57 protein-coding genes, 1 pseudogene and 1 riboswitch (1 of these 59 running past the window's edge) are annotated in these 56177 nt (G+C 53.7%); of the genes and pseudogenes, 28 read left to right on the forward strand and 30 right to left on the reverse strand.

Going from position 1 to position 56177, the window contains the following annotated elements; all coding sequences use genetic code 11:
• The 8 genes and pseudogenes from DBR37_RS16615 to gcl all read right to left on the reverse strand — a co-directional run.
• Positions 1-149: pseudogene (locus DBR37_RS16615) on the reverse strand (thiazole synthase); the annotation flags it as partial.
• A gap of 63 nt (positions 150-212) precedes the next feature.
• Positions 213-416: a sulfur carrier protein ThiS gene (gene thiS / locus DBR37_RS16620; RefSeq protein ID WP_124575656.1), complete on the reverse strand. Its 204-nt coding sequence runs from the start codon at positions 414-416 to the stop codon at positions 213-215.
• Complete coding sequence (thiC, locus tag DBR37_RS16625) at positions 416-2329, reverse strand: phosphomethylpyrimidine synthase ThiC (RefSeq protein ID WP_124575597.1); 1914 nt, start codon at positions 2327-2329, stop codon at positions 416-418. The genes thiS and thiC overlap by 1 nt, the downstream gene beginning before the upstream one ends.
• A gap of 115 nt (positions 2330-2444) precedes the next feature.
• Positions 2445-2553: riboswitch (TPP riboswitch) on the reverse strand.
• Positions 2554-2729: 176 nt separating this feature from the next.
• Positions 2730-4148: a pyruvate kinase gene (gene pyk / locus DBR37_RS16630; protein ID WP_124575598.1), complete on the reverse strand. Its 1419-nt coding sequence runs from the start codon at positions 4146-4148 to the stop codon at positions 2730-2732.
• Positions 4149-4225: 77 nt separating this feature from the next.
• Positions 4226-5491, reverse strand: a complete 1266-nt coding sequence (locus DBR37_RS16635) for a glycerate kinase (protein WP_124575599.1) — start codon at positions 5489-5491, stop codon at positions 4226-4228.
• 86 nt (positions 5492-5577) lie between these two features.
• Positions 5578-6465, reverse strand: a complete 888-nt coding sequence (glxR, locus tag DBR37_RS16640) for a 2-hydroxy-3-oxopropionate reductase (protein WP_124575600.1) — start codon at positions 6463-6465, stop codon at positions 5578-5580.
• A 97-nt stretch (positions 6466-6562) separates the two neighbouring features.
• On the reverse strand, positions 6563-7342 hold the full coding sequence (hyi, locus tag DBR37_RS16645) for a hydroxypyruvate isomerase (RefSeq protein WP_076592433.1): 780 nt from the start codon (positions 7340-7342) through the stop codon (positions 6563-6565).
• 1 nt (position 7343) lies between these two features.
• Positions 7344-9092, reverse strand: coding sequence for a glyoxylate carboligase (gene gcl, locus DBR37_RS16650; RefSeq protein ID WP_012078244.1), 1749 nt, complete (start codon positions 9090-9092; stop codon positions 7344-7346).
• A 107-nt stretch (positions 9093-9199) separates the two neighbouring features.
• On the opposite strand from gcl, the gene DBR37_RS16655 reads away from it, so the two are divergent.
• Entirely contained in the window at positions 9200-10105 is a 906-nt protein-coding gene (locus DBR37_RS16655) for a LysR family transcriptional regulator (RefSeq protein ID WP_124575601.1), read from the forward strand.
• 97 nt (positions 10106-10202) lie between these two features.
• On the opposite strand, the gene pntB is transcribed toward DBR37_RS16655, so the two are convergent.
• The 3 genes from pntB to panD all read right to left on the reverse strand — a co-directional run bounded on the left by pntB (position 10203) and on the right by panD (position 13705).
• On the reverse strand, positions 10203-11615 hold the full coding sequence (gene pntB, locus DBR37_RS16660) for a Re/Si-specific NAD(P)(+) transhydrogenase subunit beta (protein WP_124575602.1): 1413 nt from the start codon (positions 11613-11615) through the stop codon (positions 10203-10205).
• A gap of 10 nt (positions 11616-11625) precedes the next feature.
• The gene (locus DBR37_RS16665) at positions 11626-13224 is read right to left on the reverse strand and encodes a Re/Si-specific NAD(P)(+) transhydrogenase subunit alpha (protein WP_124575603.1); all 1599 of its coding nucleotides are present in this window, start codon (positions 13222-13224) and stop codon (positions 11626-11628) included.
• A gap of 121 nt (positions 13225-13345) precedes the next feature.
• Complete coding sequence (gene panD, locus DBR37_RS16670) at positions 13346-13705, reverse strand: aspartate 1-decarboxylase (protein WP_012078240.1); 360 nt, start codon at positions 13703-13705, stop codon at positions 13346-13348.
• Positions 13706-14073: 368 nt separating this feature from the next.
• Between panD and DBR37_RS16675 the strand changes: the two genes are divergently transcribed.
• Both DBR37_RS16675 and mnmA read left to right on the forward strand, forming a co-directional pair.
• The gene (locus DBR37_RS16675; protein WP_124575604.1) at positions 14074-14562 is read left to right on the forward strand and encodes an NUDIX hydrolase; all 489 of its coding nucleotides are present in this window, start codon (positions 14074-14076) and stop codon (positions 14560-14562) included.
• Positions 14555-15673, forward strand: a complete 1119-nt coding sequence (gene mnmA / locus DBR37_RS16680; RefSeq protein WP_124575605.1) for a tRNA 2-thiouridine(34) synthase MnmA — start codon at positions 14555-14557, stop codon at positions 15671-15673. Before DBR37_RS16675 ends, mnmA begins: the two co-directional genes overlap by 8 nt.
• A gap of 50 nt (positions 15674-15723) precedes the next feature.
• Here mnmA and DBR37_RS16685 read toward each other — a convergent pair whose 3' ends face one another.
• The 4 genes from DBR37_RS16685 to DBR37_RS16700 are packed head-to-tail and all read right to left on the reverse strand — an operon-like array spanning position 15724 to position 17917.
• Positions 15724-16392 (reverse strand): GNA1162 family protein, encoded by a 669-nt coding sequence (locus DBR37_RS16685; protein WP_124575606.1) that lies wholly within the window; start codon positions 16390-16392, stop codon positions 15724-15726.
• 6 nt (positions 16393-16398) lie between these two features.
• Positions 16399-16767: a DUF4810 domain-containing protein gene (locus DBR37_RS16690; protein ID WP_124575607.1), complete on the reverse strand. Its 369-nt coding sequence runs from the start codon at positions 16765-16767 to the stop codon at positions 16399-16401.
• Positions 16767-17078 (reverse strand): hypothetical protein, encoded by a 312-nt coding sequence (locus tag DBR37_RS16695; RefSeq protein WP_124575608.1) that lies wholly within the window; start codon positions 17076-17078, stop codon positions 16767-16769. Before DBR37_RS16695 ends, DBR37_RS16690 begins: the two co-directional genes overlap by 1 nt.
• Positions 17079-17083: 5 nt before the next feature.
• Complete coding sequence (locus DBR37_RS16700; RefSeq protein WP_233588414.1) at positions 17084-17917, reverse strand: CsgG/HfaB family protein; 834 nt, start codon at positions 17915-17917, stop codon at positions 17084-17086.
• A 482-nt stretch (positions 17918-18399) separates the two neighbouring features.
• Between DBR37_RS16700 and DBR37_RS16705 the strand changes: the two genes are divergently transcribed.
• From DBR37_RS16705 to bfr (DBR37_RS16745), 9 genes are all read left to right on the forward strand, one after another.
• Positions 18400-20028, forward strand: a complete 1629-nt coding sequence (locus DBR37_RS16705; RefSeq protein WP_124575610.1) for an FMN-binding glutamate synthase family protein — start codon at positions 18400-18402, stop codon at positions 20026-20028.
• A gap of 236 nt (positions 20029-20264) precedes the next feature.
• Complete coding sequence (gene hemP, locus DBR37_RS16710; RefSeq protein WP_041296325.1) at positions 20265-20459, forward strand: hemin uptake protein HemP; 195 nt, start codon at positions 20265-20267, stop codon at positions 20457-20459.
• An 81-nt stretch (positions 20460-20540) separates the two neighbouring features.
• Positions 20541-20861, forward strand: a complete 321-nt coding sequence (locus DBR37_RS16715; protein WP_124575611.1) for a hypothetical protein — start codon at positions 20541-20543, stop codon at positions 20859-20861.
• A 90-nt stretch (positions 20862-20951) separates the two neighbouring features.
• Complete coding sequence (locus DBR37_RS16720; protein WP_124575612.1) at positions 20952-21167, forward strand: bacterioferritin-associated ferredoxin; 216 nt, start codon at positions 20952-20954, stop codon at positions 21165-21167.
• An 11-nt stretch (positions 21168-21178) separates the two neighbouring features.
• On the forward strand, positions 21179-21865 hold the full coding sequence (locus DBR37_RS16725; protein WP_124575613.1) for an energy transducer TonB: 687 nt from the start codon (positions 21179-21181) through the stop codon (positions 21863-21865).
• Between the two features lie 12 nt (positions 21866-21877).
• Entirely contained in the window at positions 21878-22606 is a 729-nt protein-coding gene (locus DBR37_RS16730) for a MotA/TolQ/ExbB proton channel family protein (protein WP_124575614.1), read from the forward strand.
• Positions 22606-23016: a biopolymer transporter ExbD gene (locus DBR37_RS16735; RefSeq protein ID WP_124575657.1), complete on the forward strand. Its 411-nt coding sequence runs from the start codon at positions 22606-22608 to the stop codon at positions 23014-23016. Before DBR37_RS16730 ends, DBR37_RS16735 begins: the two co-directional genes overlap by 1 nt.
• Before the next feature lie 311 nt (positions 23017-23327).
• A complete protein-coding gene (bfr, locus tag DBR37_RS16740; RefSeq protein WP_124575615.1) occupies positions 23328-23801 on the forward strand; it encodes a bacterioferritin in 474 nt (157 codons plus the stop codon).
• A gap of 178 nt (positions 23802-23979) precedes the next feature.
• Positions 23980-24453: a bacterioferritin gene (gene bfr / locus DBR37_RS16745; RefSeq protein WP_124575616.1), complete on the forward strand. Its 474-nt coding sequence runs from the start codon at positions 23980-23982 to the stop codon at positions 24451-24453.
• A gap of 68 nt (positions 24454-24521) precedes the next feature.
• Here bfr (DBR37_RS16745) and DBR37_RS16750 read toward each other — a convergent pair whose 3' ends face one another.
• Positions 24522-25133 carry a glutathione S-transferase N-terminal domain-containing protein gene (locus DBR37_RS16750; protein WP_124575617.1) on the reverse strand — a complete coding sequence of 204 codons (612 nt, stop codon included), beginning with the start codon at positions 25131-25133 and terminating at the stop codon, positions 24522-24524.
• Between the two features lie 200 nt (positions 25134-25333).
• Between DBR37_RS16750 and purB the strand changes: the two genes are divergently transcribed.
• From purB to DBR37_RS16775, 5 genes are all read left to right on the forward strand, one after another.
• Positions 25334-26701, forward strand: coding sequence for an adenylosuccinate lyase (gene purB / locus DBR37_RS16755; protein WP_124575618.1), 1368 nt, complete (start codon positions 25334-25336; stop codon positions 26699-26701).
• 105 nt (positions 26702-26806) lie between these two features.
• Positions 26807-27331, forward strand: coding sequence for a cytochrome b (locus DBR37_RS16760; RefSeq protein ID WP_124575619.1), 525 nt, complete (start codon positions 26807-26809; stop codon positions 27329-27331).
• A gap of 26 nt (positions 27332-27357) precedes the next feature.
• Positions 27358-27933 carry a YceI family protein gene (locus DBR37_RS16765; RefSeq protein ID WP_124575620.1) on the forward strand — a complete coding sequence of 192 codons (576 nt, stop codon included), beginning with the start codon at positions 27358-27360 and terminating at the stop codon, positions 27931-27933.
• Between the two features lie 49 nt (positions 27934-27982).
• Positions 27983-28552 (forward strand): YceI family protein, encoded by a 570-nt coding sequence (locus DBR37_RS16770; protein ID WP_124575621.1) that lies wholly within the window; start codon positions 27983-27985, stop codon positions 28550-28552.
• Positions 28553-28635: 83 nt separating this feature from the next.
• Positions 28636-29085 carry a MarR family winged helix-turn-helix transcriptional regulator gene (locus DBR37_RS16775; RefSeq protein ID WP_124575622.1) on the forward strand — a complete coding sequence of 150 codons (450 nt, stop codon included), beginning with the start codon at positions 28636-28638 and terminating at the stop codon, positions 29083-29085.
• A gap of 64 nt (positions 29086-29149) precedes the next feature.
• On the opposite strand, the gene secF is transcribed toward DBR37_RS16775, so the two are convergent.
• The 5 genes from secF to queA all read right to left on the reverse strand — a co-directional run bounded on the left by secF (position 29150) and on the right by queA (position 34726).
• A complete protein-coding gene (secF, locus tag DBR37_RS16780) occupies positions 29150-30094 on the reverse strand; it encodes a protein translocase subunit SecF (protein ID WP_124575658.1) in 945 nt (314 codons plus the stop codon).
• A 121-nt stretch (positions 30095-30215) separates the two neighbouring features.
• A complete protein-coding gene (gene secD / locus DBR37_RS16785; RefSeq protein ID WP_124575623.1) occupies positions 30216-32075 on the reverse strand; it encodes a protein translocase subunit SecD in 1860 nt (619 codons plus the stop codon).
• Between the two features lie 79 nt (positions 32076-32154).
• On the reverse strand, positions 32155-32478 hold the full coding sequence (gene yajC / locus DBR37_RS16790) for a preprotein translocase subunit YajC (RefSeq protein WP_124575624.1): 324 nt from the start codon (positions 32476-32478) through the stop codon (positions 32155-32157).
• Positions 32479-32579: 101 nt separating this feature from the next.
• Positions 32580-33707 (reverse strand): tRNA guanosine(34) transglycosylase Tgt, encoded by a 1128-nt coding sequence (gene tgt / locus DBR37_RS16795; protein WP_124575625.1) that lies wholly within the window; start codon positions 33705-33707, stop codon positions 32580-32582.
• Entirely contained in the window at positions 33701-34726 is a 1026-nt protein-coding gene (gene queA, locus DBR37_RS16800) for a tRNA preQ1(34) S-adenosylmethionine ribosyltransferase-isomerase QueA (RefSeq protein ID WP_124575626.1), read from the reverse strand. Before queA ends, tgt begins: the two co-directional genes overlap by 7 nt.
• A gap of 240 nt (positions 34727-34966) precedes the next feature.
• Between queA and recG the strand changes: the two genes are divergently transcribed.
• From recG to DBR37_RS16835, 7 genes are all read left to right on the forward strand, one after another.
• Positions 34967-37087 carry an ATP-dependent DNA helicase RecG gene (gene recG / locus DBR37_RS16805; RefSeq protein ID WP_124575627.1) on the forward strand — a complete coding sequence of 707 codons (2121 nt, stop codon included), beginning with the start codon at positions 34967-34969 and terminating at the stop codon, positions 37085-37087.
• An 82-nt stretch (positions 37088-37169) separates the two neighbouring features.
• Positions 37170-38117, forward strand: coding sequence for a LysR substrate-binding domain-containing protein (locus tag DBR37_RS16810; protein ID WP_124575628.1), 948 nt, complete (start codon positions 37170-37172; stop codon positions 38115-38117).
• Positions 38118-38166: 49 nt separating this feature from the next.
• A complete protein-coding gene (ubiA, locus tag DBR37_RS16815) occupies positions 38167-39021 on the forward strand; it encodes a 4-hydroxybenzoate octaprenyltransferase (RefSeq protein WP_124575629.1) in 855 nt (284 codons plus the stop codon).
• Positions 39022-39035: 14 nt separating this feature from the next.
• The gene (locus DBR37_RS16820) at positions 39036-40472 is read left to right on the forward strand and encodes a DHA2 family efflux MFS transporter permease subunit (RefSeq protein ID WP_124575630.1); all 1437 of its coding nucleotides are present in this window, start codon (positions 39036-39038) and stop codon (positions 40470-40472) included.
• Positions 40473-40506: 34 nt separating this feature from the next.
• Positions 40507-41148 carry a DJ-1/PfpI family protein gene (locus tag DBR37_RS16825; RefSeq protein ID WP_233588415.1) on the forward strand — a complete coding sequence of 214 codons (642 nt, stop codon included), beginning with the start codon at positions 40507-40509 and terminating at the stop codon, positions 41146-41148.
• A gap of 6 nt (positions 41149-41154) precedes the next feature.
• Positions 41155-41655, forward strand: a complete 501-nt coding sequence (locus DBR37_RS16830; RefSeq protein ID WP_124575631.1) for a GNAT family N-acetyltransferase — start codon at positions 41155-41157, stop codon at positions 41653-41655.
• A gap of 155 nt (positions 41656-41810) precedes the next feature.
• Entirely contained in the window at positions 41811-42251 is a 441-nt protein-coding gene (locus tag DBR37_RS16835; protein ID WP_124575632.1) for an RcnB family protein, read from the forward strand.
• A gap of 103 nt (positions 42252-42354) precedes the next feature.
• Here DBR37_RS16835 and proC read toward each other — a convergent pair whose 3' ends face one another.
• Both proC and DBR37_RS16845 read right to left on the reverse strand, forming a co-directional pair.
• Positions 42355-43179, reverse strand: a complete 825-nt coding sequence (gene proC / locus DBR37_RS16840) for a pyrroline-5-carboxylate reductase (protein WP_124575633.1) — start codon at positions 43177-43179, stop codon at positions 42355-42357.
• A complete protein-coding gene (locus DBR37_RS16845) occupies positions 43169-43873 on the reverse strand; it encodes a YggS family pyridoxal phosphate-dependent enzyme (RefSeq protein WP_124575634.1) in 705 nt (234 codons plus the stop codon). The genes proC and DBR37_RS16845 overlap by 11 nt, the downstream gene beginning before the upstream one ends.
• A 107-nt stretch (positions 43874-43980) precedes the next feature.
• On the opposite strand from DBR37_RS16845, the gene DBR37_RS16850 reads away from it, so the two are divergent.
• The 3 genes from DBR37_RS16850 (at position 43981) to DBR37_RS16860 (ending at position 46761) form a co-directional block, all read left to right on the forward strand.
• Positions 43981-45024: a type IV pilus twitching motility protein PilT gene (locus tag DBR37_RS16850; RefSeq protein ID WP_124575635.1), complete on the forward strand. Its 1044-nt coding sequence runs from the start codon at positions 43981-43983 to the stop codon at positions 45022-45024.
• 118 nt (positions 45025-45142) lie between these two features.
• Entirely contained in the window at positions 45143-46279 is a 1137-nt protein-coding gene (locus tag DBR37_RS16855; RefSeq protein WP_124575636.1) for a PilT/PilU family type 4a pilus ATPase, read from the forward strand.
• Complete coding sequence (locus DBR37_RS16860; protein WP_124575637.1) at positions 46276-46761, forward strand: glutathione peroxidase; 486 nt, start codon at positions 46276-46278, stop codon at positions 46759-46761. Before DBR37_RS16855 ends, DBR37_RS16860 begins: the two co-directional genes overlap by 4 nt.
• 71 nt (positions 46762-46832) lie before the next feature.
• Here DBR37_RS16860 and glcF read toward each other — a convergent pair whose 3' ends face one another.
• The 4 genes from glcF to DBR37_RS16880 all read right to left on the reverse strand — a co-directional run bounded on the left by glcF (position 46833) and on the right by DBR37_RS16880 (position 51798).
• Complete coding sequence (gene glcF, locus DBR37_RS16865; RefSeq protein ID WP_124575638.1) at positions 46833-48065, reverse strand: glycolate oxidase subunit GlcF; 1233 nt, start codon at positions 48063-48065, stop codon at positions 46833-46835.
• 44 nt (positions 48066-48109) lie between these two features.
• Positions 48110-49165, reverse strand: a complete 1056-nt coding sequence (gene glcE, locus DBR37_RS16870; RefSeq protein WP_124575639.1) for a glycolate oxidase subunit GlcE — start codon at positions 49163-49165, stop codon at positions 48110-48112.
• Between the two features lie 16 nt (positions 49166-49181).
• Complete coding sequence (locus DBR37_RS16875) at positions 49182-50669, reverse strand: FAD-linked oxidase C-terminal domain-containing protein (RefSeq protein ID WP_124575660.1); 1488 nt, start codon at positions 50667-50669, stop codon at positions 49182-49184.
• A gap of 232 nt (positions 50670-50901) precedes the next feature.
• Positions 50902-51798 (reverse strand): LysR substrate-binding domain-containing protein, encoded by an 897-nt coding sequence (locus DBR37_RS16880; protein WP_124575640.1) that lies wholly within the window; start codon positions 51796-51798, stop codon positions 50902-50904.
• Positions 51799-52023: 225 nt separating this feature from the next.
• On the opposite strand from DBR37_RS16880, the gene DBR37_RS16885 reads away from it, so the two are divergent.
• The gene (locus DBR37_RS16885; RefSeq protein WP_124575641.1) at positions 52024-52587 is read left to right on the forward strand and encodes a cob(I)yrinic acid a,c-diamide adenosyltransferase; all 564 of its coding nucleotides are present in this window, start codon (positions 52024-52026) and stop codon (positions 52585-52587) included.
• 160 nt (positions 52588-52747) lie between these two features.
• Here the strand turns inward: DBR37_RS16885 and folE2 are convergent, their stop codons facing one another.
• The 3 genes in view from folE2 to DBR37_RS16900 are tightly spaced (at most 52 nt apart) and all read right to left on the reverse strand, a layout consistent with a single transcriptional unit that may run on beyond the window.
• Positions 52748-53548, reverse strand: a complete 801-nt coding sequence (gene folE2 / locus DBR37_RS16890; protein ID WP_124575642.1) for a GTP cyclohydrolase FolE2 — start codon at positions 53546-53548, stop codon at positions 52748-52750.
• Between the two features lie 52 nt (positions 53549-53600).
• Positions 53601-55466, reverse strand: coding sequence for a 1-deoxy-D-xylulose-5-phosphate synthase (gene dxs, locus DBR37_RS16895; protein WP_124575643.1), 1866 nt, complete (start codon positions 55464-55466; stop codon positions 53601-53603).
• 1 nt (position 55467) lies between these two features.
• Positions 55468-56177, reverse strand: the 3' portion of a protein-coding gene (locus DBR37_RS16900; protein WP_124575661.1) for a polyprenyl synthetase family protein. It continues 175 nt past the right edge of the window; only the last 710 of its 885 coding nucleotides appear in the window; its start codon lies off the right edge, out of view; its stop codon occupies positions 55468-55470.

The following is a 56177-nucleotide window of genomic DNA, read 5'->3' on the forward strand; positions in this document are numbered from 1 at the left end:
GCGACGGTGACGATTTGTGCACCGCTCGCTTCACTGGCAGCACGGGTCTGTTCGAGGTCTTTGTATTTACCGCTGCCTACCAACAGGCGGGAACGGTACGTGGTGCCTGCGATCATCAATTGGTCGTCAGGGAAATGAGTACTGCTCATGGTTCACTCCAGTTTAAAAAGAATGGCAGGGCAAGCAAGCTTGCCCTGCTGCTTACAGATGATTCAACCACCGCCTATCGCACGCACGATATCGACCGCATCCTTCGGCAATAAACGCCGCTGCGGCCAATCGCTGTCAGACAGCACTTCACGGTTGATAGCGACGGCGATTGCCTTGCCGGTCAACGACAAAGAAGCAACCAGGTCAGCGACGCTGCTACCGTCTTCGACCTGATGTGCATTGCCATTTAGCTGTAGCGTGATCATCATTGTTTTTGATAAATCTCTGAACCGCTTTTCACGAACTCTATCGCCTTCACTTCCATCCCGGCTTTCAAGGCCTGGATTTCCGTAATGCCTTGCTTGGCAGCGTAATCACGCACTTCCTGCGTGATTTTCATCGAACAGAAATGCGGTCCGCACATGGAGCAGAAGTGCGCAACTTTGGCTGAATCCTTGGGCAAAGTTTCATCGTGGAATTCACGTGCCTTGTCCGGGTCCAGTCCGATGTTGAACTGATCTTCCCAACGGAATTCGAAACGCGCTTTCGACAAAGCGTTATCGCGTATCTGTGCACCGATATGTCCTTTGGCCAGATCAGCGGCATGCGCGGCGATCTTGTAAGTGATGATGCCGTCCTTGACGTCGACCTTGTTCGGCAAGCCCAGATGCTCCTTGGGCGTGACGTAGCACAGCATCGCGGTACCGTACCAGCCGATCTGCGCCGCACCTATGCCTGAGGTGATGTGGTCATAACCGGGAGCGATATCGGTAGTCAAAGGTCCCAGCGTATAGAACGGTGCTTCATGACACTGCTCCAGTTGCAGATCCATGTTTTCCTTGATCAGGTGCATAGGTACATGACCAGGGCCTTCGATCATGACTTGCACGTCGTGCTTCCATGCGATTTGCGTCAGCTCACCCAGGGTTTTCAATTCACCGAGTTGCGCTTCGTCGTTCGCATCGTAGATAGAACCAGGACGCAAACCATCACCCAGACTGAAAGACACGTCATAGGCTTTCATGATTTCGCAGATGTCTTCGAAATGCTCGTACAGGAAAGATTCCTTGTGATGCGCGAGGCACCACTTGGCCATGATGGAGCCACCACGCGACACGATGCCGGTCATGCGCTTTGCGGTCATAGGCACATAACGCAATAGCACACCAGCATGAATAGTGAAGTAATCGACGCCCTGCTCTGCCTGCTCGATCAGCGTATCGCGGAAGATTTCCCAGGTCAGATCTTCTGCCTTGCCATTTACTTTTTCCAGTGCCTGATAGATAGGCACGGTACCGATAGGTACAGGCGAGTTACGGATAATCCATTCACGTGTTTCATGTATGTGTTTGCCGGTCGACAGATCCATCACGTTATCGCCGCCCCAACGTATGGCCCAGGTCATTTTTTCAACTTCCTCGCCGATGGAAGAAGTGACCGCCGAGTTACCGATGTTCGCGTTGATTTTGACCAGGAAGTTACGGCCGATAATCATCGGTTCGATTTCCGGGTGATTGATGTTGGCTGGAATGATGGCGCGGCCACGTGCAATTTCACTGCGTACAAATTCAGCAGTGATCTCTTGCGGAATCGCCGCACCGAATGATTGCCCCGGGTGCTGACGTCCCATCAGTTCAGCCAGCTTCTCACCTTTTGGTCCGGACTTCTTCAACTCTTCCAGGTAAGCGCGGCGATTCATGTTTTCACGGATCGCAACGAATTCCATTTCCGGCGTGATGATGCCCTGACGTGCGTAGTGCATCTGTGAAACGTTTTTGCCCGCCAATGCGCGACGTGGTTTGCGATGCAGGTTGAAACGCAGCTCGGCCAGCTTGGGATCGTTCAGACGCTCTATGCCGTATTCCGAGGTCGGGCCTGGCAGTTCTTCCGTGTCATTGCGCTCAAGTATCCACGGCAGGCGTGGGGTGTTCAGGCCGGAACGTATGTCTATCTTCGCCGCAGGATCGGTGTATGGGCCCGAGGTGTCATACACATAGATGGGCGGATTCTTTTCAAAACCGAATGAAGCAGGCGTATCGGACTGCGTAATCTCACGCATAGGCACGCGGATATCAGGGCGCGAGCCTTCGATATAAATTTTGCGGGAATTCGGCAGCGGCTGAATAGCTGCTTCGTCGACTGTCGCAGTGGCGGACAGAAATTTAGGATTGGCATTCATTTTGGCTCCTTGGCTAACTACAGTGGCTTGGAGCCAGCTAAGGAGGTTTCGAGGACAGGTAGCGATTCAAAAAGGAGTTGCAACGAGAGCGATGCAATTCTTCTGATGCGATACAACAAGTCTTCGTTAGCTTCCCTTCGCTGGCATTATCCAGATCAGGTTCAAGGGTTTTTCTCACCCGGCGGGATGCGGTATGCATCTGCCTAGGACCCCTAGCTTTTACAACAGGTCAAACAAACTACAACGCGAGTCTATGCCGTAAAACGGCTGCTTCAATTGACCCGGGTCAAACTTTTACATCTGACATGAATGGCTTGCCGTCATACAAGAGCGCAAACCATTCATGTCAGTTCTGGGAAACCGCACATAGCTGCTTCCCAGAAACTGTACGGCTACTAAATTACTTCACTGTTGCGATATGCAACAGATTGGTGGTGCCGGATTCGCCGAATGGTAAGCCAGCCGAGATAGCGATGTAATCACCCTTGTTGGCAAAACCTTCATGCACAGCGGCCGCCACTGCTTCGCTGACCATGTCATCAACAGACTTAACATCCTGACCACCAACGATCGAGTGGATACCCCAGACCCATGCCAGACGACGTGCGGTCTTCAGTTCTGGAGTGATGCTCAGAATCGACGTAGTCGGACGTACACGCGCAGCGCTCATGCTGGTGCTACCGGATTTGGTGTATGTCACAGTAGCGACAGCTTTGATCGCAGCCGTGGTGTCACGCAAGGCGTTGCAGATTGCATCTTCCGCGGTTGGACGTGGTGTCACTTGCTGTGCATCCAGCAGTGTGCGGTAGACCGGATCGCTTTCCACTTCTTTGATGATGCTGTCCATCATTTGAACAGCACGAACAGGGTTCTTGCCGCTGGCCGATTCCGCGGACAACATCACCGCATCTGCGCCTTCATAAATGGCGTTGGCAACGTCCGATGCTTCTGCACGGGTTGGCATAGGCGATTCGGTCATCGATTCCAACATGTGTGTTGCAACGATAGTTGGACGGCCGTATTTACGCGATACACGGATGATTTCTTTCTGAGCGCGTGGTACTTGCGAGATCGGCAGTTCAACACCCAGATCACCACGAGCAACCATGACGGAATCAGAAGCTTTACAGATCGCATCGATGTCGAGCATTGCTGCTGGTTTTTCGATCTTCGATTGAATCAGAGCGCGGTCGCCGATGATCTTGCGTGCGTCTTCGATATCGGAAACCTGTTGTACGAACGACAGAGCTACCCAGTCCACGCCCAACGACAATGCAAATTCCAGATCAACCAGATCTTTCGGTGTCATTGCAGGGATAGGCAGAATGGCGTCTGGCACGTTGACGCCTTTGCGGTTCGAAATCTTGCCGCCGGTAGTCACACGTGTGACGATGCGGTCACCCGAGTTGCTTTCGATCGAAACACGAATTTTGCCGTCATCGAACAACAGGTTTTGACCAGCTTTGACAACTGCGAACAACTCAGGATGTGGCAGGTAAACGCGGGTTGCATCACCTGGAGTCTGATCACGGTCGAGCACGAATTGCGAACCTTCAGTCAACACAGCGGAATCGCCATTGAAGGTACCCAGACGAATCTTCGGACCTTGCAGATCGCAAAGGATGGCAACTGGACGGCCGTATTTGGTTTCCAGGCTACGTACGATTTCGTGACGTGCGCGGTGATCTTCGTGCGAACCATGGCTGAAGTTGAAGCGGAACATGTCCACGCCAGCTTCAAACAATGCGCTGATGGTTTCCAGATCACCACTTGCTGGGCCCAGGGTAGCAACGATTTTTGCTTTGCGATTACGTCTCATGACAGATCTTCTTCTTAAATGAAAAATGAAAAATGGATACCGCTATGCCTGGATCACAGACACAGCGGGGAAATAAATTACAAAATCAGGATGGCGCGGAAGTCGTTCACGTTGGTACGTGTCGGACCACTGACGATCAAGTCACCGAGTGCACTGAAGAAACCATAACCATCGTTGTTTTCCAACATGGCTTTGGCATTCAGGCCTTGTTCAGCTGCGCGTGTCCATGAATCAGGTTGGTAGATCGCACCAGCGTTGTCTTCCGAACCATCGATACCATCGGTGTCGCATGCCAGTGCATGGATACCAGCGGTACCTTGCAGGGACACTGCCAGGCTCAACAAGAACTCGGCATTGCGGCCGCCACGACCTTTGCCGCGGACGGTAACAGTCGTTTCGCCGCCGGACAGGATGACGCATGGTTTGGCAAATGGCTGGCCATACTTCGCAACTTGCTTCGCCAACGCCGCATGCACCATACCGACGTCGCGCGACTCGCCTTCGAGATCATTGGACAGGATGTAAGGCGTGATACCGGCAGCGCGTGCTTTGGCCGCAGCGGCTTCCAGCGCATGCTGTGCAGTTGCCATTACATGATGTTCATTGCGTGCGAAACGCGAATCACCTGGCTTCGGTGTTTCACCGGCGCCGGATTCGAGATGCTTCAGGATATTGTCTGGAATCTCGATGCCGTACTTTTTCAGGATCGCGAGCGATTCTGCGCAAGTAGTCGGATCTGGCAAGGTAGGACCGCTGGCGATCACGCCAGGATCATCACCCGGCACATCGGAGATCAGCAGCGTCACAACACGTGCCGGAGCACATGCCAACGCCAGGCGACCACCTTTGATAGCGGACAGGTGCTTACGCACGCAGTTCATTTCAGAAATCGTTGCGCCGCTTTTCAGCAGGGCTTTGTTCAATGCTTGTTTTTGCTCAAGCGTGATGCCTTCACCCGGCAAGCTCAGCAAGGCGGAACCACCGCCCGTGATCAGGCACAGCACCAGATCATCTTCGGTCAAACCTTTGACCAGTTCCAGCATACGGCCAGCTGCCTGACGGCCAGCTTCATCCGGGACCGGATGCGCCGCTTCTACTACTTCAATTTGTTTGCAGTCAGCGCCGTGACCATAACGCGTCACGATCAAGCCTTCTACTTTGCCTGGCCACGTATCTTCAACTACCTTGGCCATTGCTGCAGCACCTTTACCGGCACCAATCACCAGGGTACGACCCTTGGCAGATTGTTTAGGCAGATAGGCAGGCATGCACTTCTGTGCGCTCACGGCCTCAACTGCGGTGGCATACAGGTCATTCAAAAACTGACGTGGATCAATCGACATGGGGCGAGCTACTTTTAAAAATTTTGAATCAGACCGACATTGCACCTGAATGCAATGCCGGCAGCAGTACTAATCTATCGAACGAATTACGCCTTGGCGATTTCGTGGTTCGACATGATTTCGATCGCGCGGCACAGTGCCGAGTGATCCAGACCGCTCATGCCATTTGCTGCGCATGCGTTCATCAATTCCTGGGTGTTTGCAGTGTTAGGCAACGATACGCCCATTGCTTTTGCACCTTGCAATGCCAGGTTCAAATCTTTTTGATGCAGTTCGATACGGAAGCCTGGGTTGAATGTACGTTTAACCATACGTTCACCGTGTACTTCCAGAATACGCGAGTTAGCAAAGCCGCCCATCAGAGCCTGACGAACTTTTGCTGGATCTGCGCCTGCTTTCGATGCGAACAACAGGGCTTCGGAAACAGCCTGGATGTTCAATGCAACGATGATTTGGTTTGCTACTTTGGTGGTTTGACCGTCGCCGTTGCCGCCAACCAGGGTGATGTTTTTACCCATCAGTTCAAACAATGGTTTGACTGTGTTGAACGCTGCTTCCGAACCACCGACCATGATGGTCAGCGAAGCTGCTTTAGCACCGACTTCACCGCCGGATACTGGTGCATCCAGGTATTCGCAACCCAGTGCATTTACTTTTTTCGCGAATTCTTTGGTAGCGATAGGCGAGATCGAGCTCATGTCGACCACGATTTTGCCTTTAGCCAGACCGGCTGCAACACCGTTTTCAGCAAACAGAACTGCGTCCACGTGCGGGGTATCCGGCACCATGGTGATGATGATGTCTGCGCTCTGAGCAACTTCAGCGCCCGATTTGCAAACTGTTGCGCCGCCGTCGATCAATTCTTGTGCTGGTGCTTTTTGATCATGCAAAAACAGTTGGTGACCACCCTTTTGCAGGTTCAGCGCCATTGGTGCGCCCATGATACCCAAACCAATAAATCCAACTTTTGCCATGACTGACTCCTGATTATATTTAAGTGTGAACTACGTACTCAGTAAAAATACTAAGCGGCCCGATGTCGGACCGCTCAGTATGCTTCGAGACGCTACATTATAGGCCGTGCGCTGCGCGCCAGCCCAATCCTTCTACCGTACCAGCTTTAGGCTTGTACTCACAACCGATCCAGCCCTTGTAACCAATTTCGTCCAGGAACTTGAACAGGTAGGTGTAGTTGATTTCGCCTGTACCTGGTTCAAAACGACCTGGATTGTCTGCCAGTTGCAGATGAGGAATAACCGCGAGGTTGTTCTTCATCGTGTTGGCCAACTCACCTTCCATGCGTTGCATGTGATAGATGTCGTATTGGAAGAACAGGTTGTCGGAACCGACTTTGGCAATGATGTCCAGAGTCTGTTTCGTACCGGTCAGGAAGAAACCTGGGATATCGAATGTGTTGATCGCTTCGATCAACAATGGGATACCTTCAGCCTTCAATTTAGCAGCCGCATATTTCAAGTTCGCAACCAGGGTTGCTTCTGCTTGTTCATGCGTTACGCCTGCAGGCACGATACCGGACAGGATGTTGACCTGTTTGGTGCCGAGCACTTTGACGTATTCAATTGCTTTGTCCACGCCAGCTTTGAACTCTTCTACACGATCAGGATGGCAAGCGATACCGCGCTCACCACCAGCCCAGTTACCGGCTGGCAGATTGTGCAAAACCATTTCCAGGTTGTTCTCTTTCAATTTCGCTGCGACATCAGCCGCAGGGAAATCGTATGGAAACAAGAATTCAACGCCTTTGAAGCCATTCTTTGCAGCTTGTTCAAAGCGGTCCATGAATGGAACCTCGTTGAACAGCATCGTCAGATTAGCAGCAAGTTTCGTCATCTTAAGCACCCTTAACGTCGAGGATTTCTTCGAATTCGTTGATCGCGTTGATTTCGGTACCCATCGCGATGTTGGTTACGCGTTCGAGGATGATTTCAACAACGACTGGTACTTTGAATTCTTTGATCCACTCTTGCGCTTTTTTCAGTGCAGGAGCGATGTCGTCAGGGTTGTAGACGCGAATTGCTTTGCAGCCCAAACCTTCGGTAACTTTAACGTGATCAACACCGTACGAAGCGTTTTCGGTCGAGTTGATATTGTCGAAAGCCAGCGATACACAGTAGTCCATTGTGAACATACGTTGTGCTTGACGGATCAGGCCCAGGTACGAGTTGTTCACCAGAACGTGGATGTATGGCAGGTTGAATTGCGCGCCAGCAGCCAATTCTTCGATCAGGAACTGGAAGTCGTAATCGCCTGTGATAGCAACGATTTCGCTGGTTGGATCGGCAGCCCGGACACCCAGAGCAGCTGGGATAGTCCAGCCCAATGGACCTGCTTGACCGCAGTTGATCCAGTTACGTTCTTTGTACACGTGCAGGAATTGACCCGCAGCGATTTGCGACAAACCGATGTTCGAAATGTAGCGTGCGGTTTTGCCGAACACTGCGTTCATTTCTTGGTAAACACGTTGTGGTTTGATCGGGGTTACGTCGAAATCCGTTTTACGCAACATGGTGCGTTTGCGTTCTTGGCACTCAGCCAGCCATGCATCACGGTTTTTCAGTTTGCCGGCAGCTTTCAATTCTTTCGCTACTTCGATCATCAGTTTCAGTGCTGCGCCAGCGTCGGAAGTGATGCCGAGGTCTGGGCCAAACACGCGACCGATTTGTGTCGGTTCGATGTCGATGTGTACGAATTTACGGTCTTTGGTGAACACGTCGATCGAACCGGTGAAACGGTTAGCCCAACGGTTACCGATACCGAATGCGAAGTCGGAAGCCAGCATGGTCGCGTTACCGTAGCGGTGCGATGTTTGCAGACCAACCATACCAACCATCAGCGGGTGATCATCAGGTACTGTGCCCCAGCCCATCAGGGTAGGAACGACAGGAACATTGACCAGCTCAGCGAATTCGAGCATCAATGGGGTTGCGTTTGCATTGATAACGCCACCACCGGAGATCAGCAATGGACGCTCTGCAGCGTTCAGCATTGCGATTGCAGCTTCGATTTGCTTGCGAGTTGCTTGTGGTTTGTACACTGGCAATGGCTCGTACAGATCTGGATCGAATTCGATTTCAGCAACTTGTACGTCGAACGGCAAATCGATCAGCACAGGACCTGGACGGCCGGAGCGCATGATGTGGAATGCTTGTTGGAATACTTGTGGAACCAATGCTGGTTCACGAACCATAACCGACCATTTGGTTACTGGTTTCGAGATCGATTCGATATCAACAGCCTGGAAGTCTTCTTTGTGCAAACGTGCACGTGGAGCTTGACCAGTAACGCACAAGATAGGAATCGAGTCAGCGATAGCCGAGTACAGACCGGTAACCATGTCTGTGCCGCCTGGACCCGAAGTAGCCAGTGCAACACCGATGTTGCCGGATTTGGCGCGGGTGTAACCCTCAGCCATGTGTGTCGCGCCTTCTACGTGACGCGCCAGAATGTGTTTGATGGTGCCTTGCTTTTGCATGGCGGAGTAAAACGGATTGATCGCTGCGCCTGGAACGCCGAAGGCCTGATCAATACCTTCTTTCTGCATTACCCAAACCGCTGCCTGGGCTGCTGTCATCTTTGCCATTACATAATCTCCATTGAAATGAAATTTTCCTACGCTGCATAGTAATTCATATGGATTACTTTTAGAATAGGACTATTAATTAACCAATTAAATACTTCAGGTATCGAATGGACAAGCTCAAACAGATCGAAGCATTTGTGATGGCGGTCGAGCATAACAGCTTTGCCGCAGCGGCATTAGCCCTGCAAGTCACACCTGTGATGGTCGGGCGCCGCATCGATACCCTCGAGAAACGCCTGGGCGTGCGCTTACTGCATCGCTCCACCCGAAGACTCGCTCTGACGGAAGAAGGTTCCGTCTATCTGGAACATTGTCGCAAGATGCTGGGGGAGCTGGATCAAGCCGAAAGCGAACTTTCAGCGGGCAACAACAAGGTCAGCGGGCATTTGATCGTCTCCGCCCCTGCCTCGTTCGGACGCCAGCACGTCGCGCCTTATGCGCAGGAGTTTCTGGATCAGCATCCCGGCCTCAAAATGTCCTTCAATCTGACTGACCGCGTCGTTGACCTGGTGCAAGAAGGTTACGACATGGGCATCCGTATTGGCGGCAATATCGATCCCAACTTCGTGGCCATCAAGCTGGCCGCCAATAAACGGGTGGTGTGTGGCACCCGGGAATACTTCAAGAAACACGGCAAACCCAAGACGCTGGACGACCTCGCCAACCATAATTGCCTCGCCTTCAACCTGCAAGGCGGACAGCAACGCGGCTGGTACTTCAATTACCGCGGCAAAACCGTCTCAGTACGGGCCCAGGGCAGCCTGGATTGCAATGACGGTGAATTGTTGCATCGCTGGATGACCGAAGGCTTAGGCATCGCCTGGCGCTCCGTATGGGAGATCCAGAGCCAGCTGGAAAGCGGCATGCTGGAAACCGTGCTCGACGATTACGCGATCCCTGAGTACGACATCATGGCGGTCTATCCGCAGCAGCGGAATGTACCGGCCAAGGTACGCCTCTTCATTTCGCATCTGAAGGCCATGTATAGCCAGCCGGGTTACTGGAGCAGGTAAGCGCACACTGACTCAAACCCTAAGCGCCATCACGCTCTTTCCATGCCCATAAAAAAAGCCCGCATCAGCGGGCTTTTTTATCTACATCAGCTTGCTATCAGGCTGCAGCTTTCAAAGTTGTCAGGACGTCGTCCAGCATCTTCTTCGCATCACCAAACAACATGCGGTTGTTTTCTTTGTAGAACAATGGGTTATCAACACCAGCGTAACCGGAAGCCATCGAACGCTTCATGACGATAGACGTTTCTGCCTTCCAGACTTCCAGCACTGGCATACCAGCGATCGGGCTGTCCGGATCTTCCTGTGCGTCCGGATTGACGATGTCGTTCGCACCGATAACCATGACTACGTCGGTATCTGGGAAGTCTTCGTTGATTTCGTCCATTTCCAGCACGATGTCGTACGGTACTTTCGCTTCAGCCAACAGCACGTTCATATGACCAGGCATACGGCCGGCAACCGGGTGAATCGCGAAACGCACATTGGTACCCTTGGCACGCAGCAACTTGGTGATTTCGTTCACGGTGTGCTGAGCTTGCGCTACTGCCATACCGTAACCAGGCACGATAACAACGCTTTTTGCTTCGCGCAGCAATTCTGCGGTTTCTTGTGCAGTAACAGGAGTAGCTTCGCCAACCTGTTCTTTCACAGCGCCACCCGTTTTCGGAGCACCACCACCGAAACCACCGGCGATAACACTGAAGAAGTTACGGTTCATCGCCTGACACATGATGTACGACAGAATCGCACCCGAGGAGCCAACCAGCGCACCAGTCACGATCAGCAGATCGTTACCGAGCATGAAGCCGGTAGCCGAAGCCGCCCAGCCGGAGTAGCTGTTGAGCATCGAAACCACGACCGGCATATCAGCACCACCGATCGCCATCACCATGTGTACGCCGAACAGCAAAGCGATGATGGTCATGATGATCAACGGGGTCATACCGCTGGCAACGTCTGGTGCATTCACGAACTCACGACCGAACCAGATCACGAGCAGCAAGCCGATCAGGTTGATGAAGTGACGTGCTGGCAGCATCAATGGCTTACCGCCGATTTTGCCGTTCAGTTTGCCAAACGCAATCAGGGAACCCGAGAACGTTACCGCACCAATGAAGATACCGACGTAGATTTCAACCTGGTGGATCGCTTTTTCAGCGCCTTCCAGGTGGATCGACGGATCAATGTAGCTGGCGAAGCCAACCAGTGCAGCGGCCAGACCGACGAAGCTGTGCATCAATGCAACCAGCTCCGGCATTTCGGTCATTTTGACCTTCTTGGCAGCGTACAGACCAATCACACCGCCGACCAGCAGCGCCAGAATGATCCATGCGTAACCGTCAGCAGTAACACGTGGGCCAAAGATGGTAGCGAGCACCGCAATGCCCATACCGATCATGCCGTACAAGTTACCGCGACGCGAAGTTTCTGGATGCGACAAGCCGCCCAGACTGAGGATGAAGAGGATAGTTGCTCCGATGTAGGAGACAGTAGCCAGATTTGCAGACATAGTGGTCTCCTTAATTCTTACGGAACATATCAAGCATGCGACGGGTGACAGCGAAGCCACCGAACATGTTGATTGCGGTCAAAGCGATACCAGCAGCGGCGAGGCACTTAATCAGCAACTCGGGACGCGCCATACCATCAGCCAACGGAGGAGCAACCTGTACCAGCGCACCGATCACGATGATCGACGAGATGGAGTTGGTAACGCTCATCAGAGGCGTGTGCAATGCCGGGGTAACATTCCAGACCACCATGTAACCAATGAAGCAACCCAGTACAAATACGGTCAAGTGACCGAGGAAAGCAGTAGGCGCACCCATGCCTATCAACGCAAACAACAGCGTTGCGAAGACAAACATTGTGACCACACGCTTTGGTGAGGAAACGGTGGTGCTTGGGCCATGACCGTGCGCAGGTGCAGCTACCGGCGCTGGCTTGGCAGGCGGAGCGACCACTGGTTTCGGCGGTGGAGGCGGCCAGGTGATGTTGCCTTCCTTGATAACGGTCAGACCACGAATGGCTTCGTCTTCCATATTGACGTTGATGATGCCGTCAGTCGTCTTTTTACCTTCAGCGTCCTTGCACAGCTCTTCAGTCAGGCGCAGCAAGTTGGTCGAGTACAGCGTACTAGCCTGCTTAGGCAGACGGCTCGGCAGGTCGGTGTAACCAACGATAGTCACGCCATGCTTCACCACAACCTTGCCAGGTTCGGTCAGTTCGCAGTTACCACCCTGTTCAGCCGCCATATCGACGATTACGCTGCCAGGTTTCATGGACTGAACCATTTCAGCTGTAATCAGTTTAGGAGCTGGTTTGCCAGGGATCAGCGCGGTAGTGATGATGATGTCGCATTCCTTGGCTTGCTGAGCGTACATCTCACGCTGTGCAGCCTGGAAACCTTCGGACATGACCTTGGCATAGCCGCCGCCGCCCGAACCTTCCTCGTCATAATCGACCTTCACGAATTCGCCGCCCAGCGATACCACCTGATCGGCCACTTCGGCACGAGTATCGTTGGCGCGCACGATGGCGCCCAGGCTGGCAGCCGTACCGATCGCAGCCAAACCGGCCACGCCAGCACCTGCGACAAAGACTTTAGCCGGAGCAACCTTGCCTGCAGCGGTAATCTGGCCGTTGAAGAAACGACCGAAAGCATTGGCAGCCTCGATAACGGCGCGATAGCCGCTGACACCGGCGGTAGAGGTCAACGCATCCATCTTCTGCGCGCGCGAAAGCGTGCGCGGCAGCGAGTCCATCGCCAAAACGGTAACGCGTTTGGCGGCAAGCTGCTGCATCAATTCAGGATTCTGTGCTGGCCAGATGAAGCCGATCAGAGTGCTGCCTTCGCGAATCAGACCGACTTCTTCGGCGCTTGGAGCACGTACCTTAAAGACGATATCGGACGTAGACCACAAGTTGGCAGCGCCTTGCACGATCTGTGCACCAGCAGCGCGGTAGGTATCGTCGCTGAAGTTGGCTTCGTCACCTGCACCAGACTCCACATTGACGGAAAAGCCAAGTTTGATCAGCTTTTCGACGACTTCTGGCACAGTGGCCACCCGTTTTTCCCCGGGAAATGACTCCCGTGGCACCCCTATAACTAAAGACATATAACATCTCTCATAGTTTGTTTAAATTCTGTATCGCCGCGATCAACAAATGGATAAAAACCCGGTTCTAGCTGCCCTGTATGGCGCGACCGGGTTTCTAAATTGTTACGACTACTAATCGCTATTTCTTCAGACCGGCGAATTTATTCTTTTCATCAACGAAGACAATCTTCGGTACATACGTTTCGACTTCTTCGTCTGTCATGGAACCGTAAGTGCAAATAATCAGCAAATCGCCCAGTTGTGCGCAACGTGCGGCTGCACCGTTGAGCGAGATTTCGCCGCTACCCTTGGCGCCCTTGATGGCGTAGGTGGAGAAGCGCTTGCCGTTATTAATGTTGTACAGCTCAATTTTTTCGCCGACACGGATGTCAGCGGCGGTCAGCAGGTCTTCGTCAATACCGCACGAACCCTCGTAATGCAGGTCAGCCTGAGTCACCGTTACACGGTGGATTTTTGACCTGAGCATGATACGTTGCATTTTTATTCCGTTTCGTTACTTAAAACTTTGCCTCGACGCCAAAGCCCGGCGAAGGCAAATCAATTAATTGTGTAGTTCCTGGCACTGCGCTTCCACGGTATGTGAGGCAGTAAACCATATATTCCTGCAGCGAAATTTCCGCTCAGCGGCAGGGTATTTACCCGGGTCGGGCTAGCACCTGCCAACTTCCGTAGGGGTTTTACAAGGAAGCGAACTGATAAGCATAAGGCCAAATGCCCACCATAGCAAAGACAAAAGTTGAGCAATCTTGACCTGACTCATTTTATTACAATATTTTCTGCCGGGGAAACATTGCAGGCAACTTTCCGTGGTGCGCGCTAAAATAGCGGGTTATTCCGAGAGCCACTATGCCTGATATCTGGAAACCATCTGTTACTGTAGCTGCCGTCGCCGAGCGTAATGGGCACTTCCTGCTGGTAGAAGAAGAGACCAGTGAAGGCGTACGCTTTAACCAGCCTGCCGGCCACCTGGACCCGCATGAGTCGCTGGAAGAAGCCGTTGTCCGCGAAACGCTGGAGGAAACCGCACACGATTTCACGCCTACCGCCCTGGTCGGCATGTATATGTCCCGCTATATTTCAGCGCGCACCGGGCATGATGTCACTTATCTAAGCTTTACCTTTTGCGGCGAAGTCGGTGCCAAACACGACCAGGCGCTGGATGTCGGCATCCTGCGTGCGGTCTGGATGAGCTACGACGAACTGGTCGCAACCAGGGAAAAGCATCGCAGTCCTTCGGTCTTACAACGGGTTGATGATTATCTGGCAGGCAAGCGTGCGCCGCTGTCGCTGCTCATCACGCACCCATCCATCTACGAGGTAGTAAATAATGGCTAAAAAACGTGTCGTCATCGGTATGTCCGGTGGTGTCGACTCGTCCGTTTCTGCCTGGCTGTTAAAAGAACAAGGGTATGAAGTCATCGGTCTCTTCATGAAGAACTGGGAAGATGACGACGATTCCGAGTATTGCTCGACGCGCCAGGACTGGATCGATGCCGCCAGTGTGGCTGACGTCGTTGGCGTTGATATCGAGGCAGTGAATTTCGCCTCCGAATATAAAGATCGTGTCTTCGCTGAATTCCTGCGCGAATACCAGGCTGGCCGCACGCCGAATCCGGACGTGCTGTGCAACGCTGAAATCAAATTCAAGGCCTTCCTCGATCATGCAATGCTGCTAGGTGCAGACATGATCGCCACCGGTCACTATGCGCGTGTGCGCGAAGTGACCTCCGGTCCGGATGCAGGTCGCGTTGAGCTGCTGAAAGCAGTCGATGCCAGCAAGGATCAAAGCTACTTCCTGCACCGTCTGAATCAGGCGCAATTGTCGAAAACCCTGTTCCCGCTCGGCGAAATTCGTAAAACCGAAGTGCGCAAGATCGCCGAACAATTGAAATTGCCGAACGCGACTAAAAAGGATTCGACCGGCATTTGCTTCATTGGTGAACGTCCATTCCGCGAATTCCTGAATCGCTACCTGTCTTATCAACCGGGTCCGATGAAAACACCGGACGGCGTCATCGTTGGCGAACATGTGGGCCTGAGCTTCTACACCCTGGGGCAACGCAAAGGCATAGGTCTGGGCGGCATGAAATCGCACAAGAACAGCGATGGCAATAGCGAACCCTGGTATGTAGCGCGTAAAGATGTGGCAACCAACACGCTATATATAGTGCAAGGCCATGATCATCCATGGCTGCTATCGTCCGAACTGAGCGCGGGCCAGATGAGCTGGGTCGCCGGTGCACCGCCTAGCGAGATCTCAGTATCGGCCAAGACGCGCTATCGCCAGGCCGACGTCGCCTGCGAACAGCACAGTGATGCCGACGGCTTCTCCCTCGCATTTGCCACACCACAATGGGCAGTCACACCAGGTCAATCTGCTGTGCTGTATCAAGGCGATGTTTGCCTGGGTGGCGGCATCATCAATACTTCTTCCATCCCTGTCTAAACTATCGAATGATGATCAGCGAACTGATCATCATTCGATGTCCAAACAAATCAGAAATCAGCCTGATCCTTTTGATACAAATCAACATAAGGACCAGCTGGCAAACCCTGTCCTTTAGTCGTTACAGCAAGTGCATTTGCCTGCTGTGCCAAAGGCACATAGTTAGGCGCAGCTTTTGCAATTGCCGCTACGACCGCCTGCGCGATCAAGCCCGCAATCCCACCACCGGAATTATTGTTTTGCGGCTGGTAGACCAACTTCTGGGTATTGCTCCACAACGTCTGGCCGCTTGAAGCGCTCTTCAGTACGTAGTTCATTTCAACGGTTACAGTCGTCGAAAGAACCACGTACTGCGCATCCCAACGCTCAATCGTGATGTACATGACCGCGTCAGAACCAAACATCTTGCCCATTCTCTGCGGATCACCTGCATGCACCATATCCGCGTCGTTCAGGCCATCGTCCTCCATCATGCGCTTAACCAGATGCACCGGAAAAACGTAGTAGCCACGTTCAGCCAGAGGACGAGAAATCGTGGACAGGAAGTAGTCAGGAGCATTCACCTCCACACTGCGATTAATCGCAGGCACCACCAGGATCGAACGCGGCGCTTCAGTGCGCAAATCGGTGTAATCCTTTTTTTTGCTCATTTGCGTCGCACAACCGCTCAAACCTAAAACCAATACGCACAGCAACAACGCTTTAATATTACGTGACATGCCCGATTACTCCTTACGTGCAGCAGATTGAGTTGCGGAAGTTGATGCAATGCGAATCAAGTTATCCATCAGATACGTCGATTCCGGCCACTTCGCTTTTTCTTTTTCAAACTGCGAGATCGCATCCTTGGATTTGCCTTCTTGCAGCATCAGGAAGCCATATTCAGCATAGAGTCCCGGCGCAACCGGCTTCCCCGTCGCCTCGGAATCCGCAATCGTGCGCTGCAATTCGGCCGCATGCTCAGCCGATTTGGATGTGTCCTTGTAGTACGAATACAAAGACCCTTCGTAATTACCCCAGTTATATTTGGCAGGCGCAGCACAAGCCGTCAAAAGCAAGGCCGCAGATAAAGCCAGTAATGAATGAAGACGCATTATCGACCTCCCGCATTAACCGTCACCGTGCGCGATTCACCATTGCTGATGACAGCTTTCTCGGCGTGCAGCGTAACATTGCCTTGTCGGATCTCCACTTGATGCAAACCCTCTTCAACAATCAGCTCGTTCGGCGCACCATTGAATTGTTCCGCCTGGCCCATCACCAAACCATCCACCACCAGCACCGAACCAACTGGTGCGCCTTTAATAATCAGGGTAGGACGTGGCGAACCAGTTTTGACTGAGGTTTCGGGTAGCGCACATGCACCCAGTATCAAGGCGAGCGCCATTACAAAATAAGTTTTCATCTCTATTAATCCTTGTTTTCAGCAACAAATATCGTCGAACCTTTGGCGGCAACTGTGCTACCCGAAACGAGTTCAGCGATTGCGCCTTCATTGGTTTCGTTATCACCGAACAAGCCCGTGATACGCAAAGTACCGACCTTGGTCGGCGGCAATGCGATGGCAAAGCCGGTTTGTTTGCTACTGACCGTTTCGCCCTGCTGCATCACGGCCAGCGCATCACCAACTTTCAAACCCTGACGAGCACCGCCAGAAACGAATACCTGTTTGCCATTCACTTTGAGAATGTCGGTGCGCCATGGACGCTCCTCAAGCTTGGCGATCAAAGCATTCTGTACATCCGAGATTGCAGCGCCGATAGCACGATCATTCAAGGTACCGTCGTAATCCGCCTTGCTACCAAAACCGGCAATTTCACCCGATTCGCTAGTCGCCTCACCCGTTCCTGTCGCCGTAAAGAACAGGAAGCCGGTACGTGCATCAACCAGACGAATTTCAATCTTTGCGCGTGCAGTTTGTATCTTTGTCGCGCTCAGGAATCCGGATTTGCCGGTCGTGCTACGACCGAACTCGGTAACAGAACCGAGAATCAATGTATCTACGCCGATCAAATTTCCTTCTTTCAGCAGCGCTTGTTCATTTTTGATTTTTTCGAGATCTGAACGCTCGAAGGTCAGAAATTTGTTTGAGCTGATCAGGCGGCTGTTCAACATATCCGACGCTTGCTTGCCCAATGGATCCAGGTTGGCATCAACCTGGAATGTCTTGCCATAGCGGGTTTCGTTAGTAAAGCGACCAATCGCAATTTTTCGTTTCAGCGTCTTCACTTGAGGTGCGGCCACCTGTTTTTGCGCTTCGATTTGTTGTGCGCGACTTACTGGGGCCTCAACTGGCTGAGTTGGGGTAGATGTCACTGCACACGCGCCGAGCAATATCGGCGACGCTATGAAAAGCCATTTAATTGACATAAGAGATCCAGAATTGAAGGAGTAGTAACCGATACCGGTAGCCCGGCGTCAAGCGGTCGACAGCGTTTAGCTGGCGTGCATTGAATAAATTTGCAGATAGAACAAGTGCTTTTCCCTTTGATATAGCTAGCGTTTTTATAATTTGCGGCACGAAGACCGCATATTTTTACTAATGAAGACTATCCAGATGGTTTCCAAAATGCAATGCCATTTTTATGGGATAGACAAAAAGAAGCTTGAATGCCTTATGAATCCAGATAACTCTCTAGAAAACCTTGGCAAAGTCATTTGATGTGTCCTTGTGTACACTGTCTCGCAATTCATCGGCATGCGCTGCCATTTTGTTCGGAGAAAAAATGCGTTTGTTTCCCATCGGTTATCTGGCCCTCGTCGCATCCGCCTTACTCTTCATCGCCTCCCTGTTCTGTACTCCCCACTTCGACGGAGCCTGGTGGCTGGTTGCACTGTTTGGCTTCCTCACTGTCGTCGGCATCAGCGACGTATTGCAAACCAAGCGCGCTGTGTTGCGCAACTATCCCATCCTCGGACACTTCCGCTATATGTTTGAGTCAGTGCGTCCTGAGATACGTCAGTACTTCCTGGAAGACGACGCTGCACCCAATCCGTTTTCGCGCAATCAGCGCTCACTGGTGTATCAACGCGCCAAGCAAGCGATAGACAAGCGCCCGTTCGGTACGCAGATGGATGTCTATCAAAGCGATTACGAATGGATCAATCACTCAATTGCACCTGTGAAGGTTGGCGCGCACGACTTCCGCATCACGATAGGCGAAGATCGCGCACAATCCTATTCCGCCAGCATCTTCAATATCTCGGCCATGAGTTTTGGGGCACTGTCGGCGAATGCCATACGCGCCCTGAATCAAGGCGCGCAACAAGGCGGCTTCATGCATGACACCGGCGAAGGCAGCATCAGTCGCTATCACCGCCCGGAAAATCCAAACGAAGCAGGTGGCGATCTGGTGTGGGAAATAGGCTCAGGCTACTTCGGCTGTCGCAATGACGACGGCAGTTTTTCGCCGGAAAAATTTGCGCTGAACGCGCAACTACCTCAGGTCAAGATGATAGAAGTGAAGTTGTCGCAAGGTGCCAAACCAGGTCATGGCGGAGTTTTGCCTGGCGCGAAAGTGTCACCTGAAATTGCCGCGGCACGCGGCGTACCGCTGGGCGTCGATTGCGTATCACCTTCGTCGCACTCAGCTTTCGGCTCGCCGATAGGCTTGCTGCAATTCATCGAACAACTGCGCACGCTCTCCGGCGGCAAGCCAACAGGCTTCAAGCTGGCAGTCGGCCATCCGTGGGAATTCTTCGGCATCGTGAAAGCGATGCTGGCAACCGGCATCACTCCCGACTTTATCGTGATCGATGGCGGTGAAGGCGGCACGGGCGCAGCACCTGTCGAATTCACCGATCACGTCGGTGTGCCACTCCAAGAGGCGCTCTTGTTGGCGCATAACACGCTGGTGGGCGCGAAGCTGCGTGACAAGGTCAAGATAGGTGCATCCGGCAAGATCGTCACCGCGTTTGATATCGTGCGCACGCTGGCTCTTGGCGCAGACTGGTGCAACTCGGCACGCGGCTTCATGTTTGCACTCGGCTGCATACAATCACAGAGCTGCCATACGGATCGCTGCCCGACAGGCATCGCCACTCAGGACAATCTGCGTCAGCGCGCACTGGTTGTACCGGACAAGGCTGAACGAGTCGCCAACTTCCATCGCAATACATTAAAAGCACTCGCTGAACTAATCGCAGCCGCAGGCTTGCATCACCCTTCAGAACTGCGACCACATCATCTGGTGCGCCGCGTCTCGGCCAATCAGGTCAAACTCGCTTCTGCGCTACTGCCTTATTTAGAGTCAGGCCAATTACTGAGCGAGGCGAATCCGGAACGCGAATTGCCGGAGGTCTTTGGCAAATATTGGCCCATCGCGCAGGCCGAATCCTTCAGCCCTATACATTAAGAAGTATCTTGCTTCATGTACGGCAATTCAGTGAGTTGCCGTATTCCCTCCCGTTAAGAAACCGTTCAATTCCGCCACTGGAATACCCCACAGGCAACTTTCCTTGCCCGGATCACCACAATTCCGATTTATTTACCTCCCGGCGATACAAAGCTGAGCGAAAAAACTTGCAATCCGTCGCCAAATGTCGAATAATCTAAACACGAATTGTTCTCATTTACATGAAAAGGTTGATCATGGCGATCTCGGCACCACGTGAAGCACTGGAAAACAATCCTGCTCTACGTAATAACGCTGCAATGGAACAGCCAATAACACGCATTAACAGCCGTGACTTGTTCCGGCAAATGCGCGAGGTAGAAATAGCACACGAAGGGCGAATTTATCGCCTCCGTTTAACGCAGTTGAATAAATTGATTTTGACGGCATAACTAGCAGCATCGATTTGCAACTGAGCCAGCCCGTGCGCCACTTTGCACCAGCCAGCCAAACCAACCCACAAGGAGAGTTTGATGGCAATCGAAAAAGCGGAGCAGGCACTACGGGAGCCTAACGCAGCACCGGCACAACCGGAGCTATTAGTTTCAGCGGTTTTACACTTGATGTCGCATTACACCGCGAATAATCAAGAAAGCAGTTCGTGCATCAAGCTGGCCTCGGTCATAGAGCGACACTTGAAAGCACTGGCCGATCTGCCCGATCTGGCACCAGTGTTACGCGCAACCTGCCAGCAGTTATCGGAACAATGGGCAACGGTGGTTGAACGGGCTATGCCACCACCCGAGAAATTTAAGTTGTTTACGCGCCTGGTAGCCGGAGCGCGTGTGAATTGAAGAAAAAATGCCGGGAAACCGGCATTAAATATATAAAGCACTGTCGTTTTTTGTATTTTTAACCTACAAAGAAAGTCACACGAGGCATCGATGATTGTTTGTGTTTGCAGAAATATTTCCGAGCGGAACATTCGCCAGGCAGTTGATACTGGCACGACCTCGATGTCGCAATTGCGCAATGAGTTGGATCTGGGCACCTGCTGTGGCAAGTGCCACTCCTGTGCAAAACGCGTGCTGCGCGAATGCCTTGCAGAGGTTCGCCCAACTCAACCTATAATGTTTCATCCTAACGCATTGGCCGCATAAGCAATTTCTTTATGAACGTAACAACAATCCAGTCGTCAGCACCGCTATTACCGCCTCACATATCACAGCAACTCAGACGATTCGGGCCTCTGATCGCTATCATTGCGATCCACATCGCTTTGTTCTACGCACTCCGTAGCGGCCTGGTTCACCAGGTCGCTAAAGTTTTGCCGCGCGAAATCTTTGCTGACTTCATTACGGAACAACCTGCGCCTGCACCGGCACCTAAACCAGCCGAACCAAAAACAGTTCCGGTCGTAAAGAAACAAGTCACGCGCCCGACACCGCGCCCGGTTGTGACCGAAGCACCGTCACCGCAAGCCATTACCGAAAACGTCGCACCGGCGCCGCCATCGAATGAGCCGCCGTCGCCACCAGCGCCCTCCGCTCCGTCGGCTCCGTCGGTTCCTGCTACGCCTAAACTTATTTCCGGTGTTTCATACATCAACCCACCACGCCCGGTGTACCCGCCGCTCGACGCGCGCATGGGTAACGAAGGTACTGTAACCTTGCGTGTATTGATCAATGAAAAAGGCCGCGCCGAGAAAGTGGAAGTACAAAAATCTTCAGGCTCATTGCGCATGGACGATGCAGCACGGGATGCCGTGATGCGCGCATTATTCAAGCCTTATTTGGAAGACGGGAGACCAGCTCCTGCCTTTGCTATCGTACCAATTAATTTCACGCTAAATAGATAAGAAGGAATCATCATGGAAGTCAGTCCGTACGGTTTAGAAAGTTTGTGGGCGCAAGGTGACTTTGTCACCAAGGGCGTCGCGATATTGCTGGTCGCCATGTCGATCGCATCGTGGTACGTCATTGCCACCAAGGCCCTGCAATTGATGCAGTACCGCCGCGCTGCACGCGCTGCAGGTCACGAATTCTGGGATGCAACCAGCCTGCCAGAAGGCGTAGCAACCCTGGGCGAAGCCAATCCATTCGCAGCGATCGCTGATGCTGGCGTAATCGCTATGCGTCACCACGAAGCACACAAAGGCCACCTGCACGATCAATTGTCGGTCAGCGACTGGATCACCCTGTCCCTGCGCCAGGCTATCGATGAAACTTCGGCCAAGCTGCAAAGCGGCATGGCAGTACTGGCATCGGTTGGTTCTACCGCACCGTTCGTTGGTCTGTTCGGCACCGTTTGGGGCATCTATCACGCGCTGGTCGCGATCGGCACTTCCGGTCAGGCAAGTATCGATAAAGTTGCTGGTCCGGTTGGTGAAGCGCTGATCATGACGGCACTCGGTCTGGCAGTCGCGATTCCTGCAACCTTCGGCTACAACGCCCTGGTTCGCGGCAACAAGACAGTCATCGCCAAATTGAATAAATTCGGCTTCGACCTGCATGCATTGTTCGTCACCGGTGCTCGCGCCAACGATACCAATACACCAGGCGCAAGCGGCGCCAAACTGGTTGCCGTCGGAGGTGCATGATGGCAATGGGATCCTTGTCGGAAGAAGACGACTTCAATCCAGAGATCAACACCACGCCGCTGGTCGACGTGATGCTGGTATTGCTGATCATCTTCATCATGACCATCCCGGTGATGAATCATGCAGTGAAGCTCGATCTGCCGCACGCAGCGAACCAGCCTAACGAAACCAAGCCAGAAACCATCAATGTATCGATCGATGCTGCCGGTCAGGTGTACTGGAATAATGAAATACTGGATCAATCGCAAATGCTGTCACGCATTGCGGATGCAGCCAAAGTAACACCACAACCAGAATTGCATTTGCGTGCAGACCGTCTCACTCCTTACGAGAAAGTCGCGCAAGTCATGGCAGCAGCACAGTCAGGCGGACTGACCAAGATGGGCTTCGTCACCGAAGCACCGAAGTAAGCAGCAGTGGTTTGCAGGCAGTCCCAATCCTGCCTTTACAGACCTGAAAACAACGCGCTCAGCAACTTGCTGTAGCGCGTTTTTTTCTTTGCGAAACGCCAGCTCGACCAGCCCCTCTACCAGGCGCAAAGCCACGCCCAGCCTCACTTTGGCAATCGAAACACGAATGATTCCAGTTAGCAAAATGAAGCCAAAATGATCATATTTTGGGCTTCCTGCGCTATCATGTACGTTCTTTGCTGACCGAGCACTTTGACTATCGTTAGTCAGATGCGCAGCAGCCCGTCTTCCACATCACTTTCGAGGATCCCATGAAAGGTGACGCCAATATTATCAAGCTGCTCAATGCACAGCTTACCAACGAACTGACTGCAATCAACCAGTACTTCCTGCATGCACGCATGTACAAACACTGGGGTTTTGAAAAGATTGCGAAGAAAGAATACGAAGAATCCATCGGCGAAATGAAACACGCCGACAAACTGATCGATCGTATCCTGATGCTGGATGGCTTGCCTAACCTGCAAGCACTGCACAAGTTGATGATCGGTGAAAACACACCGGAAATGCTGGGCTGCGATTTGAAACTGGAAAAACTCGCGCAGAAAACCGTGAAAGAAGGCATCGCAGCATGTGAAGCCAGCGGCGATTATGTATCGCGTGAACTGTTCCAGTACATCCTGGACGATACCGAAGAACACATCGACTGGCTGGAAACACAACTCGACCTGATCGAAAAAGTCGGCATCCAGAATTATCTGCAGACACAGATGATCAACGAGTAATACTGCTGTTGGCATCAACTATAAAAAGGGCGCGTACAGCGCTCTTTTTCATTCCAGATTTATCTCTCCCGCATCCACATACCAAGCGCCTCCTTCTCAGGCTATGATCGACGCCCTACGAATCGGGGTCGACTAAACATACAGCGATGCCCTGCCCTTTAATTTTTTTGGAATCCTCATGCAAGGTGACAGCAACATCATCCGGCTGCTGAATGCGCAGCTCACCAACGAACTGACCGCGATCAATCAATACTTCCTGCATGCGCGCATGTATCAGCATTGGGGATTTGAAAAAATTGCGAAGAAGGAATACGAAGAATCCATAGGCGAAATGAAACACGCCGACAAATTGATAGACCGCATCCTGATGCTGGATGGCTTACCCAATCTGCAGGCACTCCATAAGCTGGGGATAGGCGAGAACATCGGGGAGATGCTAAACAGCGATTTGAAGTTGGAGCAGGTAGCGCAAGCGACCGTCAAGGAAGGCATTGCAGCATCGGAAGCCTGCGGTGATTATTTATCGCGCGAACTATTCCATTACATACTGGAAGATACCGAAGAGCATATCGACTGGCTGGAAACGCAACTCGGCCTGATCGAAACCATAGGCCTGCAAAATTATCTGCGCTCGCAGCTAAGCGCCGAGTAGGACGAGTAAGCAATCGCTTACTAAAGCAAAAAGGGACGCCAGGCGTCCCTTTTTAATGCGATACCGTCTTACTTGGTCGGCACCGTTTCCTTGAATGAAGGACGTTCCGACAATTTCTCCAGCAATTTTTCCAGGTTCGGATACTCAGTGCGCCAGCTGATTTCCGGGAAACGGAAAGTCAGCCATTCCAGCACACAACCTACCGCCACATCGGCCAGTGTGTATTGATTACCCGCACAGAAAGCCGTGTCTTTCAGGCCTTCCGACATCGCTTTCAAGCCGTCATGCACCTTGCGAGTCTGACGATCTATCCAGGCCTGGTTACGTTGTTCTGCCGGGCGCAAAGTATGCTCCAGGCGCAACAGCATCGCAGCGTCGGCCACACCATCGGCCAGCGCTTCCCAGCATTTCACTTCAGCGCGTTCACGGCCGTTAGGCGGTATCAGTTTACCGACCGGGGTCAGGGTATCCAGGTATTCAACGATCACGCGGGAATCAAACATCGCGCCGCCATCTTCCATTACCAGGCACGGCACTTTGCCGAGCGGATTGGATTCTTGTATCGTGGTTTCGGCACCCCACACGTTTTCAAGAACGAAATCGTAATCGATCTTTTTTTCCAACATGACAACACGTACTTTACGTACGTAAGGGCTGGCGAGAGAACCAATCAGTTTCATAGATGCTTTACTTCTAAAATCGGAAGGCGATTATAACATCGGCCTCAAGCTAAAACCCGCCATCTCCCACCCCACCCAGATGTCGCTTTCAGGCTATATGGGGCGCTGAAGTGGTAGAATGTAGGCTTCCTCAATTTATGCCGTTTTTTGTATTTCCGGCAGCTTTTTCAATCACGTCACAGCGCTAGTCGCCCATCATCATGCCTCTTTCCACGCTTTCCGCCCTGTCGCCACTCGATGGCCGTTACGCCAGCAAAACCGATAAATTGCGTCCCATCCTGTCCGAATCAGGTTTTATGCACCATCGGGTCAAAGTGGAAATTGCATGGCTGCAAGCTTTGTCAGCAGCCGGCTTTGCTGAAATCAAACCGTTTTCGGCCAGCGCCAATGCACTGCTGAACAAACTGACGACCGATTTCACCGAAGCGGATGCACAACGCATCAAGGATATCGAAGCGGTCACCAACCATGACGTCAAAGCGGTTGAGTACTGGCTCAAGGAACAAGTCAAGGACGTACCGGAACTGGTCGCTGCAACTGAATTCATTCACTTCGCCTGCACTTCCGAAGACATCAACAATACTTCGCACGGCATGATGCTCAAGGCGGCACGCGATTCCGTTCTGGTACCGGCACTGCAAGGCCTGATCAGCAAGCTGACACAACTGGCGCACGATAATGCAGCAGTGCCTATGATGTCGCGTACCCACGGCCAGCCAGCCAGCCCGACTACACTCGGCAAGGAAATGGCTAACGTGGTGGCACGCCTGAAGCGCGCGACCGACCGTATCTCTGCGGTCGAAATCCTCGGCAAAATGAATGGCGCGGTCGGTAACTTCAACGCGCACTTGTCGGCTTATCCTAACCATGACTGGCAGGCATTCTCGAAAGAAGTCATCGAGCAACGCCTGGGCCTGACCTTCAATCCGTACACCATCCAGATCGAACCGCATGACTACATGGCGGAACTGTTTGATGCGATCGCACGTACCAATACCATTCTGCTGGATCTGAACCGTGACATCTGGGGCTACATCTCGCTCGGCTACTTCAAGCAATCGACCAAGGCCGGTGAAATTGGTTCGTCGACCATGCCGCATAAAGTCAATCCGATCGACTTCGAAAATTCCGAAGGCAATCTGGGCATGGCAAACGCCGTGCTGAAACACATGGCAGAGAAATTACCAGTCTCGCGCTGGCAGCGTGACCTGACCGACTCCACCGTGCTGCGCAATATCGGCGTCGGCTTTGGCTACGCATTGCTGGCCTACGACAGCTGCCTGCGCGGCCTGAACAAGCTGGAAGTCAATCCGGTTCGCATTGCACAAGACCTGGATGAAACCTGGGAAGTATTGGCTGAGCCGGTACAAACCGTGATGCGTCGCTATGGCATCGAAAATCCTTACGAACAATTGAAGGATCTGACCCGCGGCAAAGGCATTTCCAAAGAAGCACTGCAGGAATTCATCGTCACGCTGGCGATTCCACAAGAAGCCAAAGACCACCTGCTGGCCATGACCCCTGCGAACTACATCGGCTACGCAACCAAGCTCGCCAAAGAAATCTGATAACTAGTGTCCCAGCCACTGAAGCCTATTAAAACAGGCTTCAGCACGCTGGGAATTTTTTTGCTATATTAGTTCTAATTTGAACTAATAAGCAAAACACTATCTATGCGCCGCTACACCCTGACCGCAATCGCGCTGCACTGGCTCATGGCGATCCTGATCATCGCCGCCTTTTGGCTGGGCCTGACCATGGTCGACATCCCCGGTCTCACTCCGACCAAACTCAAATATTTTTCCTGGCATAAATGGCTGGGTGTGACCGTGCTCGGCCTCGCTTGTCTGCGCTTGCTATGGGCACTCACCCACCGTGCACCGGAGCACCCACCTGGCATGGCCGACTGGCAAAAAAAGGCCGCACGTGTCTCGCACGGCCTGATGTATGTATTGATCTTCGCGGTGCCCTTGTCCGGCTACTTCTACAGCCTGGCTGCCGGCGTACCTGTCGTCTACCTCGGCATCGTGCCGCTGCCGGTCCTGATCGGACCTGATCCCGAATTGAAGGCCCTGCTCAAGCAAGTGCATTACGCCTGCAATGTCGTTTTGCTTATCGTTTTTTTCCTGCACATACTGGCAGTCATCAAACATCAACTTATAGACCGCGACCGCACGCTGCAACGCATGCTGCCGTAACTTTATTCTTATCGAAAGGATTACCCATGTTCGTTCGTTCCATCTCCGGTAAAACCACACGCTGGCTGGCTATTGCCGGTATTGCGCTGGCGCTGCCTGCACTCGCTGCCACCGCACTGAAAACTGACCCAGCCAAAAGCAAAGTCAGCATCACCTTCAAGCAATTGAATGTACCGGTCGAAGCCACCTTCAAGAAATTCAACGCACAGATCACTTATGACGCCGCCAAACCGGAAACCTCCAAAGCCAACGTCGACATCGACGTCAATGGTTTCGATCTGGGTGACCCGGAATACAACCGCGAGGTATTGAAAAAAGAGTGGTTTAACGCAGCACAATTTCCGAAAGCGACTTTCGTTTCCAGCCAGATCAAACCTGGTGCTGCAGGCAAACTTGACGTCACCGGCAAGCTCACTATCAAGGGCAAAACCACTGATGTCAGCTTTCCGCTCACTATCAAGAAAGAAGGCAGCAACCAAGTCTTTGAAGGTGTATTACCAATCAAACGCCTGACCTACAACATCGGTGAAGGCGAATGGAAAGACACCAGCATGGTAGCCGATGAAGTCACGATTAAATTCCGTGTCGTCACCGCGCAATAAGCAGTTCCGGTAACAAAATAATTAATTAACCCACACAGGAGTCACTTGAATGAAATCCAAACTTGCACTGATCTGTTTGCTGGCCGCTGGCGCGAGCTCCGCATTTGCACAAACCTATACCATCGACCCTAGCCACACCTACCCTAGCTTCGAAGCTGACCACATGGGCATTTCGTTCTGGCGCGGCAAGTTCGAAAAAACCAGCGGCACCGTGGTACTGGATCGCGCAGCAAAAACCGGTTCGATCGACATCGTCATCGATGCAAACTCGATCGACTTCGGTCATGCCAAGATGAATGAGCACGCCAAAGGCAAGGACTTGTTCAACGTAGAGAAATTCCCTACCGCGACCTACAAAAGCAAATCGATCAAGTTCGATGGCGACAAACCTGTTTCGGTTGATGGCGAGCTGACCCTGCTGGGCGTCACCAAACCAGTGACCCTGACCATCAACAAATTCAAATGTATCCAGCACCCTATGCTGAAACGTGAAGTGTGCGGCGCCGATGCATCTGCTGAATTCAAACGCAGCGATTTTGGCCTGAACTACGCGTTGAACTACGGCTTCTCGCCTGACGTCAAACTGGCGATCCAGGTTGAAGCAGTCAAAGCAGACTGAGTAAATTAAGCGATTGTGCAACCCTAAAAGCCGACGTTATACTCCGTCGGCTTTTTTTAATTTTATGGACAGTAACCGGGTTTATGGCTGAACGATATCTCCGCAGCATCCGCCTTCTGGCTGAATGCTTTCATGCATTCGAACGCCAGTCGGGCGCCAATATACGCTGTCGTACCGGCTTAACGCCTTCCCAGTTCGACATCATCGCCACGTTGGGTAATACCTGCGGTATGAGCTTCAAGGAGCTGGGTGAAAGAACCCTGATCACCAAGGGCACACTGACCGGCGTGATCGACCGCCTGGAAGAAAAAGGCCTGGTAACACGCGTTACCCAGATCGAAGACCGCCGCAGCACGCTGGTCAAACTGACCGCCGCCGGCGATGCCGAATTCAAACGGGTATTCAGCCAGCAAGTCGCGTTTGGCAAGCAATCCTTCGTCAACTATGACGCGCAGGATTTCGATGCACTGGACAGGGAATTGACCAAGCTGCACGCCAACCTGACCGGCTGCGAACCCAAGCAAAAATACTAAAACCAGCTGTCCTACAGATAATAAAAAAGCCGGCATATGCCGGCTTTTTTATTATGAACAGTACTTAAACTACCGCACCGTCATGTTCATCTTTTTCCTTGACCGGCTTCAGCAAGTCTTCACGCTTCACACCCAGCCACATCGCCAGCGCCGCCGCAACGAATACCGAAGAGTAAATACCGAAGCAGATACCGATAGTCAGTGCCAGCGCAAAGTAATGCAGTGTAGGGCCACCGAAGAACAGCATGGACAACACCATCAACTGGGTCGAACCGTGGGTAATCACGGTACGCGAAATGGTTTGGGTAATCGCATGGTTCAGAACCTCTGTCGTTGGCAGCTTACCAAAGCGACGATCACGGAAGGTTTCACGCACCCGGTCAAACACCACTACAGACTCATTGACCGAGTACCCCAGGACCGCCAGCACCGCCGCCAATACCGTCAGCGAGAACTCCCACTGAAAGAAGGCAAAGAAGCCGAGAATAATCACCACGTCATGCAAGTTAGCAAGGATGGCCGACACCGCGTACTTCCATTCAAAGCGGATAGCCAGGTAGATCACAATACCGATCACCAGCATGCCCAGCGCCATCAAACCATCATGCGTTAATTCCTCGCCTACCTGCGGACCGACGAACTCAACGCGCTTCAATTCAACCGTGCTGTCTTGCGCCTTCAGGGCGCCGATCACGCGTTCGCTGACCTGTGCGGAATCTACATTCGGTTGCGCCGGCAAGCGGATCAATACGTCTTGTGCGGTGCCGAAGCTTTGCACCTGCATATCAACATAACCGAGCTCAGTCAGTTTGCCGCGCACGCCTTCAATGTCTGCAGGCTGCGAGTAGGTAACTTCCATTACCGTACCACCGGTAAATTCAATCGACAGATGCAAACCCCGATGCAGCAGGAAAAATACGGCAGCGACAAACGTCAGCGCAGAGATGATGTTGAAAATCAACGCATGGCGCATGAACGGGATATCTTTTTTGATGCGGAAAAACTCCATCACTTCCCTCTCAGTGCGACCGCCCCTGTCTATACATCAGCAGGCGGTCTGTCTAAATACAATTCGATAGCGACAACTTAGCTACAACTGCGACGCCAGGCTGGCGCCGCACATTTCAATCTCAGTCGGCTGGCTTCCAGACCTGACCGATAGATACCGATGTCAGTTTTTTCTTGCGGCCATACCAGAGGTTGACCACGCCACGCGAAACGAACACGGCGGAGAAAATCGACGTCAGGATACCCAAGCAGTGCACCACCGCGAAGCCACGCACCGCGCCGGAACCGAAGATCAGCAGCGCCAGGCCGGCAATCATGGTGGTGACGTTGGAATCGAGAATAGTCGCCCATGCACGTTCAAAGCCCATCGAGATCGCTGTCTGCGGTGAATGCCCCGCTCGTAACTCTTCGCGTATTCGCTCATTAATCAGCACGTTGGCGTCAATCGCCATACCCAGCGTCAGCGCAATCGCGGCAATACCAGGCAAGGTCAATGTCGCCTGCAACATGGACAACAAAGCGATCAGCAGCATCAGGTTGACTGCCAGCGCAAACACGCTGAAGAAACCAAATGCGCGGTAGTAGATGATCATGAAGATGCCGATGCCAATGAAACCGTACAACGTTGCATCAAAACCTTTCTTGATGTTTTCAGCGCCGAGTTGAGGTCCGATCGTACGTTCTTCGATGATTTCCATCGGTGCTGCCAGCGAACCGGCACGCAACAGCAAAGCGAGATCGCTGGCGGCTTCCGCCGAACCCATGCCAGTGATCTGGAAGCGTGCACCCAGTTCATCTCGGATGGTCGCAACGGTCAGGACTTCACCCTTGTTCTTTTCAAACAGCACGATCGCCATTGCCTTGCCGACACGGGTACGTGTCGCTTCACGCATGCGACGGCCTCCGTCACCGTTCAGATCAATGCTGACCGATGGCTGATGGTTTTGATCGAAGCTGGCCGATGCGCTGGAGATGTATTCACCAGTGATGATCGGATCTTTGTACAGAACGACAGGTGCATTCTTGCCGACTTTAAACAGCTCGGAACCGAATGGAATCGCAGCAGTTTCTTCTGTACCGCGAGTAACCGATTCATCCACCAGGCGGACTTCCAGGGTTGCGGTTTTACCGATGATGTCTTTAGCGCGCGAAACGTCTTGCACACCAGGCATTTGCACTACGATACGATCCGCGCCCTGACGCTGGATCAGCGGCTCGGTTACACCCAGTTCATTGACACGTTTCGACAGGGTGGTGATGTTTTGCTGAACCGCATCTTCTACCGTTTGTTTCAATGCAGCAGGGTTCAGGCTGCCGACCAGTTTCAGGTCTTCGCCGCTACCTGCATCCGTCAACACCAGTTCACGCAATTCATTGCCCAATACGGTACGCGCCTTGCTGCGAGTATCGGCATCACGGAACGTGATTTCAACATTGTCGCCACTACGGGCGATACCTGCATGGCGGATGTTCTTGTCGCGCAGGATGCTGCGGGCGCTCGATTGCAAGCCAAGTACGCGCTTGTTCATCACAGCCTTGGTATCTACCTGCATCAGGAAGTGCACGCCACCGCGCAAATCGAGACCGAGGTACATAGGTGCAGCGTTCAGGCTTTGCAACCATGATGGCGTATTCGGCAACAGATTGAAGGCCACCAGATAGGTCGGATCTTCCGGATCGGTGTTCAGATTTTTTTCCAGTATGCCTTTAGCTTTGAACTGGACATCGGTATTCGGGAAACGAACGCGGACGGTACCTTGGGTACCTATCGTTTCATAGACTATCCCATCGTACTGGATACCGTCTTTTTTCAGCGCCTGCTCAACCTGACTAATCAGGGAACTATCTACCTTAACGGTAGCTTTGGCACTGCTGATTTGCACCGCTGGCGATTCGCCGAAGAAGTTCGGCGTGGTATACAACACACCCAACAGGAGTGCGACAGCGATAATTATGTACTTCCAGAGGGGATAGCGATTCATATTGATTCAGGGTTCGGGGTGGAACGTCAGACAAAAATCAACCCCACGTCCGCCAGGCGGAGGTGGGGTGTTTAACCCATTACAGCGATTTGATCGTACCCTTAGGCAACAAGGTAGTGACTGCGCTTTTTTGAATCACGATCTCGGTACCGTCTTGTACTTCCAGCGACAGGTAGACATCGGAAACCTTGGTGATCTTGCCCAGGACACCGCCTGCTGTTACGACTTCATCGCCACGTGTTACGGCTTCGATCATAGCCTTGTGTTCTTTTTGACGTTTCATCTGTGGACGTATCATCAGGAAATACAGAACAACAAACATCAGGATGATAGGCACGAATTGGGTCAGATTGCCCAGTACGCCGCCAGCGGCAGTTGCAGCGTAAGCGTTGGAAATAAACACGGGTATGCTCCAGGTTGTATTAGGGTTTATAAATAAGGGTCGGTTATTTTAGCACTGGAAAATCGCTTTTCCGGTGCGGACTGATTTTCATTAAAGAAAGATCAGCTTCCGCGCGCGCGATCCGCATGGAATTGGCTCACAAACAGCTGGAATCGCCCTTCGCTGATCGCTTCCCGCATCTCACGCATCAGGTCCAGATAGTAGTGCAAGTTATGTATCGTATTCAGTCTGGCACCCAGAATTTCGCCGGTACGATGCAAATGATGCAAGTAAGCACGTGAAAAATTGCGGCAGGCATAGCAGGAACAGCTTTCATCCAGCGGTTTCTTGTCATCCTTGTAACGCGCATTCTTGATCTTGATATCGCCAAAACGGGTGAACAACCAGCCGTTACGGGCATTGCGCGTAGGCATCACGCAATCGAACATATCAATACCGTTCGCCACGCCCGCCACCAGATCTTCCGGGGTGCCGACGCCCATCAGGTAATGCGGCTTGTTGGCAGGCAGGCGCGGACCGACGTGCTCCAGCACCCGCATCATATCTTCCTTGGGCTCACCGACCGACAGGCCGCCGATCGCCACACCGTGGAAATTCAGTTCTTCCAGTCCGGCCAGCGATTCATCCCGCAGGTTTTCAAACATGCCGCCCTGCACGATACCGAACAAGGCGTTCGGATTTTCTTCGCGATTGAACTCATCCATCGAGCGCTTCGCCCAGCGCAAGGACATACGCATCGATTTGGCCGCTTCTTCGGTGGTGGCCGGACGACCGTCGATTTCATACGGTGTGCATTCGTCGAACTGCATCACGATGTCCGAATTCAGCACACGCTGGATTTGCATCGATACTTCCGGCGACAGGAATAATTTATCACCGTTGATAGGCGACGAAAAATGTACGCCTTCTTCGGTGATCTTGCGCATCTCACCCAATGAAAACACCTGAAAACCACCGGAATCCGTCAGGATAGGCTTGTCCCAGCCCATGAATTCATGCAAACCACCGAATTTGGCGATGATGTCATTGCCCGGGCGCAGCCACAGATGGAAGGTATTGCCGAGGATGATTTGCGCATCGATCTCGTTCAACTCCAGCGGCGACATCGCTTTCACCGAGCCGTAAGTACCGACCGGCATGAAGATAGGCGTTTCGATAACGCCGTGGTTCAGTGTCAGTTGGCCGCGACGTGCTTTGCCGTCGGTTTTAAGTAATTTGAAATTTAGCATGGTGGCATTCTGGTCAAAAACATCGCATCGCCATAGCTGAAGAAACGATAACGTTGGGAAATGGCGTGTTGGTAAGCAGCACGGATAGTGTCGTACCCGGCAAAAGCCGACACCAGCATCAGCAGCGTCGACTTCGGCAAATGGAAATTGGTAATCAGGCGCGTGACCGTTTTAAAGGTGTAGCCCGGTGTGATGAATAAACGCGTATCGGCGCTGCCAGCCTGCAGCACACCGCTTTGCGACGCCGACTCCAATGCACGCATACTGGTGGTACCAACCGCGACCACATTGCCGCCAGCGGCTTGCGTGGCTTGCACCAGGTCTACCGTTTGCTGCGAGATGGTGTACCACTCGCTATGCATATTGTGTTCGGCCAGGTTTTCACTGCGCACCGGCTGGAAGGTACCGGCACCAACGTGCAGCGTGATGTAGGCCAGCTTCACGCCTTTCGCGGTCAGCGTATCCAGCAAAGCCTGATCGAAGTGCAGACCCGCAGTCGGCGCCGCTACCGCGCCTGGCGTCTTCGCATACACGGTCTGGTAACGCGTTTCGTCGTAGGCGTCGGCTGCATGTTCGATATATGGCGGCAAAGGCAGACGACCATGCGCTTCGATCAGCTCGAACACATCATCCGGGAATTGCAGTTCGTAAAACTCACCAGCGCGCTCGCCGACGATCACATCGAATGCATCAGCAAGGCGGATGCGCATGCCGGCCGCGGGCGACTTGGATGCGCGTATCTGCGCATGTACATTGCGCTGGTCTATCACACGCTCCACCAGCACCTCAACCTTGCCGCCGGTTTCCTTGACGCCAAAGAAGCGCGCCTTCAGCACACGAGTGTCATTGAATACCAGCAAATCGCCGGGTGACAGCAAGTCGACTATGTCGGCAAAATTACGGTCCGCCATTTGTCCGGGCAAAACCTGCAGCAGGCGCGAAGCACTGCGCTGCGCCAATGGTGTTTGCGCAATTAACTCTTGCGGCAAATCGAAATCGAAATCGGAAAGTGAATACATACAACTTTGATGTTTGAAAACGTCGTTAAAAATGTCATGCATATCGCATGACGGCTTCGGTTTTACTGTCCGAGGTGTGACGCAGACAAATTTGTTTGCAGCAATCGCGCGGCAGAACTGCTATGGTTGCAAAGCTTGCCGTTGGCTATACCTGCATTTTCATGTGAAGCAACACGCAAGACGCATGAAGTCATCGCAAAACCTGCTATTTTACGCCCTGCCGCCCATTTTCGGCCCGATATGCCTGTACTGAAGAAAAAGCCCGCCACTGTTGCCAAAAAGACCAGCAAAACGACCAGGTCGGCGGCACCCACACGCGCAGAGAAAATCGACGACAAGCTGATCAAGCTCGGCCTGCGCTCGGACATGGATAAAGTCTTGCATCTGCCGATGCGCTATGAAGACGAAACCGAGATCAAAAGCATCAGCGCGGCAGGATTCATCTTTGGCCGTCCGGTCCAGGTCGAAGGCGTAGTCACTTCATGTGAAGTCGCGTTCCGGCCACGCCGCCAACTGATAGTGACGATCTCTGACGACACCGGGCAACTGGTGATGCGCTTCCTGAATTTCTATGGCAGCCAGGTCAAGCAAATGGCGGAAGGCAACCGGGTACGTGCCCGCGGTGAAGTCCGACATGGCTTCTTTGGTGCGGAGATGGTGCACCCCAGCTACAAGATGGTGATCGAAGGTGCGCCGCTACCCGCCGCGCTGACACCGGTCTATCCGGCCGGTGAAGGCCTGTCGCAAACCATATTGCGTAAAACCATAGGCGACGCCATGGCGCGCATAGAGTGGCGCGATACGCTGAGTGACAAGCTGCGCGCCGAACTGGACCTGATGCCGTTCGAACCGGCTGTGCGTATGCTGCACAACCCGCCACCGGATATCGATGAAAGCGCGTTGGCAGATCGCTCGCATGCGGCCTGGGTCCGGATGAAGTTCGATGAATTGCTGGCGCAGCAGTTATCGATGAAGCGCGCGCAAATGGCACGCCGCGCCAAAGGTGCAGCGGTGCTGCCGACCATAGGCAAGCTATCCAGGGCTTTCCTCAAGCAACTGCCGTTTTCACTGACCGCCGCACAACAACGCGTGCTGGAAGAAATCCGCGCCGATATCAGGCAATCCTTCCCCATGCAGCGCTTGTTGCAAGGCGATGTCGGCAGCGGCAAGACCGTGGTCGCTGCACTGGCCGCAGCACAAGCAATCGACAGTGGTTTCCAGGCCGTGCTGATGGCACCGACCGAAATCCTGGCTGACCAGCACTTTCGCAAAATCGCCGGCTGGATGGAACCGCTGGGCGTGAATGTCGCGTGGCTGACCGGCAGTCTGAAGAAGAAAGAAAAACTGGAAGCCAAGGAGCGTATAGAGGCTGGCACCGCCCAGCTCATCATAGGCACGCATGCGCTGATCCAGGAAGACGTGCAGTTCGCCAAACTCGGCCTGGTCATCGTCGATGAACAACATCGCTTCGGCGTCAGCCAGCGCCTGGTACTGCGCAACAAAGGAGTGGACACCAATGTGCACGTTGCACAGCAAACCATCCCGCATCAACTGATGATGTCGGCCACACCCATCCCGCGCACGCTGGCGATGACTTACTACGCCGACCTTGAAGTCTCCGTAATCGATGAATTGCCACCCGGACGCACACCTATCGTGACACGCGTCATCGACCAGAATCGTCGTGAAGAAGTGATAGAACGCGTACACGCAGCAGCGCTCGAGGGACGCCAGGTCTATTGGGTCTGCCCGCTGATCGAAGAATCGGAAGCGCTGCAATTACAGACCGCGACCGACACCCATCAGACACTGGTCGAAGCGTTGCCTGATTTGCAGGTCGGCCTGGTACATGGACGCATGAAGCCGGCCGAGAAACAGGAAGTGATGGATGCTTTCACGCGCGGCGAGATCCATGTACTGGTCGCCACGACTGTCATTGAAGTCGGCGTCGACGTACCGAATGCCTCACTGATGGTGATCGAACATGCAGAGCGCTTTGGCCTGTCGCAACTGCACCAGTTACGCGGTCGGGTCGGACGGGGCTCGGCTGCCAGCGTGTGCCTGCTGCTGTACCAAGGTCCGCTCGGCATGGTGGCCAAACAACGCCTGGGCATCATGCGGGAATCGACTGACGGCTTTGAAATTGCGCGCAAGGATCTGGAAATACGCGGCCCGGGTGAATTCCTCGGGGCACGTCAATCAGGCCAGGCCATGCTGCGTTTTGCCGACCTCGAAACCGATCAATGGCTGGTAGATCGTGCGCGCGACCTGGCGCAAACCCTGCTGCGTGATGACCAGGCTACAGTCGATGCGCATCTGGCGCGCTGGCTCGGCGCACGTGAGGACTACCTGAAGGTATAGAATAGGCCATTAAATTGGCCTATACCCCGGCGTCATGCCCGGATGCAGGCTCAGTTACAGACCCGAAGGCAAAGACCCCACCATGACGCTTACCGAACTCAAATATATAGTTGCCGTCGCCCGTGAAAAGCATTTCGGCCATGCAGCAGAAGCATGCTTCGTAGCGCAACCTACCCTTTCCGTCGCCATCAAGAAACTCGAAGATGAGTTGGGCGTCACCTTGTTCGAACGTGGCGGCAGCGAAATTTCGATGACGCCGCTGGGCGCACAAATCGTCGCGCAAGCCGAACGCGTGCTGGAACAAACCGCCGCCATCAAGGAAATCGCGAAACAGAATAAAGACCCGCTGGTCGGCCCTTTCCGCCTCGGCATCATTTACACCATCGCACCGTATCTGTTACCGCCACTGGTGAAAACCATCATAGAACGCGTGCCGCAAATGCCGCTGGTGCTGCAAGAAAATTTCACCGTCAAGCTACTGGAGTTGCTGCGCCAGGGTGAGCTGGATGCCGCCATCGTTGCGCTGCCATTCCCGGATCAGGGCTTGCTGGTGCAACCTGTGTATGACGAACCGTTTGTCGTCGCCGTACCTAAACAGCACGAGTGGGCCACGCGTGACAGTGTCAGTACCGATGACCTGAAATCAGAAACCATGCTCCTGCTCGGCAATGGCCATTGCTTCCGCGATCAGGTACTGGAAGTATGCCCGGAGATGTCACGCTTCTCGACTTCCGGAGATGGAATTGCGCGTACCTTTGAAGGTTCGTCGCTGGAAACCATACGCCACATGGTGGCTTCCGGCATCGGCATTACGGTCTTGCCGCAAGCGTCGATACCCGACATGCAAGCCAAGGATGGCATGCTGCGTTACATCCCGTTTACACAACCAGGCCCCTCGCGTCGCGTGGTACTGGTCTGGCGCAAGAGCTTTACGCGCGGTGCTGCCATCGAGGCCGTACGACAAGCATTGTTGTCCTGCGATTTGCACGGCGTCACCATGCTGCCCGACGAACCACTGACCGAAGCCTGATGCTTGTGCATCAGACTGTTTTCCCTTTGCATTAAGTTCTTACCGCTAGATGAATCGTCTTCAACTGTATTTCCGCCTGATCCGCCTTGATAAACCGATAGGCATTTTGCTGCTGCTCTGGCCTACGCTGTGGGCCTTGTGGATGGCGTCCAATGGTAAACCGGACTGGACGCTGGTCGCCATCTTCACATTAGGTACCGTCCTGATGCGCTCCGCCGGCTGCGCCATCAACGATTACGCAGATCGTGATTTCGACAAACATGTGCAACGTACGGTAGAGCGTCCGGTCACCAGCGGCAAGATCAAACCGTATGAAGCAGTATTGGTGGCACTGGTCCTCGCACTGGTTTCATTTGCATTGATCTGGCCGCTGAATACGCTGACCAAACAGCTCTCCATCGCAGCCGTCATCATCGCCGCCACCTATCCTTACTTCAAACGCTTCTTTGCGATTCCGCAGGCTTACCTCGGCATCGCATTTGGCTTCGGCATCCCCATGAGTTTTGCCGCAGTACAAAATACCGTACCGGCTGCGGCATGGCTGCTGCTGGTAGCAAACATTTTCTGGGCCGTCGCTTACGACACCGAATATGCGATGGTCGACCGCGAAGATGACCTGAAGCTGGGCATGAAGACATCGGCCATCACCTTCGGCTCTTACGATGTCGTTATCGTTATGTTTTGCTACGCGGTGACCCTGGGCATCATAGGCGTGATAGGCTGGCAGTTCGGCTTGCGCATCTGGTTCGTTGCCGGCTTGCTGCTCGCAGTCGCTTGCGCGATTTATCATTACACTCTGATACGAGATCGCGGACGCGCCGGTTGCTTCGCGGCCTTCCGTCATAACAACTGGCTGGGTGCTGCCATCTTCGGCGGCGTCGCGCTGGATTATCTATTGCGCTGATCAGGTAAGCATCCATGTCCGCCATTCCACCCAACGCAAATACGACAGACGCAGCCACGGTCAAACGGTATTTGCCCTGGGTGGTGGCGATTGCGCTATTCATGGAGCAACTCGACTCCACGATTATCAACACCGCCGTACCTGCGATGGCGGCCAGCCTGAATGTCACACCGCTCAGCCTGAAAGCAGTCGTCAGTTCCTACATCCTGGCACTCGCAGTATCGATACCGATCAGTGGCTGGATGGCAGATCGTTTCGGTACACGTCGCGTCTTCAGTGTTGCGGTTGGCTTGTTTACTTTTTCCTCCATCCTGTGCGGCCTGTCGGTGAACGTGCCGATGCTGGTCGCGGCGCGCATATTGCAAGGCTTCAGCGCGGCGATGATGATGCCGGTCGGCCGCCTGACGGTGATACGCACCTTCCCGAAATCAGAACTATTGTCGGCGATGAACTTTGTCATCATCCCGGCTTTGATCGGACCGTTGCTAGGCCCTACGGTAGGCGGACTCATCGTGCACTGGCTGCCGTGGCAAGCTATCTTCTTCGTCAATGTGCCGATAGGACTGGCAGCGCAATGGATGATCCATAAGCATATGCCCGACTATCGCTCGGACTCGCCGCGTCCGCTGGATATCATAGGTCTGGTTTTGTTCGGCTCCGGCGTTGCGCTGATGTCGTGGATACTGGAGATATTTGGCGAACACTATCTGGATGCAACCTCGACCACCATACTGTTCATCATCTCCATCGCCTTGCTGGGCGCCTATGTCTTGCATGCACGGCGCACCTTGCATCCGCTGCTGCAACTGGCACTGTTTAAAACCCGCACCTTCCGCGTCTCGGTATTCGGCGGCTTCATCACACGCCTCGGTGTCGGTGGTCTGCCCTTCCTGTTGCCGTTGCTGTACCAGCTAGGACTCGGCCTGCCCGCCTGGCAATCCGGCTTGTTGATGATGCCGACTGCTGCGGCAGCGATGCTAATGAAACTGATCTCGGTACGTGTACTTGGCCACTTCGGTTATCGCAAGGTTCTGATCGTCAATACGGTGATGATAGGCATCACGATTTCACTGTTTTCCATCATCACACCAGGTACGCCTATCGCGGTGATTCTCTTGCTCGGACTGGCGCAGGGCTTCTTTAATTCGCTGCAGTTTTCCAGCATGAATTCGATGGCCTATTCGGATATCAATTCGGAAGACTCCAGCATGGCCAGCACTATCGCCAGCTCGATGCAGCAAATGTCGATGAGCTTCGGCCTCGCATTTGGCTCCATCATCGCAGCGTGGTATCTGGGCGACTTGCCGCAATCTGATCGCGCTGCGGTCGGCAATGCCTTGCACCATGCCTTCCTTACACTGGGCGGATTAACCATATTATCCTCGCTGTCATTCTGGACCTTGCGTCCGAATGACGGCGAGAGCGTCAGCAAGGCACATGCAACCAACTAAGCAGTCTGTTCCTATCCGATAACCGTGGGAGTCGATGATGAATCGCAAACGTGTAGGCATAGTCATTTTTGATGACGTTGAAGTACTGGACTATTGCGGCCCCTATGAAGTCTTTTCCGTCACGCGCATCAACAGCGAAAAGCGACGTGAAGAACCTTCGCCATTCGAAGTAGTGCTAATAGCCGAGCATGAGCAACCCATCGTCACCACCGGCGGCATGCGCGTGCTGCCCGACACTACTTATACACTCTGTCCACCGCTGGACATCCTGCTGGTTCCCGGTGGCTGGGGCACACGCAGGGAAATGCATAATCCGGCCATGCTGAACTTTGTCAACGCACAGGCGGCGCAAGTGGAAACCCTCACATCAGTTTGTACCGGCGCACTGGTTCTAGGCAACGCAGGCTTGCTGGATGGCTTGCGTGCAACCACACACTGGCGCTCACTCGACTGGATGCAGGAGCTATTCCCGAACGTCACGGTGGACTCGACATTGCAAGTCGTTGAGCAAGGCTATGTACTGACCTCTGCCGGCATTTCCGCCGGTATCGATATGGCACTCATCGTCGTCAAAAACTACTGCGGTGAAGATGTCGCACGCGCCACCGCACGTCATATGGAATACCCATATCCCGAGTCCACTGTCAGGCGCGTGCCGCTGGCGGCAAAGGAATAAACAAGTATGCACATACGTCCGGAACGAGCTGACGATGCAGATGCAATCGCTGCGGTAACGCACGCTGCGTTCCAGGATCATCCGCATAGCGATCAGACAGAACACCTTATCATTGCTGCCTTGCGTGCAGCAGATGCACTCGCGCTATCGCTGCTTGCTGAAGTAGACGGACAGGTAGTGGGACATATCGCGTTTTCTCCTGTCAGCATTTCAGACGGCAGTCACGGCTGGTATGGTCTGGGGCCCATATCGGTATTACCTGAAAAACAAAAACTTGGGATAGGTACCACCCTGATCGAAACGGGGCTGAGCTTGCTACGCGCAGACCAGGCACAAGGTTGCGTGGTGGCAGGCGACCCGGCCTACTACCAACGCTTCGGCTTCAGACACAACTGCGCCCTGACTTATCCGGATTTGCCAGCAGAGTACTTTCTCGCCCTGCCTTTACAGACAGGTTCTGCGCAAGGAGTAGTAAGTTATCACCCTGCATTTTCCGCACAGGCATAGGCCTTATCGTGGTGGCACGCAGAAACATTTGGTAACAGGCCTTACCAAAAAAGCATGCACACCCGGGTCTTTTTTCGCTTTAATGAGTACACCGTATCATCGTGTTTACACATGTATGCAATACGGAGGCATTTTCGCCATTACAAGGAGCAGAGATGAAGAGCAAAATAATTATTTCGTCGATCATGACGGTGACTCTGTTGGCCAGCAGTGCAGCATTTGCCCAGGGCTATGACCGCGGCGGTGACCGTGGCCGCAACGAACAATCGCAACGTGGCCCAGGCCCGGATCGCGGTCCACAAGGCAACCCGCACAACAATAAATACGGCGACAAACATGGGAATAAACACGTCAGCAAGCATGATGGCAGGCATGACAACCGACGCGAAGGTCGCGGTGCAGGACCTAGCCATAACTTCTACAAAGGTGGTCATATCCCACGCGAATATCGTGGCCACCAATATGTCGTCAACGACTGGCGCGGACATCACCTGACGCCGCCGCCGCGTGGCTATAACTGGGTACAAACCGGTGGTGATTATGTACTGATCGCGATTGCAACCGGTGTGATTGCACAGATCATCCTTGGCAATTAATCAAACGCAGGCCTGAGGCCGGCATGAAAACAAAAGGCCGGATGTCTGTCAGACATCCGGCCTTTTTACATCTGCGCAGCAATCGTGAACTGCTGCTGAATTCCTAATCCTGACCGAATTCCTCACCCAGCGCCTGACCGCGTGCCGCAGCAGCTTTCATGGCAGTGATAATGGATTGCTTGACGCCACTGGCTTCCATGCTGGTCAATGCAGCGTAAGTAGTACCACCTTTGGAGGTAACGCGTTCACGCAATACACCAACCGGATCAGCCGATTGTTCTGCCAGATGCGCCGCACCGACAAAGGTCGAAATGGCCAGCGCATTGCCCTGCTCTGCGGTCAGCCCCATTTCCTGCGCCGCTTGCTGCATCGCCTCGATAAAGTAAAACACATAGGCCGGACCGCTGCCGGAGACAGCTGTCACCGGATCAATCAGTTTTTCATCATCCAGCCACACGGTCTCACCGACTGCGCGCATGATGGCATCCGCTGCCGCACGCTGCTCCGCACTAACGCCTGCCGTCGCCACCATACCGGTGATGCCCTTACCTATCAATGCCGGGGTATTCGGCATGGTACGGACAATGGCGTTGTGTCCTTTCAGCCAGCGCGACAAATCTACCGCGCGTATACCCGCAGCGATCGACAATACCAGTTGCCCATTAATATGCGGCACCAGTTGCGCTACGACGCCCTTCATTTGCTGCGGTTTGACAGCCAGTACGATGACCTCGCTGCCAGCCAGCGTTGCGTCGATTTCAGCTGAGGTTCTGACGCGGAACTGCTGTTGTAATTTCGCCAGCGAATCGGCATTGATATCGACCACATGAATATTGGCCGCCGCGGTCAACTTACCTGCGAGGCCACCTATCAGGGCAGCAGCCATATTGCCGCCACCGATGAAACTGATTTTTAAATTATTTTGCATATTCCCTTGTACCAAAAATCGCGGATCCTATCCGCACTATAGTGGCGCCTTCGGCGATGGCTGCTGCCATGTCTCCAGACATCCCCATGGATAATGTATCCAGTTTTAATCCCTCTGCACGCAATTGATCAAGCAAAGTGTGCATTTGCCTGAATGGTGCGCGTTGTTGTTCTGCATCACCGGCCGCTTCAGGTATCGCCATCAGTCCGCGCAGCTGCAACCGCGGCAAGGCTGCGATCGCCTGTGCCACCGTCAGCGCTTCTGCTGGCAAAACACCGCTTTTACTGGCTTCACCGCTGATATTCACCTGCAAACAGACATTCAGCGGCGGCAACCCGGCGGGACGCTGCTCGGACAGGCGCTGGGCGATTTTCAGGCGGTCGACCGAATGCACCCAGTCGAAGTGTTCGGCGATGGGACGGGTCTTGTTGCTCTGGATGGGGCCGATGAAATGCCATTCCAGCTGCAAATCAGGGCGTGTCGCCCTGACCTCGGCAATCTTCTCCAGCGCTTCCTGCAGGTAGTTTTCACCAAAAGCACCCTGCCCGGCTTCGGCTGCGGCAATCACGGCATCGGCCCCGAAGGTCTTGGATACCGCCAGTAATTCCACGCCGTGCACATCGCGTTGCGCGCTGTTCGCGGCGTCGGTGATACGCTGACGCACAGCTTGCAAGTTTTGGCGTATTACAGACATAATCAAAGTTCTTTAAGGCATCAATTCAGGCATCAATAAAGCGCACCATCACATCGGTACGCATACAGGGCGTAAAGCCTATTTTGCAGCAGGCTCAGGGATTATAAATGGACATTTCAGAACTACTCGCGTTCTCCGTCAAGAATAAAGCATCCGATCTGCATTTATCAGCCGGTCTGCCGCCGATGATCCGTGTGCATGGCGATGTCCGCCGCATCAATTTGCCGCCACTGGAGCACAAGGATGTGCACGGCATGATTTATGACATCATGAACGACGGCCAGCGCAAAGTGTACGAAGAACGGCTGGAAATCGACTTTTCCTTTGCCATTCCCGGTCTCGCCCGCTTCCGTGTCAATGCCTTCAACCAGGACCGGGGCGCCGCCGCAGTACTGCGTACCATTCCATCCAAAATCCTGAGCCTGGAAGATTTGAATGCGCCCAAGATCTTTGCCGACCTCGCACTGAAGCCACGCGGCCTGGTGCTGGTGACCGGCCCGACAGGCTCCGGCAAATCGACCACACTGGCGGCGATGGTCAATCACGTCAACGAAAACGAGTACGCGCATATCCTGACCATCGAAGATCCTATTGAGTTCGTGCACGATTCGAAGAAATGCCTGATCAACCAGCGCGAAGTCGGCCCGCATACGCATTCGTTTGAAAACGCCTTGCGCTCGGCGCTGCGGGAAGATCCGGACGTAGTACTGGTCGGCGAATTGCGCGATCTGGAAACCATACGCCTGGCACTGTCCGCGGCGGAAACCGGTCACCTGGTATTCGGCACCCTGCACACCTCCTCTGCGGCAAAAACCATAGACCGTATCATCGACGTCTTTCCTGGCGATGAAAAAGAAATGGTGCGTGCGATGTTGTCTGAATCACTGCAAGCCGTGATTTCGCAAACCCTGCTCAAAACCAAAGATGGCAGCGGTCGCGTGGCGGCACATGAAATCATGCTCGGTACACCAGCTATCCGCAACCTGATCCGTGAAGCAAAGATCGCGCAAATGTATTCGGCGATCCAGACCGGTGCGAATGTCGGCATGCAGACGCTGGACAGCAATCTGACTGAACTGGTGAAACGTAATGTGATTTCCAATGCAGCAGCACGTGCTGCTGCCAAGACGCCTGACAACTTCCCAGGATGAAGGCGGGGTTGCGCAAAGCATGCTTTGCGCCGCCTGAATCGGAGCAGCTTGCAAGCTGCGAGGTGGAAATGCAGCACAGCATACGCCGGTGTAAAAAATAGACCAAGAGAGAGTCACTATGGAACGCGATCAAGCCACCAAATTCATGTACGACTTGCTGCGTCTGATGCTCAGCAAGAACGGCTCCGATCTTTTCATCACCGCTGATTTCCCGCCTGCATTCAAGATAGACGGCAAGATGACGCAAGTCTCGAATCAGCCGTTGACAGCTGCGCACACCATCGAACTGGCGCGCGCCATCATGAGTGACAAGCAGGCTGCGGAATTTGAAGCCAGCAAGGAATGCAATTTCGCGATCAGCCCGGGTGGCATTGGTCGCTTCCGTGTCTCTGCTTTCGTACAGCAAGGTAAAGTCGGCATGGTGGTGCGTACCATCACCACCGCTATCCCACGCATGGAAGACCTGGGCGTGCCTGAGACGCTGAAAGATATCGTCATGACCAAGCGCGGCCTGGTCATCATGGTTGGTGCTACCGGCTCCGGCAAATCGACCACGCTGGCAGCGATGATAGGTCACCGTAACGAACATAGCTACGGCCACATCATCACTATCGAAGACCCGGTCGAATACGTGCATCCGCATAAAAACTGCGTCATCACACAACGTGAAATCGGCGTCGATACCGAAGGCTGGGGCGTGGCACTGAAGAATACTTTGCGTCAGGCTCCTGACGTCATCTTCATCGGCGAGATCCGCGACCGTGAAACCATGGACTATGCGATTGCCTTCGCCGAAACCGGTCATTTATGCCTCGCCACCATGCACGCCAACAGCTCCAACCAGGCGCTGGATCGTATCGTCAACTTCTTCCCGGAAGAGCGTCGCCAGCAATTGCTGATGGATTTATCGCTGAATCTGAAAGCGATGATTTCGCAGCGTCTGATCCCTTTAAAAGAAACCAAGGGCCGCTGCGTCGCGGTCGAGATCATGCTGAACTCACCACTGGTTTCCGACCTGATCTTTAAAGGCGATGTCCATGAAATCAAAGAGATCATGAAGAAGTCGCGTGAACTCGGCATGCAGACTTTTGACCAGGCTTTGTTTGACTTGTATGAAGGCGGCAAGATTTCTTATGAAGATGCATTGCGCAATGCTGATTCGGTCAATGATTTGCGCCTGTCTATCAAGCTCAACGGCAAGGAAGCCAAGCATCGTGATTTGAGCAAAGGCACTGAACATCTGGGGATAGTATGAGTACCGTTTATGACTTTACGCCGAACAGCCTGGGTGGCTCTCCGGTCGATCTCGCACAGTATCGCGGCAAAGTACTGCTGATCGTGAACACCGCCAGCAAATGCGGTTTCACGCCGCAATACCAGGGACTGGAAACGGTGTACCAGCAATTCCGCGATCAGGGTGTAGAGGTACTCGGATTCCCTTGCAATCAGTTTGGCAGCCAGGAACCTGGCGATGCGGCAGAGATAGGTGCATTCTGTGAAAAGAATTACGGCGTCAGCTTCCCGCTGTTTGCCAAGATAGACGTGAATGGCGACAATGCCGACCCTCTGTACAAATACCTGAAGCACGCAGCGCCCGGTCTGCTCGGCAGCGAAGGCATCAAATGGAATTTCACCAAGTTCCTGATCCGCAAGGATGGCAGTGTGTTTAAGCGCTATGCACCGCAAACCAAACCGGAAGAGTTAAGCGACGACATCAAAAAATTACTCGCCGAATAAGCAAGCCGTACAAATAAAAACGCTGGCTATACCCTACGGTAAGCCAGCATTTTTTATTCCAGACGATTTGCTTAGTGCGCAGCCGTCAATGCGCTGTCTATCAGTTCTATCCAGTGCTTGACCGGCGTATCGGTACCCGATTGCAAATGCGTCAGGCAGCCGATATTGGCTGACACGATCATCTCTGCCTTGGTTTCTGCCAGCTTGGCCAGCTTGTTATCGCGCAACTGGTAGGACAGCTCAGGCTGCATCACCGAGTAGGTACCAGCAGAACCGCAGCACAGATGACTATCGCCGCACAGCTGCACATCGACGCCCACCGCACGCAACACACCCTCGACCTTGCCACGTATCTGCTGACCGTGTTGCAGCGTGCACGGCGGATGATAAGCCACGCGTTTGGCGATCTTGCCGCTCAACTTGCCTTCCAGTTCTGCTTCGAACACAGGCATGATTTCACTCAAGTCTTTGGTCAGGTTGGAAATCACCGTCGCTTTTTCTGCGTAAACAGGATCTGCCGCCAGCAAATGGCCATAATCCTTGACCGTTGCGCCGCAACCGGATGCCGTCATGACGATTGCTTCAGCACCGGCCAATACCAGCGGCCACCAGGCATCGATATTGCGACGCATATCATCCAGTGCACCGTCGTGGTCATTCAGGTGATGGCGGATCGCACCGCAGCAACCGGCTTTCGGCGCCACTACCAATTGCACGCCAAGCGCATCCAGCACCCGCGCCGTCGCGGCATTGATGTTGGGCGACATCGCCGGTTGTACGCAACCGTCGAGCAGAAGCATCTTGCGCTCATGCGTACGGGTCGGCCAGGAGCCTGCATTTTCAGCGCGTGGCACTTTGTTTTTGAGCGCCTGCGGCAACAATGGGCGGAACAGCTGACCGGTTTTCATTGCAGGTGTGAACAACCATTTACGTGGCAGTATTTCCTTCAGCGCAGTACGTTTCAGTTTTTGCGAGAACGAATACGGCACGCGATCTTCGACCACCTTGCGGCCGATATCGACCAGGCGGCCATACTTCACGCCGGACGGGCAAGTCGTTTCGCAATTGCGGCAGGTCAGGCAGCGATCCAGATGCAACTGGGTTTTGGCGGTAGGTGTCTTGCCTTCCAGTACTTGCTTGATCAGATAGATACGACCACGCGGGCCGTCCAGTTCATCACCCAGCAGCTGATAGGTCGGGCATGTGGCGGTACAGAAGCCACAATGCACGCAACTGCGCAGAATCGCATCAGCCTCGTGGCCTTCGCGGGTATCTTTGATGAAATCGGCTAAGTTGGTTTGCATTGATTCCTACACTCTTCTGAAAGTAGCGCCGCGCGTGCGGCAGCTTAGTACTGCGTGTACATACGACCCGGATTAAAAATACCGTCAGGGTCAAAATTGTTTTTCATGTTTTGATGGATGCGACCCAGCACAGGTGCCAGCGGATGGAACACACCGACTTCCTTGTCGCCACCACGGAACAGCGTCGCGTGGCCACCAGCGATAGCCGCAGCAGCACGTATGGCGTCTGCGCTTTCATTGCTACGCAGCCAGCGCTGTGCGCCTCCCCATTCGATCAGTTGCTGGCCTTGCAGCGCGATAGGCGCAGTAGTGGAAGGCACGGACAAACGCCACAACACATCTGATTGCGTGAAGAAATCATTGCTTTGCTCACGCATCGCAATCCAGAAATCATCAGCATCAACTTCTGCACCGCCTATGGTTTGCTGTGCTGCCGCCAGCGCCGCTTTCGCACCGGACAAACGCAGCATCAAAGTGCCGTCACACCATGCGCTGGCAGAGATAGGCAAAGGCTGGCCGCCCCATTCGTTCAAACGGCGTATCGCATCTTTCTCATCCATCTCGAGACGCAAACTGGTTTGTGCATACGGCTTCGGCAATACCTTGAGCGATACCTCCAGCAACAAACCCAGCGTACCCAGCGAACCTGCCAGCATGCGCGAGACATCGTAGCCGGCGACGTTCTTCATGACCTGGCCGCCGAAGTGCAGGGACTCGCCCTTGCCATCCATCAGCACCACACCGAGTACGAAATCACGCGTTGCACCGACGGCTGCACGGCCGGGGCCGGACAAACCGCTGGCGACCATGCCGCCTATCGTCGCGCCCGGACCGAAATGCGGCGGCTCGAAAGCCAGCATTTGATTCTGTTCCGCCAGGATGGCTTCTACTTCTGCCAGCGGCGTACCGGCACGTACCGTGATCACCAGCTCGGTCGGATCGTAAGCGACCACACCGCTGTAGGCGCGCGTATCCAGCAACTCACCAACCGGAGCCTGGCCGTACCAATCCTTGGTACCACCACCACGTATGCGCAAAGGCTGCTTGTTGGCAGCAGCCGCGAGGATGCGCTCTTTAAATTGTTCGATTACCTGTTCCATACTGGCCTTGAGAAAATTAGAAGCGCGGCAAATCAGGAAACTTCAGCATGCCACGTTTGACGTGCATCTTGCCGTACTCAGCACAGCGCTGCAGCGTCGGGATAGCCTTGGTCGGATTCAGCAACGAGACTGGGTCGAAAGCGCGTTTGACTGCGAGGAATGCATCGATCTCGGCACGCGAGAACTGCACGCACATCTGGTTGATTTTTTCCAGGCCGACGCCGTGTTCACCAGTGATGGTGCCGCCGACTGCGACGCACATCTCGAGGATTTCTGCACCGAACAATTCGGCACGGTGAAATTCACCTTCCTGGTTGGCGTCAAACAAAATCAGCGGGTGCAAGTTACCGTCACCAGCGTGGAATACGTTGGCGCAACGCAGACCGTATTTGACTTCCATCTCGGCGATGCCGAGCAAGACATCCGCCAGGCTGCGCCGCGGAATGGTGCCGTCGATACAGTAGTAATCGGGAGAGATGCGACCAGCAGCCGGGAATGCATTCTTGCGACCAGACCAGAAACGCAGGCGCTCTGCTTCGTTTTGCGAAACGGCAATCGCGGTTGCGCCGGAGTGCTTGAGCACTTCCGTCATGCGTGCGATTTCTTCATCGACTTCTTCCGGTATGCCATCCGATTCGCACAAGAGTATTGCTTCTGCGTCGATGTCATAACCTGCTTTAACGAAAGGCTCGACCATACGCGACGAAGTCTTGTCCATCATCTCCAGGCCAGCCGGGATAATGCCTGCCGCGATGACGCTGGCGACTGCATTACCGCCCTTCACGACGTCATCAAATGAAGCCAGGATCACGCGTGCCAGTTTAGGTTTAGGAATCAGTTTGACGGTGACTTCAGTCACCATGCCGAGCATGCCTTCCGAACCGACGAAGACTGATAACAAATCCAGTCCCGGCGCATCGAGTGCAGCATTACCCAGTTCAACCACATCGCCTTCTATCGTGACGACGCGCACGCGCATCACGTTGTGTACGGTCAGGCCATATTTCAGACAGTGCACACCACCGGAATTTTCAGCAACGTTGCCACCTATGGTGCAGGCGATCTGCGACGAAGGATCAGGTGCGTAGTACAAACCCAACGGTGCTACCGCTTCGGAGATAGCCAGATTGCGTACGCCGGGCTGTACCACTGCGGTACGCGCATACGCATCGACTTTAACGATTTTATTGAGACGTGCAGTAGAGAGAACGATGCCATCGGCAATCGGCAAGGCGCCACCGGACAAACCGGTACCGGCACCACGCGGCACGATGGGCACCTTCAGTGCATGGCACACCTTGAGGGCAGCGATGACTTGCGCCTCGGTGTCCGGCAGTACCACCACCATAGGCAACTGGGCATAAGCAGCCAGACCGTCGCACTCGTAAGGCCGCGTATCTTCTTCATTGAAGAGTACGCAACGTTCAGGGAGTACGGCACGCAATGCGTCCACTACCGTGCGCTGATACGCCGCTGTAAATGGAGGTGCCGAAGTTGTATTCATCATCAATCCTGATTGCAATTTTCGCGTCTGTTAACAAAATGAGAGACGCACAAGGTCTGATCAGAGTGTAACGAAACCACGGCCCGGCTGGACTGAAAGCTTTAGCCGCCGGGGTGAAAATTATTCAAGTGATGAGAAAAATGCAGGTGTACACACAATACTGCAGCACGGCGCTGTGCACCATACTGCGGCGCAGCATTGCGTTTGCTTTTCGTTTGTTGCGAGGAGCTGGCTAGGCCATCCTTTGCATATTGAAGCGCTCCATCATCCAGTTCATGAACAATACAACTTCCGGGCGCTCGCGCACACTTTGTTCATAGACCATGTAGTAAGCATGTTGCGGTGTCGTCAATTGGATATCGAACAAGGGGACGACTTCGCCTTTGTCGATCATTTCTTCGGCAAAATGCTTGCGTGTCAGGGCCACGCCGTAACCGTGACGCACCGCTTCCAGCAGCAGGCCCAGATCGTCGATACGCAGACCGGTCGCCGGTTCCGGCCAGTCCAGACCCGCCACGTCAAACCAGGCCTGCCACGGTTCCAGCGCGGAACGCAACAGTTGTGCTTTTTGCAGATCAGCGGGGGTTTTCAGGCCGCCGATTTTTTCCAGGTAAGCCGGGCTGACAACCGGGAATACCGGCTCTTCAAACAGCTTCTCGGTGGTCGTGTCCGGATACTTGCCGGCACCAAAACGTATCTCCAGATCGGTCTCCGACAGTGCCATGTCGTACAGCGGTACCGAGAGGAACACTTCGATCGTGATATCGGGATACAAAGCCGTGAAATCGGCCAGATGCGGCAAGAAGAGATAACGCGCGAAAGTCGGCGGCACCGTGATCTTGACGCGTGGCTGGGCCAGCGGATGACGATGCGGCAACGGAAAATCTGCCAGTGAGCGCAAGGCATCGCGCACCACATCCAGATAGCGGCGGCCAAACTCGGTCAGGCTGACGCTGCGTCCGTCGCGCAGGAACAGGCGTTCGCCGACGAACTCTTCCAGCAGGCGGATACGATGGGAAAACGCCGATGGCGTGATACACAGCTCTTCTGCTGCAATCGCAAATGAGCCGTGGCGCGCAGCGGCTTCAAAAGCGGACAGTGCGTGCACAGGAGGAAGTCTTATTGCCATTGCGTCAATCAATCTTCGGTTATCAAGGCATGATTTTACCGTTTTCACCGCTTTCTTATCGGATTAGTGCTTGTTTTAAAGCATAGCCAACATAGAAAAAGTGTCACATTGATAATATTTAAACTTTTTTGCACTGCAAAATAAACAAATCCGCGTTGCCTGACCGGATTCAGCTCGCCGCTTTTACCGTATCCTCACAACTCTCCTCCACTTACGACAAATTTCATGGGCAACCGACTTTCAAAAATCGCAACACGCACCGGCGACAAGGGCACGACCGGCCTCGGCGACGGCAGCCGCGTCGATAAGGATGCGCTGCGCGTGCACGCCATGGGCGACGTGGACGAACTGAATTCACACATAGGCTTACTGTTGTGCGAAGACTTGCCTGCGGCCTTACGCGAAGAATTGATTTCGATACAGCACGACTTGTTCGATCTCGGCGGCGAGCTGTGCATACCCGGCTATACCTTGGTCCATGATGAACAAGTCGCACGGCTCGATGCCTTGCTGGCGAAGTACAACAACACCCTGCCTGCGTTGAAAGAGTTCATCCTGCCGGCAGGTTCACGCGCCGCTGCGCAAGCACACATTTGCCGCACGGTCTGCCGTCGTGCCGAACGCACCATTGTCAGCCTGGGCAAAGCGGAAAAGCTGAATGACAATCCGCGGCAGTATATGAATCGCTTGTCGGATTTGATGTTTGTGCTGTCGCGTGTATTGAATCGCTATGCGGGTGGCACAGATGTGTTGTGGGAGAAGGATAGGGTACGGGATATAGGTGCGTAACATTTAGCTGCTGTCAGTTTTTTATCGAAACCAGTATGCGAGACACGGGGCAGTAAAACGCTTCTCCATAAAAAACAGCATCAGCTCCTTTGAAACAAAAGCATGCACTCCATAAAAAAAGCCTGCTCAAGCAGCAGGCTTTTTTATGCAGCAAATCAAACTATCTCTTATCCATCTCGATCAGCGCATAAGCCGAATGATTATGGATAGATTCAAAGTTCTCCGCTTCCAGCGTATATGCAAGCACGCGTTGTTCCTGGTTCAGCATCACAGCCACGTCGCGCACCAGATCTTCAACAAACTTAGGATTGTCATACGCACGTTCCGTCACATACTTCTCATCCGGACGCTTCAGCAAACCATACAGTTCGCATGAAGCCTGTGCCTCGATATTCGCGATCAATTCTTCGACCACCAGATCATCACCGAGCAAAGCCTGCACCGTGATGTGCGAGCGCTGGTTGTGCGCACCATAGGCGGAGATTTTCTTCGAGCATGGACACAGGCTGGTGACGGGCACCAATACTTTCAGGGTGATTTCCAGCTTGTCGTTTTTGAGCTCACCGATGAAACCGACTTCATAATCCATCAGGCTCTGCACACCGGATACCGGCGCAGTTTTGTTGATGAAGTAAGGGAAAGACACTTCAATACGTCCTGCATCTGCGTCCAGCAGAGCCAGCATCTTGCGCATGATTTCGCCAAACACTTGCACGTCCAGCGCTTGCGTGTTCTCTTCCAGCAGCGCGATGAAACGCGACATGTGCGTGCCCTTTTGCGCTTCAGCCAGATGCACATACATATTCCATGTGCCGACCGAAGGCTGTACGCCAGACAAGGTCTTTACCGTCAACGGATAACGCACACCTTTCACACCGACACGCTGGATCGCAATGCTGCGGGTGTCGGGTGTGCTTTGTACGTCGGGGATGGCGCTCAGGCCGGGATCGCGTGTATTCATGGCAAACCTTTAAATAGGCGGCGCCATTGCAGCGCCGCACAGAAACGATCGCTTACTGATTGACGACCAGGCGTGGCTGGTCTTTACCGAAGCGTTTGCGGATAGATGCAGCAATGCCTTTAGCGTCCAGACCGCACAAGGCGAGCAAGGTGGCAGCATCACCGTGGTCGATGAATTCATCCGGCAAGCCCAGATTCAGCAGTGGCTTGACGATACCTGCTGCCGCCATCGCCTCCGCGACTGCAGCACCAGCACCACCCATGATGGAACCTTCTTCTACCGTAACGATGGCATCATGCGTCGCGGCCAGGCGCTTCAGCAATTCCACATCCAGTGGTTTGACGAAGCGCATGTTTGCAACCGTTGCATCCAGCTCTTCACCGGCCTGCACACTCGGCGCCACCATGGTGCCGAACGCGAGGATGGCGATGCCCTTGCCTTCACGTTTGATCTCACCCGTGCCCAGCGGTATCGTCGCCAGGTCAGTACCAACCGTCGCACCGATGCCGCCACCGCGTGGATAGCGCACGGCCGCAGGACCCTGATACTGGAAGCCGGTCGAGAGCATTTGACGGCATTCGTTTTCATCCGATGCAGCCATGATGACCATATTCGGGATGCAGCGCAGAAAGGCGATGTCGTAGTTACCGGCATGCGTTGCACCGTCAGCACCGACCAGGCCGGAGCGATCCAGCGCGAAAGTCACATCCAGGTTTTGCAGAGCGACGTCGTGTATCAGTTGATCGTAACCGCGTTGCAGGAAAGTCGAATAGATGGCGACGACTGGTTTTAAACCTTCGCACGCCATACCGCCCGCAAACGTCACCGCGTGCTGTTCAGCGATGCCGACATCGTAGTAACGATCCGGGAAGCGACGCTCGAATTCCACCATGCCGGAACCTTCGCGCATCGCAGGCGTAATACCGACCAGACGTTTGTCTGCCGCCGCCATGTCGCACAGCCAGTCACCGAATACACTGGTGTAAGTCACTTTCTTGGCCGCGCTTGGTTTGATGCCTTCAGCCGGATCGAATTTACCCGGGCCGTGATACAGCACAGGATCCGCTTCCGCCAGTTTGTAGCCCTGACCTTTACGCGTAACCACGTGCAGGAATTGCGGACCTTTCAAATGCTTCAGGTTTTGCAATGTCGGGATCAGCGAGTCGAGGTCATGACCATCGATAGGACCGATGTAGTTGAAACCGAATTCTTCAAACATCGTCGCCGGAACGATCATGCCTTTCGCATGCTCTTCAAAACGTTTGGCCAGCTCGCGCATAGGCGCAGGCAGTACCGTCTTACCGACATTTTTTGCGGCAGCATAAAACTGTCCGGACATCAGGCGCGCCAGGTAGCGATTCAATGCACCTACTGGCGGCGAGATCGACATATCGTTATCGTTCAGCACGACCAGCAAGTTGATGTCGTCATGAATACCGGCATTGTTCATCGCTTCGAATGCCATACCGGCAGTCATCGCACCGTCACCAATCACAGCGATGGCGTGACGGCCTTCACCTTTGGTTTTGGCAGCCAGTGCCATGCCCAATGCAGCAGAGATGGAAGTCGATGAATGCGCAGTACCGAACGTATCGTACGGGCTTTCAGCGCGCTGCGGAAAACCGGAGATGCCGTCAATCTGACGCAGGCTATGCATCTGGTCGCGACGACCGGTCAGTATTTTGTGCGGATACGTCTGATGACCGACGTCCCAGACGATACGATCTTCCGGCGTATTGAAAACATTATGCAGCGCGATCGTCAGTTCTACCGTACCGAGATTCGACGACAGATGACCACCGGTAGCCGACACGGATTCCAGCACGAATGCGCGCAACTCATCGGCCAGCTGCTTGAGCTGGGTACGTGTCAGGTGCCGTATGTCGGCCGGGTCATTAATGGTATTAAGCAAATTCATACTAAGCCTTCCGCTGCACGATCAGATCTGCGAGTTCTCGCAAGCGTCGTGCTTTTTCTCCAAACTGCTCCAGCGCACGATGGGCATCGTTGCGCAATTTTTCTGCCAGGACCTGCGATTGCGCCAGACCCAGTATTGATACATAGGTCGGCTTGTTGTCTGCCGCATCCTTGCCTGCGGTTTTACCCAGCGTAGCGGAATCTGCCGTCGCATCCAGCACGTCATCGACGACCTGGAATGCGAGACCGATGGCGGCCGCATAGCTATCCAGCGCCTGTGTTTCTTCTGCGCTCAAAGCCTTGCCGGCGAGTGCGCCCAGCAAAACCGAAACACGCAACAGCGCACCGGTTTTCAAACGATGCATCTGTTCCAGTTCCTGCAAGGACAGGCTCAGACCCACGCTGGCCAGGTCAATCGCCTGTCCACCGCACATGCCGAGCGAACCGGATGCTTTTGCCAGCAGGCGTACCATCGCCAGTTGTCGTACCGGATCGAGGCTACCATCGGCCAATACTTCAAAAGCCTGTGACTGCAGTGCATCACCGACCAGCAACGCGCATGCTTCGTCATACTTCACATGCACGGTCGGCTTGCCACGACGCAAGGCATCATCATCCATGCATGGCATGTCGTCATGCACCAGCGAATACGCGTGGATCATTTCAACTGCGGCGGCGGCACGCGCCAGTTCTGCAGCATCCGCATCGAACA

The organism is Herminiimonas sp. KBW02 (genome assembly GCF_003852535.1).
Lineage (GTDB): Bacteria > Pseudomonadota > Gammaproteobacteria > Burkholderiales > Burkholderiaceae_D > Oxalicibacterium.

What these genes read in the sequence shown, in the direction of transcription:
- thiS (WP_124575656.1), bottom strand. Translation starts at nt 416, where the DNA reads ATGATCACGCTACAGCTAAATGGCAATGCACATCAGGTCGAAGACGGT.
- thiC (WP_124575597.1), bottom strand. Translation starts at nt 2,329, where the DNA reads ATGAATGCCAATCCTAAATTTCTGTCCGCCACTGCGACAGTCGACGAA.
- pyk (WP_124575598.1), bottom strand. Translation starts at nt 4,148, where the DNA reads ATGAGACGTAATCGCAAAGCAAAAATCGTTGCTACCCTGGGCCCAGCA.
- DBR37_RS16635 (WP_124575599.1), bottom strand. Translation starts at nt 5,491, where the DNA reads ATGTCGATTGATCCACGTCAGTTTTTGAATGACCTGTATGCCACCGCA.
- glxR (WP_124575600.1), bottom strand. Translation starts at nt 6,465, where the DNA reads ATGGCAAAAGTTGGATTTATTGGTTTGGGTATCATGGGCGCACCAATG.
- hyi (WP_076592433.1), bottom strand. Translation starts at nt 7,342, where the DNA reads ATGACGAAACTTGCTGCTAATCTGACGATGCTGTTCAACGAGGTTCCA.
- gcl (WP_012078244.1), bottom strand. Translation starts at nt 9,092, where the DNA reads ATGGCAAAGATGACAGCAGCCCAGGCAGCGGTTTGGGTAATGCAGAAA.
- DBR37_RS16655 (WP_124575601.1), top strand. Translation starts at nt 9,200, where the DNA reads ATGGACAAGCTCAAACAGATCGAAGCATTTGTGATGGCGGTCGAGCAT.
- pntB (WP_124575602.1), bottom strand. Translation starts at nt 11,615, where the DNA reads ATGTCTGCAAATCTGGCTACTGTCTCCTACATCGGAGCAACTATCCTC.
- DBR37_RS16665 (WP_124575603.1), bottom strand. Translation starts at nt 13,224, where the DNA reads ATGTCTTTAGTTATAGGGGTGCCACGGGAGTCATTTCCCGGGGAAAAA.
- panD (WP_012078240.1), bottom strand. Translation starts at nt 13,705, where the DNA reads ATGCAACGTATCATGCTCAGGTCAAAAATCCACCGTGTAACGGTGACT.
- DBR37_RS16675 (WP_124575604.1), top strand. Translation starts at nt 14,074, where the DNA reads ATGCCTGATATCTGGAAACCATCTGTTACTGTAGCTGCCGTCGCCGAG.
- mnmA (WP_124575605.1), top strand. Translation starts at nt 14,555, where the DNA reads ATGGCTAAAAAACGTGTCGTCATCGGTATGTCCGGTGGTGTCGACTCG.
- DBR37_RS16685 (WP_124575606.1), bottom strand. Translation starts at nt 16,392, where the DNA reads ATGTCACGTAATATTAAAGCGTTGTTGCTGTGCGTATTGGTTTTAGGT.
- DBR37_RS16690 (WP_124575607.1), bottom strand. Translation starts at nt 16,767, where the DNA reads ATGCGTCTTCATTCATTACTGGCTTTATCTGCGGCCTTGCTTTTGACG.
- DBR37_RS16695 (WP_124575608.1), bottom strand. Translation starts at nt 17,078, where the DNA reads ATGAAAACTTATTTTGTAATGGCGCTCGCCTTGATACTGGGTGCATGT.
- DBR37_RS16705 (WP_124575610.1), top strand. Translation starts at nt 18,400, where the DNA reads ATGCGTTTGTTTCCCATCGGTTATCTGGCCCTCGTCGCATCCGCCTTA.
- hemP (WP_041296325.1), top strand. Translation starts at nt 20,265, where the DNA reads ATGGCGATCTCGGCACCACGTGAAGCACTGGAAAACAATCCTGCTCTA.
- DBR37_RS16715 (WP_124575611.1), top strand. Translation starts at nt 20,541, where the DNA reads ATGGCAATCGAAAAAGCGGAGCAGGCACTACGGGAGCCTAACGCAGCA.
- DBR37_RS16720 (WP_124575612.1), top strand. Translation starts at nt 20,952, where the DNA reads ATGATTGTTTGTGTTTGCAGAAATATTTCCGAGCGGAACATTCGCCAG.
- DBR37_RS16725 (WP_124575613.1), top strand. Translation starts at nt 21,179, where the DNA reads ATGAACGTAACAACAATCCAGTCGTCAGCACCGCTATTACCGCCTCAC.
- DBR37_RS16730 (WP_124575614.1), top strand. Translation starts at nt 21,878, where the DNA reads ATGGAAGTCAGTCCGTACGGTTTAGAAAGTTTGTGGGCGCAAGGTGAC.
- DBR37_RS16735 (WP_124575657.1), top strand. Translation starts at nt 22,606, where the DNA reads ATGGCAATGGGATCCTTGTCGGAAGAAGACGACTTCAATCCAGAGATC.
- bfr (WP_124575615.1), top strand. Translation starts at nt 23,328, where the DNA reads ATGAAAGGTGACGCCAATATTATCAAGCTGCTCAATGCACAGCTTACC.
- bfr (WP_124575616.1), top strand. Translation starts at nt 23,980, where the DNA reads ATGCAAGGTGACAGCAACATCATCCGGCTGCTGAATGCGCAGCTCACC.
- DBR37_RS16750 (WP_124575617.1), bottom strand. Translation starts at nt 25,133, where the DNA reads ATGAAACTGATTGGTTCTCTCGCCAGCCCTTACGTACGTAAAGTACGT.
- purB (WP_124575618.1), top strand. Translation starts at nt 25,334, where the DNA reads ATGCCTCTTTCCACGCTTTCCGCCCTGTCGCCACTCGATGGCCGTTAC.
- DBR37_RS16760 (WP_124575619.1), top strand. Translation starts at nt 26,807, where the DNA reads ATGCGCCGCTACACCCTGACCGCAATCGCGCTGCACTGGCTCATGGCG.
- DBR37_RS16765 (WP_124575620.1), top strand. Translation starts at nt 27,358, where the DNA reads ATGTTCGTTCGTTCCATCTCCGGTAAAACCACACGCTGGCTGGCTATT.
- DBR37_RS16770 (WP_124575621.1), top strand. Translation starts at nt 27,983, where the DNA reads ATGAAATCCAAACTTGCACTGATCTGTTTGCTGGCCGCTGGCGCGAGC.
- DBR37_RS16775 (WP_124575622.1), top strand. Translation starts at nt 28,636, where the DNA reads ATGGCTGAACGATATCTCCGCAGCATCCGCCTTCTGGCTGAATGCTTT.
- secF (WP_124575658.1), bottom strand. Translation starts at nt 30,094, where the DNA reads ATGGAGTTTTTCCGCATCAAAAAAGATATCCCGTTCATGCGCCATGCG.
- secD (WP_124575623.1), bottom strand. Translation starts at nt 32,075, where the DNA reads ATGAATCGCTATCCCCTCTGGAAGTACATAATTATCGCTGTCGCACTC.
- tgt (WP_124575625.1), bottom strand. Translation starts at nt 33,707, where the DNA reads ATGCTAAATTTCAAATTACTTAAAACCGACGGCAAAGCACGTCGCGGC.
- queA (WP_124575626.1), bottom strand. Translation starts at nt 34,726, where the DNA reads ATGTATTCACTTTCCGATTTCGATTTCGATTTGCCGCAAGAGTTAATT.
- recG (WP_124575627.1), top strand. Translation starts at nt 34,967, where the DNA reads ATGCCTGTACTGAAGAAAAAGCCCGCCACTGTTGCCAAAAAGACCAGC.
- DBR37_RS16810 (WP_124575628.1), top strand. Translation starts at nt 37,170, where the DNA reads ATGACGCTTACCGAACTCAAATATATAGTTGCCGTCGCCCGTGAAAAG.
- ubiA (WP_124575629.1), top strand. Translation starts at nt 38,167, where the DNA reads ATGAATCGTCTTCAACTGTATTTCCGCCTGATCCGCCTTGATAAACCG.
- DBR37_RS16820 (WP_124575630.1), top strand. Translation starts at nt 39,036, where the DNA reads ATGTCCGCCATTCCACCCAACGCAAATACGACAGACGCAGCCACGGTC.
- DBR37_RS16825 (WP_233588415.1), top strand. Translation starts at nt 40,507, where the DNA reads ATGATGAATCGCAAACGTGTAGGCATAGTCATTTTTGATGACGTTGAA.
- DBR37_RS16830 (WP_124575631.1), top strand. Translation starts at nt 41,155, where the DNA reads ATGCACATACGTCCGGAACGAGCTGACGATGCAGATGCAATCGCTGCG.
- DBR37_RS16835 (WP_124575632.1), top strand. Translation starts at nt 41,811, where the DNA reads ATGAAGAGCAAAATAATTATTTCGTCGATCATGACGGTGACTCTGTTG.
- proC (WP_124575633.1), bottom strand. Translation starts at nt 43,179, where the DNA reads ATGCAAAATAATTTAAAAATCAGTTTCATCGGTGGCGGCAATATGGCT.
- DBR37_RS16845 (WP_124575634.1), bottom strand. Translation starts at nt 43,873, where the DNA reads ATGTCTGTAATACGCCAAAACTTGCAAGCTGTGCGTCAGCGTATCACC.
- DBR37_RS16850 (WP_124575635.1), top strand. Translation starts at nt 43,981, where the DNA reads ATGGACATTTCAGAACTACTCGCGTTCTCCGTCAAGAATAAAGCATCC.
- DBR37_RS16855 (WP_124575636.1), top strand. Translation starts at nt 45,143, where the DNA reads ATGGAACGCGATCAAGCCACCAAATTCATGTACGACTTGCTGCGTCTG.
- DBR37_RS16860 (WP_124575637.1), top strand. Translation starts at nt 46,276, where the DNA reads ATGAGTACCGTTTATGACTTTACGCCGAACAGCCTGGGTGGCTCTCCG.
- glcF (WP_124575638.1), bottom strand. Translation starts at nt 48,065, where the DNA reads ATGCAAACCAACTTAGCCGATTTCATCAAAGATACCCGCGAAGGCCAC.
- glcE (WP_124575639.1), bottom strand. Translation starts at nt 49,165, where the DNA reads ATGGAACAGGTAATCGAACAATTTAAAGAGCGCATCCTCGCGGCTGCT.
- DBR37_RS16875 (WP_124575660.1), bottom strand. Translation starts at nt 50,669, where the DNA reads ATGAATACAACTTCGGCACCTCCATTTACAGCGGCGTATCAGCGCACG.
- DBR37_RS16880 (WP_124575640.1), bottom strand. Translation starts at nt 51,798, where the DNA reads ATGGCAATAAGACTTCCTCCTGTGCACGCACTGTCCGCTTTTGAAGCC.
- DBR37_RS16885 (WP_124575641.1), top strand. Translation starts at nt 52,024, where the DNA reads ATGGGCAACCGACTTTCAAAAATCGCAACACGCACCGGCGACAAGGGC.
- folE2 (WP_124575642.1), bottom strand. Translation starts at nt 53,548, where the DNA reads ATGAATACACGCGATCCCGGCCTGAGCGCCATCCCCGACGTACAAAGC.
- dxs (WP_124575643.1), bottom strand. Translation starts at nt 55,466, where the DNA reads ATGAATTTGCTTAATACCATTAATGACCCGGCCGACATACGGCACCTG.